This is a genomic window from Caballeronia sp. ATUFL_F1_KS39 (assembly GCF_023630985.1).
GTDB classification, from domain to species: Bacteria; Pseudomonadota; Gammaproteobacteria; order Burkholderiales; family Burkholderiaceae; genus Caballeronia; species Caballeronia zhejiangensis.
Genome location: NZ_JALQDZ010000004.1, coordinates 1 through 57,671 on the forward strand (window position 1 = coordinate 1; position 57,671 = coordinate 57,671).

Here is a 57,671-nt window from a genome sequence, read left to right on the forward strand (position 1 = left end):
GAGTCGTGCGCTGTACTTGCTCATGAAAAAACACCCCAAATCGTTGAACGGGTGTCCAACTTTTGGGGTGCAGTTCAGATCTGCGTGCCCTTTTCGTTATGCGATGCGTGTTACTTCACCCGCATGCCCGGTTTCGCGCCGCTGTGCGGCTCGAGAATGTAGAGGCCCGGTTCGGCTTTTTCGTCCGTGGCGGATGCCGCGAGCACCATCCCTTCCGACAGACCGAACTTCATCTTGCGCGGCGCGAGGTTGACGACCATCACGGTCAGCTTGCCGATCAGATCTTGCGGCTGATACGCCGACTTGATGCCCGAAAACACATTGCGCGTCTTGTCCTCGCCGACGTCGAGCGTGAGTTGCAGCAGCTTGTCGGAGCCTTCGACGGCCTTGCAGTCGACGATCTTCGCGATACGCAGATCGACCTTCGCGAAGTCGTCGATGGAAATGACGCCCGCATCGTCCGGCTTCTTAGCGGCGGTCTTGGCCAGAGCGGCTGTTGTCGTCGCCGTTGCGGCTGCGGCTTCCGCGGCCGGCGCGAGCGATTCGCGATTCGCGGCGAGCAACGCCTCGATCTGCTTCGGATCGACGCGCGTCGTCAGATGCTTGTATGCGTTGATCGCGCTCGCCGACGACAGCGGCTTGTCGGCATCGGCCCAGACGAGCGGCGCGATGCCGAGGAACGATTCCACCGCTTCGATGAGCTTCGGCAAAACCGGCTTCAACGCGAGCGACAGCAGGCGGAACGCTTCCAGGCTCACGCTGCAGGTTTCATGCAGCGCGACGGCGTTCGCCGGGTCCTTCGCCTGTTCCCACGGCTTCGCGGTGTCGACGTAGGCGTTGACGGCGTCGGCCAGTTCCATCGTCGTGCGCAGCGCGCGGCCGTATTCGCGCGACTCGTAGAAGCCGGCGATGTGCGGAATCGCCGAACGCAGTTGCGCGACGAGCGGATGATGCATCGCGCTGTCCTGCACGCGGCCGTCGAAACGCTTGATGAGAAAGCCCGCCGCGCGGCTCGCGATGTTCACGTACTTGCCGACGAGATCGCTGTTCACGCGCGCCTGGAAATCTTCGAGATTCAGGTCGATGTCTTCCATCGTGCTGTTCAGCTTCGCCGCGAAGTAGTAGCGCAGCCACTCGGGATTCAGCCCCGTGTCGATGACGCTCTGCGCGGTGATGAACGTGCCGCGCGACTTCGACATCTTCGCGCCGTCGACGGTCAGGAAGCCGTGCGCGAACACGTTCGTCGGCGTGCGATGGCCGGAGAATTCGAGCATCGCCGGCCAGAACAGCGTGTGGAAGTACAGAATGTCCTTGCCGATGAAGTGATATTGCTCGGCCTTCGAGCCGGGCTTCACCCATTCCCCGAAATTCACGCCGATGCGGTCCGCGAGATTCTTGAAGCTCGCGTAATAGCCGACGGGCGCATCGACCCAGACGTAGAAATACTTGCCCGGCGCGCCGGGAATTTCGAAGCCGAAGTAGGGCGCGTCGCGCGAAATGTCCCAGTCGGCGAGTTTGGCTTCGCCCTTGTCGCCGAGCCATTCGCGCATCTTGTTGGTGGCTTCGGGCTGAGCGAGACCGCTGACCCAGCCGCGCAGGAATTCCTCACAGCGCGGATCGGACAGCTTGAAGAAATAATGCGTCGACGTCTTGCGGATCGGCGTCGCGCCCGACACGACCGAATACGGATTGATCAGTTCGGTCGGCTGATAGGTCGAGCCGCAGACTTCGCAGTTGTCGCCGTATTGGTCCTTCGCGCCGCATTTCGGGCATTGGCCCTTGATGAAACGGTCCGGCAGGAACATTTCCTTGACCGGATCGTAGGCTTGTTCGATGTCGCGCGCCTCGATCAGGCCCGCCTGCTGCAGCGCGCCGTAGATCGTGTTGCACAGTTCGCGGTTTTCCTCGGCATCGGTCGAGTAGTAGTTATCGAACGAGATGCCGAAGCTGTCGAAGTCGCGCTTGTGCTCTTTCCACACGCGCTCGATCAACGCTTTCGGCGTGATGCCTTCCTTCTCGGCGCGCAGCATGATCGGCGTGCCGTGGGTGTCGTCCGCGCCGACGTAGTAGACCTCGTGGCCATGCATTCGCAGCGTCCGAACCCAGATGTCCGTCTGAATGTATTCGACCATATGGCCGATATGAATCTGACCGTTCGCGTACGGCAACGCGGACGTGACGAGGATCTGGCGGCGGCCGCCTTCAAAGGCTTGAGCGGCAGGCGCGGCGGTGGCAGTGGCTGAAATCGGTGCTGACATAAAGGCGCGGCCCGGTGGGAGTGCTTGAGGTTGTGAAAAAACGCGGAGTTCGATTTTAGCAGGGCGGGGAGAGGCGGGCGGAGTCGGCGGTGGATGGGGCGGAGTGCGTTTCGAGCGCCCAAAAAAAACCGGGGTCCAATCGGGCCCCGGAGCAACAACGACAAGAGGAGAATGGCAGGTGATGGCATCGCCATCCGCCTACCGTAAGGACAGACAGCAGCACCGCGTCCAAGTTTCAAATTTTTTTCAGACGACTAATTGCCGCTCGTGCCACCGCCCTCGCGGCGGCATATTCTCCTTTATAATCAGACGCTTACTGCACTTGTCCGGGCTGCGCGGTCGCACGCAGATAGATCTCCACGCGACGATTCTGCGCGCGGCCGGCTTCCGTCGAGTTGTCCGCGATCGGCTGAGTCTGGCCCATGCCCGATGCCGCGAGACGCTGCGCCGCGACGCCGTGCGTCGAAATGTACGACGCGACGCTCTGCGCGCGATTCTGCGACAGCGTCTGGTTGTAAGCCGCCTGACCCGTGTTATCCGTATGGCCGACCACGCTCGCGATCAGCTCCGGATGCTGCTGCATCGTCTGCGTGACGGAGTTCAGCACCGGATCGAACGACGGCTTGATCGCGTAGCTGTTCGTGTCGAACGAAATCGAGTTCGGAATGTTCACCTTCAGCGAGCCGTCCTGCTGCTCGGTCACTTGCGTGCCCGTGCCCTTCGAGTCACCCGAGATCTTGTTCTTGATCGACTGCCAGTTGTAGCCGACGATACCGCCCGTCGCCGCGCCGGCTGCCGCGCCGATCGCCGCGCCCTTGCCGCCGCCGAAGATCGCGCCGATCGCCGCGCCGGTCGCGGCGCCCGCGCCGGTGCCGACTGCGGTGTTGGTGCCCTGCTGCGTTTGACAGCCGGCGAGAAGCGCGCCCACCAGGGCAACGACGGACAGGCGGGTCATCAACTTAGTATTCATCTACGATCTCCTTTGATTCAACAAGCGTTCGGCGCATGCGCCGACAGTGCGAAAGGGTCTTCGGACGAGCCTCCGGGCGAGCCTCTACAATAATGAGAAAAGCGCCCGACTGCCCGGTGGGATGCGTCCCCGGAAAGATTTGCAGCGGGATAGTGCAATGCGTAAGCGTTACAACGCAACGGCGCTAACAATTACTTTCAATTTCCTCAGAGTGTTCCGTGCGCCGCTGGGCGCCAGCAACAATCGTTCCATGGAGTCTCGATGAGTATTGACCGCGCGAAGATCGACGCCGCACTCGCCACACTGACCGATCCGAACACCAACCGCAAGCTGGTTGATCTGAAAAGCATTCGCAACGTATCCGTCGACGGCGCGAACGTCGTGGTGAGTGTCGTGCTCGGCTATCCGGCGAAATCGCAGTTCGGTGCGATCCGCGAAATGGTGGGAGGCGCGCTGCGTCAGATCGCGGGCGTCGCGAACGTGACCGTGGATGTTTCGTCGCAGGTCGTCGCGCATGCCGTGCAGCGCGGCGTGAAGCTGCTGCCGAACGTCAAGAACATCATCGCGGTGGCGTCCGGCAAGGGCGGCGTCGGCAAGAGCACGACGGCGACGAATCTCGCGCTCGCGCTCGCGGCCGAAGGCGCGTCGGTCGGCATGCTGGACGCGGACATCTACGGTCCCTCGCTGCCGATGATGCTCGGCATCACCGGCCGTCCGGAATCGCCTGACAATCAGACGATGAATCCGCTCGAAGGCCACGGCATTCAGGCGAACTCCATTGGCTTTCTGATCGAGCAGGACAATCCGATGGTCTGGCGCGGCCCGATGGTCACGTCCGCGCTCGAACAATTGCTGCGTCAGACGAACTGGAAGGGTCTCGATTACCTCGTCGTCGACATGCCGCCGGGCACCGGCGACATCCAGCTCACGCTATCGCAGAAAGTGCCGGTGACGGGCGCGGTGATCGTCACGACGCCGCAGGACATCGCGCTGCTCGACGCGAAGAAGGGCTTGAAGATGTTCGAGAAGGTCGGGATTCCGATTCTCGGCATCGTCGAGAACATGAGCACGCATATCTGCTCGAACTGCGGTCACGAAGAGCACATCTTCGGCGCGGGCGGCGGCGAGCGCATGGCGAAGGAATACGGCGTCGAAGTGCTCGGTTCCCTGCCGCTCGATATCGCCATTCGCGAGCGCACCGACGCGGGCCAGCCGACCGTCGTGTCGCAGCCGGACAGCCGCATCGCGGAGACGTATCGCGCCATCGCGCGCCGCGTCGCCATTTCGATTGCGGAGCGCCAGCGCGACATGACCTCGAAGTTTCCGAGCATCGTCGTGCAGAACACCTGATTTCGAATAAGCGATCGAATCGGCGCGAGCCTTGTGCGATGCGGCTCGCGGTATCATGTCGCCTTCGATGCGCGGCAGCGCGGACGCACGGGGCGTCGGCGGGCCGCCGAGAGGATCGCATGAGACACAGATTCGACGGAAGGGCGCTTTACGCCTCGATCGCGATGGCCGCTTGCAGCGTCATGCTGAGCGGTTGCGGCCTCATCTTCCAGAATCACGAAAAGCGCGCGGACGCCGTTTTGAATCCGACGCCCGGCAACGCCACGCGCGGCACCGTCACGCTGATCGAGCGCGCGGACGGCGTGCAGGTTTCCTACAGCCTCACCGACATGCCGCCGAACAGCGATCACGCGCTGACCGTTCACGAGCGCGGCGACTGCATCGCGGTCAACGGGCCGGACGCGAGTCCGGTGTTCGCGCTGCCTTCCGATCGCAGACGAACGTCATCGCGTCTCGAAGGCGAGCTCGGCAACATCCACGCGGACGCAACCGGCGCGGCGACGGGCTTCATCGTCGCGACAGATGTCTCGCTCGACGGCGTGCGCTCGATCATTTCGCGCGCGATCATGCTGCACCGCGAAGCGCTCGACCCGTACGCGAGCGCGCCGCACAACGTCGGACCCGCGCTCGCTTGCGGCGTGATCCGGCGGTAGCTGCTGCGGCGGCATGCGAAGCGCCCGGCGCGGCGGCGCGCTTCGCGTAAAATACCCGCTTTCGTTTGGCCCGCGCGGCGAGAACCGCCGCCGGCCATGCCCCGTTTCACCGCAGGCGGCGGTCGCGAGACCGAGCCGTTCACCGTTGAGTAGCGTCCCCTATGAGCATCAAATCCGATAAGTGGATTCGCCGCATGGCCGAAGAGCACAAGATGATCGAGCCGTTCGTGCGCGATCAGGTGCGCGTGGCCGAGGACGGCCGCAAGATCGTGAGCTACGGCACGTCGAGCTACGGCTACGACATTCGCGTCGCCGACGAATTCAAGATCTTCACGAACATCAATTCCACCATCGTCGATCCGAAAGCCTTCGACGAGAAATCGTTCGTCGACTTCAAGGGCGATGTCTGCATCATTCCGCCGAATTCTTTCGCGCTCGCGCGCACGGTCGAGTATTTCCGCATTCCGCGTTCGTGCCTCACGGTGTGCCTCGGCAAGTCGACGTATGCACGCTGCGGGATCATCGTGAACGTGACGCCGTTCGAGCCGGAATGGGAAGGTTACGTCACGCTCGAATTCTCGAATACGACACCTTTGCCTGCCAAAATCTACGCGAACGAGGGCGTCGCCCAAGTCCTGTTCTTCGAAAGCGATGAAATGTGCGAGACGTCGTATGCCGATCGCGGCGGGAAGTACCAAGGTCAGCACGGCGTGACGCTGCCGAAAACCTGATCGAACCACGCACGTTACAAGCTTGTCGAAAGACCGCTGGCCCCGAGATTGCGACTCGGGCAGCGGTCGTTTCCATTTGGAGATTCGCCCCATGAAGTTCCGCTTCCCCGTCGTCATCATCGACGAAGACTTTCGCTCCGAAAACATTTCGGGTTCCGGCATCCGGGCGCTCGCAGAAGCGATCGAAAAGGAAGGCGCCGAAGTCCTCGGCCTGACGAGTTACGGCGATCTCGCCGCGTTCGCGCAGCAGTCGAGCCGCGCATCGTGTTTCATTTTGTCGATCGACGACGAGGAATTGCTGCCTTACGCGGACAACGTCGTCGTAGAAGGCGATACGCCGGAACTGGCGACGGCCATCGTCGCCTTGCGCGCGTTCATCACCGCGGTGCGCAAGCGCAACGCCGATATCCCCATCTTCCTGTACGGCGAAACGCGCACGTCGCGCCATCTGCCGAACGACATCCTGCGCGAACTGCACGGCTTCATCCACATGTTCGAGGACACGCCGGAGTTCGTGGCGCGTCACATCATCCGCGAGGCGAAGGTGTATCTCGATGCGCTCGCGCCGCCGTTCTTCAAGGAGCTCGTGCAGTACGCGGACGAAGGCTCGTATTCGTGGCACTGTCCGGGGCACTCGGGCGGCGTGGCATTCCTGAAGAATCCGCTCGGGCAGATGTTCCATCAGTTCTTCGGCGAAAACATGCTGCGCGCGGACGTCTGCAACGCGGTCGAGGAACTGGGTCAGCTGCTGGATCACACCGGCCCGGTCGCGGCGTCGGAGCGTAACGCCGCGCGCATCTTCGGCGCGGATCATCTCTTCTTCGTGACCAACGGCACGTCGACGTCGAACAAGATCGTGTGGCATGCGACCGTCGCGCCGGGCGATATCGTGCTGGTCGATCGCAACTGCCACAAGTCGATCCTGCACGCGATCACGATGACGGGCGCGATCCCCGTGTTCCTCACGCCGACGCGCAATCACTTCGGCATCATCGGACCGATTCCGCGCGACGAGTTCAAGCCGGAGAATATCCGCAGGAAGATCGAGGCGAATCCGTTCGCGCGCGAGGCGCTGGCGAAGAACCCGAAGATCAAGCCGCGCATTCTGACGATCACGCAGAGCACGTACGACGGCGTGATCTACAACGTCGAGATGATCAAGGATCTGCTCGGCGACATGCTCGACACGCTGCACTTCGACGAAGCCTGGCTGCCGCACGCCGAGTTCCACTCGTTCTATCAGGACATGCACGCGATCGGCGCGGGCCGTCCGCGCACGGGCGCGCTCGTGTTCGCGACGCACTCCACGCACAAACTGCTCGCGGGCATTTCGCAGGCGTCGCAGATTCTCGTGCAGGACAGCGAGAACAGCACGTTCGACCGTCATCGTTTCAACGAGGCGTATCTGATGCACACGTCCACGTCGCCGCAATACGCGATCATCGCGTCGTGCGACGTCGCGGCCGCGATGATGGAAGCGCCGGGCGGCGAGGCGCTCGTCGAGGAGTCGATTGCGGAAGCGGTCGATTTCCGCCGCGCCATGCGCAAGGTCGATGCCGAATACGGCGACGACTGGTTCTTCAAGGTCTGGGGCCCGGACGCGCTGGCGGAAGAGGGCATCGGCGATCGCGAGGACTGGGTGCTGAAGCCCAACGACCGCTGGCACGGTTTCGGCGCGCTCGCGGAAGGCTTCAACATGCTCGATCCGATCAAGGCGACGATCATCACGCCGGGACTCGACGTCGACGGCGAATTCGGCGAGACCGGCATTCCGGCCGCGATCGTGACGAAGTATCTGGCGGAGCACGGCATCATCGTGGAGAAGACGGGGCTTTACTCGTTCTTCATCATGTTCACGATCGGCATCACGAAGGGCCGCTGGAACTCGATGGTCACGGAGCTTCAGCAGTTCAAGGACGACTACGACAACAATCAGCCGCTGTGGCGCGTGCTGCCGGAGTTCGTCGCGCAGCATCCGTCTTACGAGCGCATCGGTCTGCGCGATCTATGCGAGCAGATTCACAGCGTCTATCGCGCGAACAACATCGCGCGCCTGACGACGGAGATGTACCTGTCGAGCATGGAGCCGGCGATGAAGCCGTCCGAGGCGTTCGCGAAGCTCGCGCACCGCGAGATCGATCGCGTGCCTATCGACGAACTGGAAGGACGCGTGACGTCGATTCTTTTGACGCCGTATCCGCCGGGCATTCCGTTGCTGATTCCGGGCGAGCGTTTCAATCGCACGATCGTGGATTACCTGCGTTTCGCGCGCGAGTTCAACGAGCGCTTCCCGGGATTCCATACGGATATTCACGGGCTGGTCGGCGAGATGATCAACGGACGGATCGAGTATTTCGTGGATTGCGTGCGGGATTGAGTGCACGCAGTGGCGATCACGAGCCGCATCAGAAAATAATGAATGCGGTGATCGTGTCGCGATAGGGGCCGGGCCGTGGGGCCGATTGCGCAGGCACTTGCCCATAAACGGTGAAGGTGTAGGCTACGCCCGTACCGACGCCGTTGCCCATCACAGTCCCGGACGTGCCGTCGCCCCACGGGACGGTATGCGAAGGGTCGATGTACAGCTGATAGTCGATTGTCTCGGTCCCACCCACCCGTGTGAGCTTGCGCCCAGTGATCGCGCCGCCGTCCGACGTGCCTCCGTTCAGCGCAATGTTGTACGACGCGCCCGACGTGCAGGTCGCGGTGATGCGGCTCGTCGCCTCGAGCGGCTCCTGAAAAGAACTCTGCGTGCCGAACACCATCGGCGTCGCGGAGATGTTGCAGTTGTTCGCCACGTTGACCGATACGTTGAACGCCGCCGACTTGTACGGCGCGGTCGCCGTGCTGCAACTCGGCGGCGTGCCGCTGTAGCCCACATAGACGAAATACGTGTCGGCGGCGGTGAACGTCTGCGTGTACGTCCCCAATCCGACCTGCTGATTCGGCGGAATCCGCCCGTAGAACGGCTCCTGTGCCCACACCTTGCCGCTCGGATGCACGGGCAGGTCGATGATGTACGGCGTCGTCGACGGGTTGAGAATCGAGCCCCACACGCTCACATGATCCGGATCGACGTATAGGTTGTAGTCGAGCGTCGCGCCGTTCGGGCCGGTCAGCACGCGCGGCGACGTCGTGCTGATGTTCAGGCACATGCGCACCATCGGCGTCGTGTAGCCGGTGCAATACATGATGACCGCGCCGACGACCTCCGTCGGCTCCGAATAGGTCGTGTCGTATTCGCCGAAATCCGTGTAGCCGACGGAAAACGAACACATCTGCGCCTGCGACGCTTTCGGCAGCGCGAGCAGCGCAAACATCGCGACGACGATGACCGCGCCTCTTCGTATCCACGATCGCGTTCGCATGATTCATCCTCCGTTGCCGCGACAGACGAACGGCCCGATCTGCGGCAACTCGTGTGACGACGCGGCGTCGAACGGCACCTGCGCGGAACAGCTCGCGCCGTGTCCGCGAATCGTCACCGTGTTGGCGGCGTCGAGCTTGTTGAAGAACGCGAGGCCGTCGAAGCCGACGATCGCCGTTTCGCCCGTGCTCTCGTTGGTCGCGGCGGCGCCTTCCTTGATCGGCGCGCCGCCCGCATCGACGAAACTCACCGACGCGCCCTGATACCGCGACATCCCGAAGCGCGCGAGCACGCCCGAGCGCCGTTCGGGCGCGACGTTGAGCTTCGTCGTTTCGATACGCGCATCGGCGGGCAAGGCGAGCGGATCGATCGCGATCTGATTGCGCTGATACGACTGCAGATCCGGCACCAGCAGATGGCCGCCCGAATTCGTGACGCCGACCTTGCGGTTCTCCTGGCTCACCGGCACGCCCGCGACGCCGTCGGTGGAGACGAGCGCGAAGCCATCCGTGATCGTGCGCGCGGGCAGCACCGCACCGTCCATGATGGCGATTGCGCCGGTCATCTCGGCGGTGCCCGTCGTCGTGCCGTTGAAGCGCTGCGCCGTCGCCTGGAATTCCCCGAAGCTCGCCCGATAGTTCGCGCCCGCGAACCCATGCCGATAATCCGCGCCCGCGCCCGCCTGCACCGTCCAGCCCCATCCGCCGCTGAAATCGGCCGGACGCGACGCGGTGACGTCCGCCGTCGAGTGGCCGCCCGATTGCGCGAGCGTCGTGCTGACCGCCATGTTGCCGCCGAGCGCGACCGTCACGCCGATCGATCCGCCCCACACGTTCTTCTGCAGGAAGTCGCGGTACGCCGTCGCGAAGAGCGACCAGCGCCGCCCGAACTGCGCGTTGTACGCGAGCGTGAGGACGCGCGCGTGCCCGGAAAAGCTGTCCTCGGAATCGACATAGCTCATCGTCGCCGATTGCGTGCGCAGGAACGAAACCGACGCCGTCGCCTGATAGACATGCTGAAACGTCGACGTGCCCGTAAGCGACGCGACATCGCGATAGCCGCTCGACGCCTGCGTGCCCTGCAGACTGACGGAAAACTTCGGCCCGATGTACTGATAGCCGAGGCTGTAGAGCGAACCGGTCATACCGTCGACCTTGCTCGCGGCCGCCGCCGTGCTGAACACGCCGAAGCCGCCGGTGCCGATCACCGCGCCCGCGCCGCCGTTGACGAGTCCCTGGCCGCCTTCGGCGTGCGCCTGCAAGGTCAGCCAGTCGCTGACGCCATAGCTGAACACGCCGCTATAGATGGGCGAACGCTCGTAGTCGAAAGACTCGACCGTGTAGTTGTCGCGCAGGAAGCCGAGTTCGAACGAATAGTTGAACAATCCCTTCGACAAGAGCCGCGCATCGATATAGAGCGGCACGCTCGTCGTGACGCGGCGACCGAGCGCATCGGTGACGACGATTTGTGCGACGCCCGCGCCGTTCAGGCTCGGCGCCTGCGCGATCTGGAACGGCCCGGGCGCGACTTCGCCGCTGTACTGGCGCAGGCCGTTGACGTAGAGATCGACGGCGGAAGGCACGGCGGCCGAGGCGGAGAACATCGGCAGGGGAAACGTGATGAGGTCGGGCCTCAGCGTGAAGTCGCGCTGGATCTGGAATCCGCCGAAGCGCACGGAGCGCGACCACGGCAGCGATCCCGATACCGAATCGCCGACCGTCATCGTGAAAAGTTTCGCGGGATTCGAGTAGCTCCAGTTCGTGTCGAGCCGCGTGTATCGGTTCGAGCCGCCGTCCGCGTTGATCCAGGTGCCGGTGTTGTCGAACACGCCGAAGGGCGTGAAGAGGCGCTGCTCGCTCCACACGCCGATGCTGTTTTCGCTGTCTTCGCCGTATTCGCGCGTGTAACTGACGTCGTAGTTCATCAGGAAGCCGGTGCCTGACGTCGCCTTCGGCGTGACCGGCAGCGTGTAGCCGATCTTGCGTGTGGTCTGGCGCGCTTCGTCGACGTCGAGAATCGCCTGCTGGCGCGCGGGCGCATACGTCGCGCGCAAGCCGGGAATCGACGACAGCGCGAGCCAGCCATCGGCGTCCGGTTTCAAATCGCTCACGCGGATGCCCGCGGCTCCGAGCGTGCGCGGCTCGGCATAAAGTTGGCCGTGACGCAGTTCGAACTCCGACGGCTCGCCGAGATTCGTTCCGTTGATGACGATCTCGAGCACGAGTTGCTGATTCGTTTCGGCGAACGCGCCGAAGGGCTCCCCGCGCGCTGCGCCCGAGAGGCTCGGCAGTTCGGCGGGCGAGCCGCCGCCGGTGATGTCGACCTGCGCGATCGCCGCTTCCGACACGAGAACGAGCGTCAGCGCGACGCGAGCTTTCCGGCCCGGCGTCTTCCTGGCGGTGTCGGCGGACGAGGACATGCTCGCGGCGATGCGCAAGCGATCAAGGTCCGCCGCTCTCGCCGAGCCGCTCCGTGACGGCCGAGCCGTTGACCGTCGCCGCGACGTCCGCCGGCTTGCCGCGCAAGGCGCTCGCGGCGGCGGGCAGCGCCCACGCGCGCACGCGGCCCGGCAGGACGTAGCCGAGCAGGCCCGCGGAAATCGGAATGTCCGCGCCGCCGTTTTTCAGCGATACCGCGCTCAACTGCGCATGGATCGCCCCGCTGTTCGAGACGAGCAGAAACGGCTTGCCGTTTCTCTCGACGATGCTCCATTGCAGCTTCGGCTTGCCCGCTTCACCGGCTGGCGAAATAAATAGTCGTACAGAATATCGAAAGCGAAACTGAACGTTTGCACCGGCGGTAGCGCCTTCCGGCGGCAATTCATCGATGAGCAGACGATACGCGCGCTCCTGCTGCAACGGCTCCATGCTCGCGCGAATCACGCGGATGACCTGCTGTCCGCCCGCGGCCACTTCGGCGATAGGCGGGCTCGCGACGATCTCGCGCGTCGGCGTCAGCTTGTCCTGTTCATCGGCCTGATCCCAGACGAACGCGCGCACTTGAGCGTGGATCGGTTCGTCGCCGCCGTTGCTCAGGTTGATGACTTTGCCGTTCTCCGCGGCAGTGAGCTGGATCGTTACCGGGGAGATTTGCAATGAAGCGGCGAGCGTCGCGGAGCATTGCAGAAAGAGAAAAACCGCGCAGACGCGCGGTAGCAAGGTGGGCATCGTCGGTCTCCTTATGTCATCCCGACTATCCCATTGATATAGATTTATCTGCGAACAAGCAAGCGTCGCGCTGAGTGCGAGATGCTTGCAGCGCGATGCGAGGTTTAGAACACGACCGTCGCGGTGATGGTCGACGAATACGCGCCAGCCGCGGGCGTGTTCTGCGTCGGCACGCGGCCATAGACCGGGATGGTTTGCGCGCCGCCGTCGCCGGTGCCCGCGACCGTGTCGGTGTCCGCCGTGTTGCCCCAGACCTGCGTGCGGGCGATATCGCGATACAGGTTGAACGAGACGAATGCGTCGCCTGCTGCGTTGCCCATCTTGCGATCCGATATGGCCGAACCGGTGGCCGTGCCCGCGTCGAGGGCGACGGTGTAGGGCGTGCCCTTGGTGCAGGTGACCGACAGGCTGGCGTTCTGATCGATGTTCTGCGTGAGCACGCCGGTGCTGCCGAAATCGAGCGGATTGGCGGCGATCGAGCAATCGTCCTGAACCGTCAGCGTGACGTCGAAAGTCGCGGTCTTGCTCGTGGCGGCGAATGCATTCTGCGAACCGACGGCGCCGAGCGTGGCGGCGCTTGCAACGATGGCAATGACGGCGGCTTTCTTGAACAGGTTACGCATGAGGAACACTCCTGAGATCGAAAAGATGACTGATGCTGAATCGCGCTGGCGTCGCGAGGACATGGATGAATCATAGGGAATACGCGACTAAGACTGAATGAGACGACTCTTAATTGAGATAGGTAGGCGCGGTGTTTCGCTTGTTGTGGTTATGTCGCGGGCGTTATTGAGATTGATGCGTGCCGCGAATCACTGGCTGCCGGCACGGAGCATCTTCGTGCTAACTCATCCCGATTGCGCCTTCTAGAATGAAGAGCGATCGGGCGCGGTTCGACGATTTGAATTAGATATGCGAAGCAAATCAAAAAAGGGGATTGTCATGTTCGCTGAGAAGTGGAAATTGACGTTCGTGCTGCTTCCGTTGGCCGTGCCGTGTGCGGTGTCGGCGCACGGTACGATCGAGACGCCGATCAGCCGCGTCTATTCGTGCTACCTCGAGGGCCCGGAAAGCCCGACGTCGGCGCCGTGCAAGGCTGCGGTCGCGGTGGCGGGGCCATCATTCCTGTACGACTGGGCTGGCGTGAATCAACTGCCCAATGGCGATCACAAGGCTTTCGTGCCCGACGGGCATCTGTGCAGCGGCGGCAAGACCAACTACTACGGTCTGGATCTCGGCCGAAGCGACTGGCCGGCCACGACGATCTCGGCCGATCTGAGCGGAAACTACACATTCGTCTGGTACGCGACCGCGCCGCACGTCACGCGCTACTTCCAGATGTACATGACCTCGGACGGCTACGATTTCAATCAGCCGTTGAAATGGTCCGATCTCGACAGCAAGCCGTTCTGCGAACTCAACAGCGCGACGCTCGACAACGGGCGCTACAAGCTGCAATGCAAGCTGCCCGCGGGCAAAACGGGCAGGCGGATCATTTACACGATCTGGCAGCGCAACGACAGCGCCGAAGCGTTCTATGCGTGCAGCGACGTGGTCATCAACGGCGCGCGCACGACCTGGCGCGAGATGCGTCCGATCCCGACGACCGCGCTGGATCAACCGGCGGGCATGAAGATCACGCTGCGGGTCTTCGATGCGGACGGGCACGATCTGGAATCGATCAGCTATACGGTGACGGCGCAGACGACGGCCGCTGCGGACTGGGTGTATGCGATGGCGCAGAAGGTCAACTCGGATGCGAAGCATGTGCGGCTGGGGCTGATCGACAACAACGGCAACATCGTGCCGCAGAAGACGATGTCGGCGAACCGCATCTACGTCGACAGTCCGCAGGACTACAACTTCGCGGTCGATTACACCGGCGCGCCGGCACCTGCGCCTTCACCGACGCCGACGCCTTCACCTGCGCCCACGCCCACGCCCACGCCAACGCCCACGCCAACGCCAACGCCAACGCCAACGCCCACGCCCACGCCAACGCCAACGCCAACGCCAACACCTACGCCCGCACCGGCGCCAACGCCGACACCAACCCCCGCCCCCTCACCCAGCGCAGGAGGCGCGACATGCGCCATCGCGTGGCAGTCGGGCACGATCTACAAGGCGAAGGAAAACGTATCGGTGAGTGGCCGCAACTACAGCGCGCGCTGGGAGAACTCCGACGATCCCTCGCGCAATTCGGGCAGCGGCAAATCGTGGCAGGACCTGGGCGCGTGTTCGGGACAGACGTTGCTCGCGTGCGCCGCGCCGTGGAGCGCGAGCAAGACCTACGCGACCGCGGGCACGACGGTCAGCTACAACGGCATGAACTATCGCAACAAGTGGTGGAGCGCCAACGCCGATCCGGCGACGAACTCGGACGGCGCCTGGGAAAAAGTCGGAGCCTGCAAATGAGAGAGGGGGAGCGCGGCGCCCGCATCGAGGCGTCGCGCAAGTCTCATGCTTCAGCGCGAAAACGCCCGCGCCGGATCCACTTCGTCGCGATCCACTTCTCGCCTTTTTCGACGGGCGTGCCCGCGTGCAGCGTTTTTGGATCGCTTTGTCCGAGTTCGTTGACGTATTCGAAATAGAGCGCGCTGCCGCGCCGCGGATGAATCGCGAGTCCGATGTCCGGAAACGTCGTGTCGCCGCCTTGCTCGACTTCGTTGAGATAGAGGATGACCGTCGCGATGCGCTGCCCGCCGCGCTGCATGTGATGTTTGCTGCCGGCCTGCTCTTCGGGGAAGTAGTCGTAATGCGGGCGATATTCGCCGCCCATGCCGTATCGAAGGATATGCAGATCCTCGCCGTTCTCTACCGGCTGGCGAAACAGTTCGGCGATCCTTCGGTCGATCGTTTCGACGAGCGCATCCGTCGATGCATTGACGAACGCGCCTTCGCTCCTGCGTTCTTCGATGGTGATCTCCTTGCCCGAATCCGGATCGACGACGGACGAGCGCTGCACATGCTCGCGGCCGATCTCGATCAGCCGGTCGCATTCGGTGTCGTCGAGCACGTCGGCGACGAGCGCGATCACCGGCTGTTCGCTGCTGAACACCTTGGGCGCGGATCGATCGCTCGCGGTCAGCACGCGCGCCTGCGGCAGCATCGGCGTGCCGTAGAGATAGTCGGGCGATGTTTCATCGTCGGCTTGAGGCGCGTCGCCGGCAAGATGGCGCGCGAGCAGCAGGCGCGCGGTGTTCGGATGGAACGCGGCGGCGATCATCGCGTCGATCAGCGACTGATGCGTGCAGCCGCGGCGGATGTTGTCGTCGAGCCAGTTCTTCCATGTCGAATCGAAGCGGGGAATCGTGCTCATGGCGGCTTTCCGAGTATCACTAAACGATCGGTCCTTTCATGGAAGCACAAAAGCATCTGAATAACAACGGCGCGATTGAAACAGCCGCGCGGCTCGCGCAAAGCGAACTATGCTTTCTCAAGGCGCGGCATCGGGCCGTGTCGGATGAGGGATGAATCGCGCCATGCGAAGCGCATCGTTGAGGATCGAAGGCCGCCGTGCGATCGCCGTGTTGCTGGCGATCGGATGCCTCGCGCTTGGCGAGCGAGCGCGCGCCGCGTCGATGCTGCGCTGCGAGTCCGATGACAACACGGTCACGTATGTCAGCACGCGCATCGAAAACGCAAAGTGCATCCGCGTGAACATGAACTGGCAGTGGACGCCGCCTGCAGCGTCATCCGCATCGATGGCGTCGGCCGCGCCGCCCGCCGCGCCGCTCACGCGACGTCAGACCACGGCGCGCATCTACAGCTATGTCGAAGACGGCGTGCGCCACTTCGTGTCCAGGAAACCGGCCGGCGTTGCGGCGAACGTGACGGTCATCGAGTTGCGTTTCATGGAGGCGTGCAATCTGTGCTCGCCCGCCGATGACGTCAACGTTGCGGGGCTCGCGCTCGACACGCGTTCCTACGGACGCGAAATCGATGCCGCCGCCGCGTCGTTCAACGTCGACAGCGCGCTCGTGCGCGCGGTGATTCACGCGGAATCGGCGTATCGCGCGAACGCGATCTCCCGCGCGGGCGCGCAGGGCCTCATGCAACTGATGCCGGCGACGGCGACCCGCTTCAACGTCGGCGATCCGTTCGACGCGGCGCAAAACATTCGCGGCGGCGTGCAGTATCTGTCGTGGCTGCTCAGGCGCTTCAACAACAATCTCGATCTCGCGCTGGCCGCGTACAACAGCGGCGAGGCGGCCGTCGATCGCTACAACGGCGTGCCGCCATACAACGAGACGCGCACGTATGTGTCGCGCGTGAAGACGCTCGCCGAGCGTTATCGCGACGGGCGCTGAACGCTTCACGCGTTCCCTCGCGCGGATGTTGCCGCGAGGGAGCGCGCCGGCGCTTACTTCGTGTTGTCGACTTCGACCTTGCCGTTGTATGTCACCTTGCCGCGGAAGAAGTAGTCCGTGCACGCCTTGTAATCGCCCGGATTGATGAGCGAGAAGGGCATCTGATAGTCGACCAGCTTGCATCCCGTCGCCGGCTTGCCGTTGATCCACGAATAGTCCTTGTCGAGATACGCCTTGATCGCGGCGGCCGAGCCTTCGTTGAAGCCTTTCATGTTGGCGCAGCCGAGCGGTTCGTCGGCGGCAATGGTCACGCCCAGCTCGCGCGTGAACTCCTTGTACGCGTTGATGCGGTTCGTCACCTGCGATTTTTCCGCGCCGCCGCCGCCGCACTCGATCCCGCCGTTGATGATGAACACCGTCGCGCCGAAGCCCGGCTTCATGTTGTTGCCGATATCGACGGCGTTCGGTTTCCAGGTTCCGTCGACGGCCCAGGTCATCGGCGGCTTGGGCGTTTGCGGCGTCACGGCGAACCAGATCGCGGATGCGAAGTTGAGCCACGTATCCGCGACGCGTCCGGGATTGTCGAGCAGGATGTTGACGTCGCCATACAGCGCCTGCGAGAACGGGCCGAAGTTGTAGTTCCACGAGAGCTGCTTCGCGCCGCGCCCGAAGTAGTCGAGATACTTGCCCGAGGCATTCTTCGCGCACGGATAGAAGATCCAGTTCGTCGCGTGCGAGCCGGGGATGCACTGCTGATACGCGCCGACCGCCGAGCCTTCCGTGTATCCCGATTCGCGCAGGAACCACAGCCCTTGCTGCCAGAAGGGAATCGGCGTGTTTTGCGGCATCGTCGCGAGTACCGGGTTGTTGTGCTCGGCGTCGTTCGAGCGCGCTTGCGCCGGCGTCAGCGAATTCCAGTTCGCGCCGGTTTCCTGCACGAAGTGCGCGAACGATGTAGCGAGCAGCTTGCGACAGATGGCGTCGGCGTCGCGTCCGTCCGTGTAGTCGCCGCAGTAGGCCGGGAATTTAGCGATGCCGCGCAGGAAGTTCACGTACGAGTAAGCGATGTTGCGTACAGGGAAGAGCGCGTCGAACTTCGCTTCGGGGATGATCGCTTCGACGCGCTTCACGTTCGACGGATTGGCGGCGCGTTTCGGCACGACGGCGTTGACTTCGTCGTCGGGCAGCACGCGCAGGGCGTCGCGCAGCGTCGCGATCTGGCCGCCGGATTGGTCGATCAGCGCTTTCTCGGACGCGTTGAACTGGGCCTGCGTCGGGTAATCGGCGGGCGCGGGGATGTAGGTGATTTGAGGTTTGTAGGACGCGGGGGTTGGCGTTGGCGTTGGGGTTGGAGTTGGCGCTGGGGTTGGCGTTGACGTTGGGGTTGGCGTTGGGGTTGGCGTTGGGGTTGGCGCTGGCGCTGGCGTTGGCGTCGGAACCGGAGTGGGCACAGGTACGGGCGTCGGCGTCGGCGTCGGCACCGGCACCGGCACCGGAGTCGGCGTGGGCGTTGGAGTCGGAACAGGCGTAGGCGCAGGAACAGGCGTAGGAACGGGCGTCGGGCTCGGCGTTGCGCCGCTGCACGCGCCGAGGTCTTCCCACACGCCATACGCGCCCGATTGCGCGGGATTGTCGCCCTGCGTCCACCACTTGCTTCGATAGTTCCGCCCGTTGTACGTCACGCGCGTGTTCGCCTGCGCATAAACCTGACTCGCGGACCACGCCGTGTAGCAGCCGGACGGTGTTGGTGTCGGCGTTGGCGTTGGCGTTGGCGTTGGTGTCGGCGTTGGTGTCGGAACCGGCGTCGGCGTCGGCGTGGGCGTCGGAACAGGCGTCGGAGTCGGAACCGGAACCGGAGCAGGAACCGGCACAGGCGTCGGAGCCGGAGCCGGCGCAGGCGTCCCCGCCGCGCCGACATCCTTCCACAACGTCGGCGACGCAGCCGGATTCCATCCCGCGCCGGGATAAGCCGTATGCGTCTGCAAAGCCTGATAGACGCGTCCGTTGTACGTGACTGTCGTGCCCGCCGAATAGGTCGTGCCCTCGGTCCAGGCCTGCTGCGCGAACGTCAGACCCGCCTGAAGCATCAGCGCGGCCGGCAGCAATGCCAGCTTTCTTCGAATCGATGTCATCTCAGTCTCTCCAGCGTGAAGGTCCGGATGCGCGCCGGACGATTGAAGTCGGCTACCGTCGGCTCATGTTCTTTTCCGGGTAGTACGTGAACTTCCATTCCGAAATGCTCGTCTGCAGCCCGAAGCTCGCATCGCTGTCGGAAAATCCGTCCTTCTTGAGCGGCGCTTCGTTCGATGCGCTGTACACGCCGTATAACTCGCCGTCCGGCCCGCGAATCTCCTGCCACGGGCCGTCGTTGGTCATCGGATCGGCATAGGCCTCGCGCAGATAGCGCTGCACGTATGACGCGCGCGGATCGCGCAGCAGATCGTCGAAGCGCTTCGGGAACGCGCCGCTCTTGTCGGCCTTGACGTAAGCCTCGATCGCCCGGCGGATCGCGTCGCCGCGGCGCAGCAGCTCGTCTTCCTTCACGCGCTGGATTTGCGTGGTCCATACGGTGCCGACCGCCATCAGATAGATGGAGATCAGCGCGACGCACATCAGCGCCCACAACATGCCGAAGCCGCGCTCGCGCTTTCGACGTGCGCCGCCGCGCCGCTCACCACGCGCTGTAATCGCTGCCATCCTTGCCCTTGCCTTTCGCGCCGCTGCGCACGTTGTAGACGCCGGGTGTGCCGTCGGCGGGCGGCTCGGTCGTCCATGCGGTGCGATTGCCCGCGACGGGGTCCATCGGTATCTCGCGCAGATAGCGCTTCTGCACGAGCTCATCCAGCGATTGCGGATAACGCCCCTGATCCGCGCGAAAGCGGTCGATGGAATCGCGCATCGCGGCGAGGTTCTGATGCAGCACGGTTTCCTTCGCCTTGTCCGCCTGGCCGAAGTAGCGCGGCACGACGAGCGTGAGCAAGGTCGCGATGATCGCCAGCACGACCAGCAACTCGATCAGCGTGAATGCGCGCAGCGCCTTCTTCCACATGGCTCTCACCACTTTCGATAGGGAACGCCGTTGAGACCGGTGCCTTCGGAGAGCGAATAGACGTCGTAGACGTCGTCGCCTTCGCTCGGCGAATCGGGCGGGCTCGCGTAGCTGCGCTTGCCCCAGGTCGCGTCGTCGGAGCGGCTCGGGCAGTCGCACATCGGGTCGCGCGGCACGCGGCGCAGAAAGTAGATGCGCGCGTGCGTCGGACTCGTCTTGTCGACGACGCCCTCGACGAGCGTTGCAAGCTTCGCCGGATAGCCCGTCTCGCCGACGGGACGGTCGATCTTGCCATCGTCGCCGGCTTTCTTGTAGGCGTCGATCGCGTCGCGGATGCTCCACAGCGCGCGCCTGAACTCGTCCTCCCGGTTGCGCTGCGCGGCGATCTGCACGAGGGGCGCGGCGACCATCGCGAGCGCGGCGAGGATCGCGAGCGTGACCAGCAGTTCGATGATCGTGAAGCCCTTTTCCATCGTCGTCGGCCGGCTGCGCGGTTCAGGGCTGCTCGCGCGGCAGCCGCTGCGCTTCGCCGGTTGACTGAAGCGTCGGCGCGGGCGGCGGCAGGATCGCGATGGGCGGCGCGCTCGGCGGCTCGTTCGGCACGGATGGAGCCGATGGAGCCGATGGAGCCGATGGAACGGGCGGCGGGGCTGCGGCGACCGCACCGGCCGCGACTGCCGGCGCGGCGGCGACCGGCGGCGGCAGACGCAAGCTCTCGTTGCCGGTCACGACATCGCGCTCGGTGCTGATGCGCGTTTCCGTGCCCGAATCGAACTGCATCGCGTTGCCGGTCGGCACGGCCTGATTGCGCACGATGCGCGGCGTGAGCAGCAAGACGAGTTCGGTTTCCTTCGAGTCGTCGGCGCGCGAGCCGAAGATGCGGTCGAAAATCGGCAGGCGGCTCAGTCCCGGCAAGCCCGATCCCGAGCTGCGATCGTTGCGCTGGAGCAGGCCCGCGAGCATCTGCGTTTCGTTGTTGCGCACGCTCATCACGGTTTCGGCGGTGCGGGTGCCGATCTGGTACGCGACGAGCCCGGTCGACGTCGTGATCGTGTCGGTGACATTCGACACTTCCATGCGCAGCTTCACCTGCACTTCGTCGGGACTGGCGATCACCGGCGCGACTTCCAGCGTGAGGCCGACGTCCTGATAGTTGACGCTCTCGGAGCTGAAGTTGCTGGAGAGCGTCGTCGTGACGACGGGCAGCCGGTCGCCGATCAGCACCTTCGCCTTCTCGCGATTGCGCACGCGGATGCTCGGATTGGCGAGCGTGCGCGTCTTGCCGTGCGTCTGCAAAAAGTTGATGCCGACCGGCCCGATCCGCACCAGCACGTCGCTGCTGTTGAGGTTATGCAGTTGTTCGAGCGTGACGGTGTTGTCGGGCAGCGTGGTGCCGTCGTCGATCGTGCCGTACTTGAGCCCGAACGTGATGCGGTCCGGATACTGGATACCCATGTTCAGCAGATCGGACGACGACACTTCGAGCACCTGCGCGTCGATGACGACTTCGGCGGGCGTCACGTCGAGCGCGCGGATGATGCGCTCCGCCACTTTGATCGTGTCCGGCGCGTCGCGCATGATGATCGCGTTGGTGCGCTCGTCGAGCACGGCGTCGCGCGTCTTGACCATCTGCTTGAGCACGCCGAGCACCTGCGCCGCCGTCGAGTTCTGCAGATAGAACGTCCGCACGACGAGATCCTTGTACTCGGTTTCCTTGTCGGGCCGCTTCGGGTAGATGAGGATCGAATTGCCGCTCACGATCTTGCTCGAAAGCTGATTGGCCTGGAGCACCATCGACAGCACCTGCTTGACGGGCGTGTTGCTCGCGAAGATCGTGGTCGGCGCGGTCGCTTGCACTTCGCGGTCGAACGTGAAGTTCAGCCCGGTGATGTTCGACACCAGCTCGAAGATGCTGATGATCGGCTGATCGCGGAACTGCACCGTGATCGGTTGATCGAGGTCCTTGTTGAGCTTCGGCTCGATCGATTGGCCCTTCGGCGCGAGCAGTTCTTCGCGCAGCCGGATCGCGCGCGCGTTGTCGGGCTGCTTCGCGAGCACGTCGATAACGGCCGAGAGCGCCGCCTGCGGCTGATCCAGACGCACCGATTCGGCGTAGCGCACTTCCGCGTCGATCGGCGCCTGTCGCTCGATCCACTCGATCATCTCGCGCGGGTTGTCGTCGCCGGGCGCGGCCTGCTGCGCCTTGTGCGCCCAGCCGAGCGCCTGCGCCGCGTCGCCCGCGCGGTACGCGACGGTCGCGCGTTGCAGGTATTCCATCGACAGTCTGCGCCGCAACGCGAGATACCAGCTTCTGATTTCCAGATCGTCGGGATACTGCGCGCTTTGCTGCGCGAGCAGTTCGAGCTGGGCGTCGGGCGGCATGCCCGCGAGCCGGTTTTGCAGATCCTGCCGATGCAGATCCCCCGCGCATGCCGCGATGAGCGGAATCAACAGGCAGACCGTCACGTCTTTGAGCCGGCTCATTTGAGTTCTCCAAGCGACAGCGTCTGCCGGCGCTTCAGCGGCAGGTACGTGAACTGGACTTCGCGGCGGCTGATGTCGTCGATGCGATAAGCGTTCAGCATCACGTCGCCCTTGTGCAGGAAGCCCTTCTTCTGGCAGTTCATGCAGAGCGGGAACTCGCGGTTCGCGCCGGAAATGACCACATAGAAAACGCCTTGCTGATCGAGCCAGAGCGAGCGAACCGCGAACGGCAGCGGCGGCGGCTCGGGCGGCGGCGGCGGCTTCGACGGCTTGGGCGGTTCGGGCGGCGGAGGCGGCGGCGGTGGCTGCCAGTTCTGCGTCGGAAAGAGATCGATGGGCGCGGGTCCGGCCGCCGCGACGATATCGGCTGCGCTCGCCGCCGGCGGCGCGGAAGCGGGCGCGGCGGGCTTCGCCGTCGATGTCGTCGCTGACTGTTGCGGTTCGGGCGCCGTATCGTCGCCGCCGCGAAAATACGTGAATACGACGAGCGCGAGCGCCGCCAACATCAGCCCCAGCACCGGACGCGAGATCTTCAGGGTGCGCAGGTCGAGCCGGCTCATTTCGTTGCTTCCACGAGAAACGCGCATTGCAGGCGCACCTCCAGTTGCGTCACGCCGATATTCGGCCGCGACAGGCTGAGCCGCTCGCAGCGCAGGCCCGGCAGCGTCCGCAGTTCGTGCATGAAGCCGCGGAACTGCAGATAAGTGGCGCTGAACGTCGTCTCGACGACATAGCGCCGCAGCGACGGATCGTCCTTCTCCTGCGCGGCGAGCTGATACGTGATCTGCGGAATCGCGATGCCGTTCTTCGCCGCGATCGCATGCAGACTGTGCAGGAACACGAAATAACGCTCCTCGGGGCTGACCGGCGCGACGGCTTCGTCGGGCGAGGGCGGCGGCGGTTGCGTCAGATGGACGGCGCGCGCGTTCAGATCGGCCTCACGCTGCGCGATGTCGCGATGCAAGGGCAGGATGTCGGTCAGCGCGACGATCGCCGCGCCCGCGATGAGCAGTACCGCGAGCAGCCCGAAGGTGCCGAGCCGCCACTGCGCGCGCCGCAGTTCCCAGACGAGGCGGTTCATCGGCGCGCTCCGCTCGGATGGGCGGCGTGGCTCGCCTGGGGCCGCGCTTGCGATGCGGCCGGAGCGGCGGAAGCCGGCGACGCCGCCGAAGCCGCCGAAGCCGCCGAAGCCGCCGATGCCGCCGATGCCGCCGATGCCGCCGATGCCGCCGATGCCGCCGAAGCCGCCGAAGCCGCCGATGCCGCCGATGCCGCCGAAGCCGCCGATGCCGCCGAAGCCGCCGAAGCCGCCGTCGATGCCGCCGATGCCGCCGATGCCGAAGCAGCGGCCGCAACCGCCGAAGCCGCCACCGGGCGCGCGACGAACGCCTTCCACGTGACCTGCAACGACGTCTCCACCGATGGCGCCGGCGGTCCCGGCTTCTGAATCTGCCGCTTGATCGCGACGCTTTCCGCGCCGGGCTGCGCCTGAAGCCAGTCGGCGTAAGAGATCGCTTCCTGGACCGAGCGCGTCTCGAACTGCATGTTGATCTGCCGCGACGCGGTGACGAAATCCAGCGACAGCAGCGCGATATTCGGATGCCATCCGCCTTCGATCAGATCGCGCGCCGGTTCCGTCGCGTAGCGCTGCTGCGCCATCAACTGCGCCATGCGCGCGTCGCCGGACTCGCGATGCGCGTTGCTGATCACATGAAACTTCGCTTCCTGCTTCGCGATCGTCGCCTCGCGTTCGTCGAGCGCCTCGCCTTGTTCCTTGAGCGCGTCGCGATACTGCATCGCCGCGATCAGCGCGACGATCCCGACGACGAGCGCGAGCAGCCCCACGGCCGCGCCGGGCCGGTTCGGACGATGCAGGTCGATGACGGGCGCTTTCATGTCGCGGCATCCCAGGGCGCGGGCAGCCATTCGACGAGCGCGGCGTCGGCCGACCAGCGCTCGCGCGCGTCCGGTCCGCCCGGTCCGCCCGGTCCAATCACGTAGCGGCGTTCGGGCGGCGTATCGGCGCAGAGCGCGAACGCGTCGCGCAGCACGCCATCGAGCGCGCCCTCGCGCGTGCGCGTCACCGGCAATGCGATGAAGGCCGTCCATCCGCCGCCGCGCCGCAGCCCGATATGCGCGATGGCCGCGTCACGCTCCGTTTCCTCCAGCGCGACGATCGCGATCGCGCCGTCGCGGATGCGCGCCGCATGCTTCTGCATCGCGAAGGTATACGCCGGCTCGATGCCGAGCAGTTGCAGCTTGCGCGTCTTGCACAGACGCTCGATGCCCGCGCACAGCGCCTCCGATATCGCGGCGGCGAGGCGTCCCTGTTCCCACGCGCCATCGGTGACGGCGTAGCGCCACGCCTCGGTGCCCGCGCCCATCTGCACGGCCTGCACGCGTGCGGCGGCGACCCAGTCCTGCGGCTTCGGCAGCGGCTGCCACGGCAGCGCGTGATAGCGCGCGAACGGTGCGCCGACCACCACGCGCAGCGCATGCAGACCGAGGTTCGCGGGCTTCGGCGCGAGCGTTTCGATGGCCTTGAGCGCCGCGGCGACATCGTTCGCCGATGACAGCGGCATCGGCGCGCCGCCGAACGTGCGGGCGTGCCGTCCGTCGATCCAGAACGTCGTGCGGCTCATGAATGCGGGCGTTTCGATCGACGGCGCATTCAACTTCGGCCGCTTCTTCGCGACGCTGCGCAACGCTTCGAGATGGTCCGACCAACGCGACATGATTCGCCTCCGTCAGCCTTCGACCATCGTGACGCGATTGACTTCGGCGAGCGTCGTGCGTCCGTCGGCGACCGCGCGCAACGCGATGCCGCGCAGCGGCACGAAGCCGCTCTGATACGCGAGTTGCTTCAGCTCGACGATCGGCCGCCGCTCGACGAAGCATTGCTTGATCGCATCGTTCAGGCGCAGCACTTCCGCGATCGGCTGGCGTCCGAGATAGCCCGTGCGCCTGCACGCCTCGCAGCCCGCGCCTTTGCGGAAACGCCAGCCGGCGATCTCTTCGCGCGTGAGCGCCGAAGCGCGCAGCAGCGCGTCGTCGGGCGGATCGTCGTCGCGCACGCAATGCGGGCAGTTCTTGCGCATCAGCCGTTGCGCGACCGCGCCGAGCAGCGCGTCGACGAAACTGTGCATGTCGACGCCCATGTGCAGGAAGCGGTCGAGCACGGAGAAGACGTTGTTCGCGTGGACGGACGTCAGCACGAGGTGGCCGGTCAGCGCTGCCTGCACGGCGATGCCCGCCGTTTCGCCATCGCGGATTTCGCCGACGAGAATCTTGTCCGGATCGTGCCGCAGGATCGAGCGCAGGCCGCGCGCGAACGTGAGCCCTTTCTTGTCGTTGATGGGAATTTGCAGCACGCCCGGCAACTCGTATTCCACCGGATCTTCGATCGTGATGATCTTCTCGTCGCCGGTATTGATTTCGGTGAGCGTCGCGTAGAGCGTCGTCGATTTGCCCGAGCCGGTCGGCCCGGTCACGAGCAGGAGACCGTACGGCTCGTGCGCGATCGTGCGGATCGCCTCGACGATCTCCGGCTCGTGGCCGATCGAATCGAGCCGCAGCGCGGTGGCGCCGGCCTCGCCGCGTTGCTTGTCGAGCACGCGCAGCACGGCGTCTTCGCCGTGGATCGACGGCATGATCGAGACGCGAAAATCGATCTCGCGCTGATTGATGATCGCCTTGAAGCGCCCGTCCTGCGGAATGCGCCGCTCGCCGATATCGAGATCGGCCATGACCTTCAGGCGCGACAGCACTTGCTCGGCCGTGTCGATGCCCGGCGCGCTCGCCGTTTCCTGCAGCACGCCGTCGATGCGGTATTTGATGACGAGTCCCGCCGCCGTGCTTTCGATATGGATATCCGATGCGCGGGCCCGCAGCGCGTCGTACAGCGACGAATTGACGAGCCGGATCACGGGATGCACGTCGGCGGCGAGCGTGGCGAGCGTGATCTCGACGCCCGCATCGGCGCTCGCCGACGACTTGCCCTCGACGCTGATCTGCGTGAGCGCCTGATGCGCCGATTCATGCAGCGCGAGGTACGCCATCAGTTCGGCGGGCACGCAGAACGCGAACGCGAAGGGCTTCTTCACGCGGTTCATCGCCCAGGCGCGCATGTTGGCGTCGAAAGGGTCGGCGAGCACGAGCCACAAGTGCGCGCCGGGGTCGTCGGCGAGCAGGCACTTGCGCGACATCGCGTCGCCGAAAGAGAGCAGGTCGAAGCGCGGCGTGAGCGTTTCGAGCGCTTGCGCGTCGAAGCCGCGCAGGCCGAGCGTCGCCGTCACGTTATGCAGATAGTCGGCGGGATCGTGATCGGCATCGTCCCAGAATCGCTGCTGGCGCGTGCGCGTATCGGGCGCGATGTGCGCGGCTTGTTCCATGATTCACCCCACGGCTCCGGCCAGTTGGAAGATCGGCATGTAGAGCAGGAAGATGATCGTCCCGATGATGCTGCCCACCACCAGCATCAGGACGGGCTCGACCACGCGCATCAGCGTGTCGATCGCGCGGTCCAGCTCTTCGTCGCAAAACTCGGCCGAGCGCGTCACCATGCCGGCCAGCTCGCCGCTTTGCTCGCCCACGCGGATGAGCCGTTCGGCCACCGGCGTCGTCAGGTTCGCGGCGGGCAGCGCGCCGGAGAGCGGCTTGCCCGCGCGAATTTCGTCGAGCGCCTGCGCGAGCGCCGTCTGCAATTGCGCGGGCAAGACCTGCGCGGCGAGTTCCATCGACGTAACCATCGACATGCCGCCCGCGAGCAAGAGGCCGAGCGTGCGGTAGAAGCGCGTCAGCGCGAAGAGGCGCTGATAGTCCGCGAGCTTCGGCAGCCGCATGAACGCTTCGAAGAGCCGCGCGCGCACCTTCTCGCTGCGCAACGACAAGCCCGCGCCGACGATCGCGCCGACGACGCCCGCGAGCAGCAGCCCGCCGTGCGCCTCGACGAGATTTCCCCATGCGAGCATCACGCGCGCGGAGAACGGAATCTCCTTCATCGACGCGAACACCTGGCTGAACTTCGGGATCACGTAGAACGCGAGAAACAGGACGATGAGCGCGCCCGTCGCGATGACGATCGACGGATACACCATCGACGACACGACTTTCTTGCGCACCACGGAGAGCCGCGCGTCGTAGTGGTGATAGCGCTTGAGCGCCTCGGCGAGATGGCCGGTCTGTTCGGCGGAGGCCACGGTCGCGACGTAGAGCGGCGGAAAATGCGCGGGCTGCCGCTCGAGCGCGCGCGACAGCGGCTCGCCTTCGTAGAGCGCGGAAACGATCTGCGCGAGCACTGTGCGATTGAGCCCGTCGCGGCTCTTGTCGCGCAATGTCTCGACGGTCTCGACGAGGCTCAGGCCCGCTTCGAGCAGCGCGATCAGCTCTTGCGTGAAGAGCGCGCGCTCGAACACGGGCTTGCGGAACGTGAAGCCCCCCTTGCGCTTTTCGAGCGGCGTCGCTTCGATGAGCGACAGACCCATGTCGGCGACGCTCTGGCGCAACTGGGCGTCATCGGCGGCGTCGAGTTCCAGCTCCTGCTGGCCGCCGTCGCTTTCGACCCGTACGCGATATCGCATGGCGCTCACCGCGCGGATCATTTGGCGACGATGTCCGCGTCCTCGCCCGATCCGCCCGGCTTGCCGTCGGCGCCGTAGGTCATCAGGTCGTAATCCTTGCCGCCTTCGCCCGGCGATCGATAGATATACGGCTTGCCCCACGGATCGTTCGGAATCGCGCTGCTCATGTACGGACCTTCCCAGCCCGACGTGTTGCCGACGTTGGTCATCAGCGCGGCGAGGCCGGCGTCGGTGCCCGGATAGTGCCCGGTGTCCAGCCGATAACGGTCGAGCGCGCTTTCGATGCCCTTCATCTGCGATGCCGCCGTCTTGCTGCGCGCCTTGCCCACTTCGCCGAAGAGCTTCGGTCCGACATAGCCCGCCAATAGCGCGATGATGAGCAGCACCACCAGCAGTTCAAGCAAGGTGAAGCCGCGCCGGCGCAAGCCGATGCCGGTCTGCGTCAGCTTTCCCCTCAGTGCGGCAGCCTTCGTCAAATGGTTATACATGGCAGCCCCCGGCAGGTTCGGATCTCGGCGCCGCGCGCGTCTGCCCGGTCGGGCGATACGCGCGCGGCCCGTCGAGCATCACTTCAGTCCGTCGCTCATCACTTTCAGCAACTCGGCGTTGGGTCCGTCGCCGTCGAGTTCCCAGGCGAACGAGCCGCGCAGGTTCTGCGCTTTCACGTAGTCCATCTTGAGTTTCATGGTTCCGGGCGTGTCGTAGGACCACCAGGTGGTGCCGTCGAACTTGTACGCGGTTTTCGCGACCGGATGCTCGTACACCGTGCCGGCCGCGCTCTTCAGGAGGCGGTAGTCCTGGATGCCTTCCTCGTACTTGCCCGGCGCGGGCTTGGTGGCTTTCTGATACAGGCCGTCGCCTTGCGGACCCTTGGTGACGCCGGTCCAGCCGCGTCCGTAGAACGGCACGCCGACCACGATCTTCGATGTCGGCACGCCGCCTGCGAGCAGCGCCTTCACCGCTCCGTCGACGTTATAGGTCGGCGCATACTGGCCCGCCTTGTAGTTCGGGCTGTCGGGGTCGCCGTAGAGCGGCGCCTGGAAGTCGGTCGGCCCGTTGGTTTCCCATCCGCCGTGGAAGTCGTACGACATGATGTTGATCCAGTCGAGCGACTTGCTGTATTCGCCCGGCTCGGTCATCGCGATCTTGTCGCCGCCCGCGCCGATCGCGACCGTCAGCAGATAGCGCTTGCCGTTCTGGGCGCCGATGGCGTCGAGTTGCTTGCGGAACTCGGCGAGCAGCAGCGTGTAGTTCTTCTTGTCGTTCGGATCGACGGCGTTGTATGGCTGGCCGCCGCCGCCGGGGAATTCCCAGTCGATGTCGATGCCGTCGAACACGTCCGCGCCGATGCCGTCGCCGCCCGCGTTCGAGCCGGCGTCATAGGGCAGATTGCCCTTGATGTAGACGTCGATGCACGAGCTCACGAGCTGCTTGCGCAGCGCGTCGGTTGCCGCCGCTTTGCCGAACCATCGCGACCAGGTCCAGCCGCCGAGCGAAATGATCACCTTCAGGTTCGGATGCTTGGCCTTCAACTGCTTGAGCTGATTGAAGTTCCCTTTCAGCGGGCCGGCTCCGGCTTTGCCGTAGCGCGGATCGTTCGTCGGGAAGTCCCAGGTGTCGCCCTTGCCGCTGACGGCTTCGTTGGCGCCGAAGTTCTTTTGATAGTCGGCCCAGGCGTCGCCGCCGGTGCCTGCGTCCGCGGCGTTCGGATTGGTCGCGCCCGGCTCGGCCTTGTTGATGATGCCGCACTCGTAGCCGCCGTTCTTCTGGTAGAGGTTGCCGAACGCGTAGTTGATGAACGTGAGCATCGAGGCAGAGCCGGTCGTGTCGACGTCCTTGAGCTTGTAGTTGCGGTCGTAGATGCCCCACTGCGCGAAGTAGCCGCCGATTTCACGCGCCCCTGAGGGGGAGGGTGCGGGTGTGGGTGTGGGTGTCGGCGTCGGTGTTGGGGCCGGCGTTGGCACCGGCGTTGGCGTCGGTGTTGGAACCGGCGTGGGCGTCGGCGTTGGTGTTGGAACCGGCGTCGGCGTCGGCGTGGGCGTGGGCGTCGGCGTCGGCGTGGGCGTGGGCGTGGGCGTCGGAACGGGTGTTGGCGTCGGCGTCGGAACCGGCGTCGGCGCAGGAGCAGGAGCAGGCGACGGCCCGCCCGAGCACGCGCCGAGATCTTCCCATACGCCGTATTGCCCGGATTGCGCCGGATTTTCGCCCTGCGTCCACCACTTGTTTCGATAATTGCGGCCGTTGTACGTCACGCGCGTGCCCGCCGTCGCATAAGCCTGCGTCGACGACCACGCGTCATAACACGCGGAGCCCGACGGTGTCGGCGTGGGCGTCGGAGTCGGAGTCGGCGTTGGCGTTGGCGTGGGTGTTGGAGTCGGCGTTGGAGTCGGTGTCGGCGTGGGACTCGGGGTTGGAGTCGGTGTCGGCGTCGGCGTGCCGCCCGTTGCGCCGAGATCCTTCCACAACGTCGGCGTGGTGGAAGGCGTCCATCCCGCGCCGGGGTAGGCGGTATGCGATTGCAGCGCCTGATACGTGTGGCCGTTGTAAGTGACGGTGGCGCCTGCCGAATATGTGGTCCCTTCCTGCCACTCGGCGCCATTGGCGCTGACTGAATAGGCAACCAGCAATGCCAGCGTCAATGCGCTAATTTTGGAATGCTTAACAAGGCGATTCATGAGAATGGCCTCCTTTGTTTCGATTATGGTTGGTTTCGATTCTCTACATTGTCAAGCTGTTTGCCTCAAACGCCGCGCATTTCAAGCGCCTATACGCGGATATATTGATAATCCAAGCTTCTCCACTAAGCAAGTTGGAAATTGATGATTAGTTTTCCTTCTGGTTTTCTTATAGGCGTGCTTTTTACGCGACGCAAAGAATACTGCTTCGAAATATGGCACCGTCGATTTGAATATGCACGTCGCGAGTTCGACATCGGGCCGTTATTTTCAATCGGCATTCCGGCGATATGGATCGTTGATGCATGCAGCGATGCGAATGTGAAACGCGCCGCAGGTCCGTATGCGGGATCGCTTTAATCGCCTGCCGGTATATCGGCGTATCGGTGCGTCAGAACTGAACCGTGACGGCAACGATCGGTGGATAGTTTTCGCTGCCGGACACACTGGTCGATGCCGCCGCGCCCTTGACGTGAGATGCGTGCTCGATCGATTGCAACGATAGCGCCTCACCCGAAGCCGATCTCGCTTCGACGCCGACGCGATACGGCGTTTTGGTCCCGCCGCAATTCACCGCGACGCGGCTTGCCTGATCGATTTCGACAGGTGCGCCGGGCGTGACGATCGAGCAGGCATTTTCGATTGTCAGCGCGATGTCCATTTTGGCCGTGCCGCTTTTCGCGAAACCTTCGGGAGACACAGCAAGCGTTTCCGCCGCAATCAAGGCGGCGAATGCGGCATGGTAGAGCGAGTGACTTTTCATGAATGGACCCGAGGGGATATTGATTTTTCGCGCCATGCAACAGTGCATATGCGCGGGTGCTTTCTAAAAAGCCCCGCGCCTTTGAAAAAAGGAAACCGAAATGCTTAGAAAACCAGCGTCGCGGTGATGGTCGACGAATACGTGCCCGCAGCCGGCGTGTCTTGCGACGGCACGCGGCCATAAACCGTGATGCTCTGGCTCGAGCCGTCGCCCGTGCCTGCGACCGTGTCGCTGTCCACCGTATTGCCCCAGACCTGCGTGCGCGCCGTATCCCGATACAGATTGAATTCGACCGATGCATCGCCGGCCGCGTTGCTCATCTTGCGGTCCGCGACAGTCGAGCCGTTCGCGGTGCCCGCGTCGAGCGCGACGCTGTAGGCCGTGCCCTTGGTGCATGTGACCGAGAGCGTCGTCGTCTGATCGAGGTTGTTGCTGATCACACCGGTGCTGCCGAAATTCAGCGGGTTCGCGGCGATGGAGCAGTCGTCCTGCACGGTCAGCGTGACATCGAAGGTCGCGCTCTTGCTGGCGGCCATTGCATTGGGCGAAGCGACGACGCCGAGCGTGGCGGCGCCGGCAACGATGGCGATGACGGCGGCTTTGCTGAACAGATTGCGCATGAGAATCTCCGGTATCAGATTGACGACGCCGATTGCGTTTGGCGTCGCGAGAACATGAGCAAATGATAGGGAGCGCGCGTCTAAGACTGAATGAGACGACTCTTATTTGAGATGGTGAAACGAGCGGTTTCGCCGGATGGCATTGTGCTGACGCGTTTATCGAGATGCCGACGCTACATGTGAAAACGGCCTCCCGAAGGAGGCCGCCTGGCTGCCGGAGACGACGTGGATTCAGATCAGTCCTTCGGCCTTGAGCGCGGCCTGCACGCCCGGGCGCGCGCCGACACGCGCCTGATACGCGACGAGCGCGGGCCACTTGCCGAGGTCGAGATCGATATGCTTCGCCCAGCTCAAAACCGTGAACAGATACGCATCGCCGATGCTGAATTCGTTGCCGAGCAGGAACTGCTTGTCATCGACTTGCTGCGCGACGTAGGCGAGACGGCGTTCGAGATTGGCCATCGCCGCGGCCTTCCAGTCGCTGCTTGCGGCCGGGTTGAAGAACGGCGAGAAGTTCTTGTGCAGTTCCGTGCCGATGAACGTGAGCCAGCTTTGCAGACGGTACCGCGCCATCGCATCGTTGAGCGGCGCGAGATGCTTCGCCGGAACCTGATCGGCGATGTATTGCATGATCGCCGGGCCTTCGGTCAGCAGTTCCCCGTTGTCGAGCAGGAGCGCGGGCACGTAACCCTTCGCGTTGATCTTGGTGAAATCCGCGCCGCTCGCGGTGAGCTTGGTCTTGAGATCGACGGCTTCGGTTTCGTAGGCGAGCCCGGATTCTTCGAGCGCGATGTGCGACGCGAGGGAACAGGCGCCTGCCTTGTAGAACAGTTTCAAAACAATTCCTCCAGGATGAGTCGCACGATTATGAACGATGTCGTGCTTGCGCAGCATCCGCTATCGCGAAACGAATTGTGTCGTTTGATGAAAGATCGAACCGCGATCAATCGAGGATGAAATCGCGCGAGGATGCGACGGTCTTCGGCGGCATCGGGAAGTCGGGGTCGGCGGCCATGTCGTGCAGCGCGGCTTCGATCGCGTCGCAGATGGCGTTCAACGCGAGATCGTTTTCCTCGAGGCCGAACGGATCTTCGATCTGCGCGGCGATCGCCTCCAGCGCCATGAACGCATACGCGACGAGCAACGCGAAAAGCGGCGTGAGCAGGCCGGCGCCATCGACGAGGCCGAACGGCAGCATCACGCAGAAGAGGTAGATCGTGCGGTGAATCATCACCGAGTAGGAGAAGGGCAGCGGCGTGGAGGCGATGCGCTCGCATCCGCCGATCACATCCGAAAGCGCGTTCAGATTGTGCTGAATCGCGAGGACGGCATAGCCGTCGAGCGCGTCTTCCCGCTTGCGTTCGGCGACCCATTCGCCGAGCCAGAGCAGAATCAGCGCGGGCCGGAACTTCGCGGCGGCCACGCGTGCGTGCAGTTCAGGCGAGAGGCGGGGCGCGAGATCGGCGAGCGCGTCGGTGTTGCGCAGTTGATGTCTCAACGCGTGAGGCAGCGCGCCGAGCGCGGACAGAAAACGTCGCTCCTCAGCGCGGTCGCGATTGTCCGGCAGCGACAGCGCCTGCTGCGCCAGCGCGCGCGATGTGTTGAGCAGCGTGCCCCACAGCTTGCGGCCTTCCCACCATCGCTCGTAACTCGCGCTATTGCGGAAACCGAGAAACACCGCGAGCGCGATGCCGACGAGCGCGAACGGCGGCGTGCCGAGCCCGAGCGGATAGTGCCGCATGTGGTCGTGCATGAAGATCGCCGCGAGCGACAGCGCGAAGATCAGCCCGAGGCGCGGCAGCAGTTGCGGCAGCACGGAGCCGCGCCACACGAACAGCAGCCGGAACCAGTTGAGCTTGGGGCGAATGATCATGGACGAGCTTGCCGGTGAAACCGCAATGAATTTCCGATTATCTCGAAAATAAGGTGCATCGCGCGCGAGACATGACGTCGCGTGCGGAAACGAAAAGGCCGTCCTTGCGAACGGCCTTCGAGATCAGCAACGCGAGAATGCGATCAGAGCGCCGCGCGCGCCGCCTTCGCCGCCGCGCGCACCTGATCCGGCGCGGTGCCGCCCGGATGATTGCGGCTCGCGACCGAGCCTTCGAGCGTCAGATAGTCGAACACGTCTTCGCCGATCAGATGCGCGACGTTCGGCAGTTCGATACGCATCGCGTCGAGCGACAGGTCCGCGATATCGCAGCCGCGATCGTCGCAGATACGCACCGCGTGCGCGACGGCTTCGTGCGCGTCGCGAAACGGCAGGCCGCGCTTCACGAGATAGTCGGCGAGATCGGTGGCGGTCGAGAAGCCTTGCAGCGCGGCCGCGCGCATCGCCTGCGGCTTCACCGTGATGCCTGCGGCCATTTCCGCGAAGATGCGCAGCGTATCCGCGACCGTATCGACGGTATCGAACAGCGGCTCCTTGTCTTCCTGATTGTCCTTGTTGTAGGCGAGCGGCTGGCCTTTCATCAGCGTGAGCAGCGCCATCAGATGGCCGTTCACGCGGCCCGTCTTGCCGCGCGCGAGTTCGGGCACGTCGGGATTCTTCTTCTGCGGCATGATCGACGAACCCGTGCAGAAACGGTCCGCCAGGTCGATGAAGCCGACGCGCGGGCTCATCCACAGCACGAGTTCTTCGGAGAAGCGCGACACGTGCGTCATGACGAGCGCGGCCGCCGCCGTGAATTCGATCGCGAAGTCGCGGTCGGACACGGCGTCGAGCGAATTCGCGCAGATGCCGTCGAAGCCGAGCGCCGCCGCGACCGCGTGACGGTCGATCGGATAGCTCGTGCCCGCGAGCGCCGCCGCGCCCAGCGGCAGACGGTTCACGCGACGGCGCAGATCGCGCATGCGCTCGGCATCGCGCGAGAACATTTCGACATAGGCCAAAAGGTGATGCCCGAACGTGACCGGCTGCGCGACCTGCAGGTGCGTGAAGCCCGGCATGATGGTGTCGGCATGCTTTTCGGCCATGTCGATGAGCGCGACGCGCAACTCCTTCAGCAGCTCGCCGATGCGGTCGATTTCGCCGCGCAGCCACAGGCGGATGTCGGTCGCGACCTGATCGTTGCGCGAGCGGCCGGTGTGCAGGCGCTTGCCCGCATCGCCGATCAGCGCCGTCAGGCGCGCCTCGATGTTCAGATGCACGTCTTCCAGATCCAGCTTCCACTCGAACTCGCCGCGCTCGATTTCGCCCTTGATCTGCGCCATGCCGCGCTCGATGGCGGCGAGGTCGTCGGCGCTGATGATCTTCTGCGCCGCAAGCATGGACGCGTGCGCGAGCGAGCCTTGAATGTCGACGAGCGCGAGCCGGTTGTCGAAGAACACCGACGACGTGTAGCGCTTGACGAGCTCCGACATCGGCTCGGAGAAGCGAGCCGACCAGGCTTCGCCTTTTTTGTGGAGTTGGGACGTCATGGTGATGTTTTCAGCGGTTCGGGCTTCGGGAAGTCGACAATTTTAACATTCGGCACTATTCCGATCCGACCAGAATCACGAGCTTCAAATCCTCGCGATGCGCGGGCTTGAACGTGATCTGATTGAACACGACGCGCCCGCGCGACGGATGATTGAACGCGCGCTCGCCGCCTTCGCGCTCGAACACGTCCTGCGACGCCCAGTAGCGCGCGAAGGCATCGCTCGCGGCGGAGAGATCGTCGATGAGCGCGCGCGTCGGCGCATCGTTCAGATGGCGGATCGAATCGGCGCGGAATTCGGCCGCGAGACGCCGCGCGCGCGTTTCCCAGTCGACGATCAGCGCGCGCGCCGCCGGCGACGTGAACGTGTACGTGAGCAGATTGCGGTCGTGCTCGCCGTCGAGCCAGCCGACGAACAGCGCCGACGCATGCTCGTTCCAGCGCAGCGCGTTCCACTGACGATCGAGCACGTAGGCGGGCGCGGCGATCAGCCCGACGGTCTGGAGCAGCGCGGCGGGCGCGTCCTGCGAAGCCGGATCGGGCTCGGCGGGATCGCGCTGGGCGGCGAGCTCGAAAAGATACGCACGTTCGGCGCGCGACAGTTGCAGCGCGACGGCGATGCGCGCGAGGGCATCGGCGGAAGCGGACACGGGCCGGCCTTGCTCGATCCAGGTGTACCAGGTCGGGCTCACGCCGCACAGTTGCGCGACTTCTTCGCGGCGCAAGCCGGGCGTGCGGCGGCGCGGGCCGGGCGCGAGTCCGACCGCTTGCGGCGAGAGCCTTTCGCGATGCGCGCGGATGAACTCGCCGAGCGCGTGCGCGGACGTTTCGGCGAGGGTTTCGTTCTTGTCGATGTGATTCATGCGTGGCAGGTGGTGTACATACCAGAATAACTGCACAACTTGTACTGGTACAAAGCGGGTTCTATTGTAGCGACACAAGACCACGACGAAACCGGAGCCCACGATGAAACACCACGATCAGGTCGCAGACGCATTCGGCAGCACCGCTGCCGCGTATCTCACGAGCGCCGTCCATGCGAGCGGCGCGGATCTGCAGAATCTCTCCGCGACGTTCGCGGCCACTTGCGGCAACGCGCGCGTGCTGGACATGGGATGCGGCGCGGGACACGCGAGCTTTGCGATCGCGCCGCACGTGCGCGAAGTGGTGGCGTACGACATCGCCCCGCAGATGCTCGCGACCGTGGAAGCCGCCGCGAAGGAACGCGGCCTGACGACGATTCGCACGCAGCAGGGCGCGGCCGAAACGCTGCCGTTCGCGGATGCGTCGTTCGACTGGGCCGTGAGCCGGATGAGCGCGCATCATTGGCGCGACGTTTCGTCAGCGCTTGCCGAAGTGCATCGCGTGTTGAAGCCTGGCGGGCGGCTGAAGTTCATCGATATCGCGGGCATCGACGATCCGCTCTACGACACGCACATTCAGGCGATCGAAATCCTGCGCGATGCGTCGCATATCCGTGACTATCGCGCCGACGAATGGATCGCGATGCTCGATGCCGCCGGTTTCGATGCGCAAATCGCCGAGCGCTGGCGCATCCCGCTGGAATTCGAGTCGTGGGTGACGCGGATGCGTACGCCGGCCGAGCGCGTGACGGCCATCAGATCGATGTGGGCGAGCGCGCCGGATGAGGTGCGGCAGTATTTCAACGTGAAGGATGATTGCTCGTTCGAGCTCGATGCGGTGATGGTGGAGGGGAAGCGGCGTGGTTGAAGATTGTTGGATGTCGCTCGATCCTCGGGTTCGTGTCGGTGACGGTTGTTGGTGTCGCCGGATCCCGTTTTCTTAGTGGTCTATAAGCACTGCGCCGCACAGGGGCAACGCCAATAGACCGACACGAAATCGGGATCCGCCGAAACCCACGCATACATCGAGGCAACGTTGCATCCCGAACCAAAACGCCCCGCCAAGGGAAGGCATCAGCCGGTATTACGCAACCCCGCGGCAATCCCGTTGATCGTCAAATGAATCCCGCGCCGCAGCCGCACGTTCTGATCGCCCGCGCGGTGACGCTTCAACAGCTCCACTTGCAAGTGATTGAGCGGATCGAGATAAGGGAAGCGGTTCTTGATCGAACGCGCGAGCAGCGGGTTGTCCGAAAGACGATCGATCTTGCCGGTAATTTCGCCGAGCACGTCGCACGTGCGCTGATGCTCCGCGACGATCTTGTCGAACACGGTCTTGCGCAGCTTCTTGTCGGTGACGAGCTGCGCATAGCGCGACGCGACGGCGAGATCGGTCTTCGCGAGCACCATGTCCATGTTCGACAGCAGGTTCTTGAAGAACGGCCACGTCTTGTGCATCTTGCGCAGCGTCGCGAGACGTTTCGCGCGTTCATCGTCGGAACCGGCGCGGTCGAGATACGCCGTCACCGCGCTGCCGAAGCCGTACCAGCCCGTCAGCAAGAGACGGCACTGGCCCCACGAGAAGCCCCACGGAATCGCGCGCAGATCCTCGATCTTGCGCTGCTTCGGATCCTGCAGCTTGCGCGACGCCGGCCGGCTGCCGATGTTCAGCTCCGCGATCTCCGAAATCGGCGTCGACAGGAAGAAGTAGTCGGTGAAGCCCGGCGTCTCGTAGACGAGCGCGCGATACGCGGCCATCGCGGAATCGGAGAGCGTCTGCATCGCCGCTTCGAATTGCGGCAACTGCGCGGGCGCGTTCTCGTGCGGCAACAGCGATGCTTCCAGCGTCGCGGCGACGACCGTCTCCAGATTGCGCCGCCCGATTTCCGCGTTCGCGAACTTGCTCGCAATCACTTCGCCTTGCTCGGTCAGGCGGATTTGCCCGTCGACGGTGCCGGGCGGCTGCGACAGAATCGCCTGATACGTCGGGCCGCCGCCGCGTCCGACCGTGCCGCCGCGTCCGTGGAAGAGGCGCAGCGTCGTGCCACGCTCCTTGAACAGCGTGACGAGCGCCAGTTCCGCGCGATACAGCTCCCAGTTCGACGTGAGGAAACCGCCGTCCTTGTTGCTGTCCGAATAGCCGAGCATCACTTCCTGCTCGTTGCCCTGATTTTCGATGAGCTTGTCGATGCCCGGCAGCGCGAAGAATTCGCCCATGATGACCGGCGCGTTGCGCAAGTCGGCGATGGTCTCGAAGAGCGGAATGACCATCAGGCCGTCGCGCGGGGAATCGTCCTTCGCGCCGAGATAGCCTTGCAGCACGCCCGTTTCCTTCTGCAGCAACATCACTTCCAGCAAGTCGCTGACGGTCTCCGTATGCGAAATGATGTAGTTGCGCACCGCGCGCGCGCCGAACTTCGCGCGCGTCTCGCGGGCCGCTTCGAGCACGCCGAGCTCGCTTTTCGCGAGATCGGAATAGTGCGCGTAGGGAAGGCGCAGCGGGCGCGGCTGCGCGAGCTCCTTCAGCAGCACTTCGCGCTTCTGCTCTTCGGTGAGCGACGCGTAATCCTCGACGACGCCCGCACGCGCGAGCAGCTCGCTCACGACGGCCTCGTGAATGTCCGAGCTTTGCCGCAGGTCGATGCTCGCGAGATGGAAGCCGAACACTTCGGCGGCGCGCGCGAGCGGCGACAGACGCAGGCTCGACATCGACGCGCCGTGATGCTCCGCGAGCGAATCGATCAGCACGTGCAGGTCGCGCACGAATTCGGAGGCATCGGCGTAGGGCGTCGCGCGAATCTGCGGTGCGCCCGGACCCGCGCTGCGCACGGTCACGACGCCTTCGCCGAGCCGCACGCGCGCGCTCGCCGCAAGCCGCGTGTAGATGCCGATGAGCGCGCGCCGATACGGCTCGTCCTTGCGATGCGGCGACTGGTCGGGCGAGGCATCGGCGAGTGCTTTCAGGGCATCGCTCGAACCGGCGAGCAGGTCCGACACGGACAATTCCGCGCCGAGCTTGTGCGTCTCTTCCAGATAGTGTTCGAAGATGACGATCGCCTGACGCGTGATCGCGTTTTCGAGCGTTTCGCCGGTGACGAACGGATTGCCGTCGCGGTCGCCGCCGATCCAGCTTCCCATCTGAAAGAACGGCGGCAGGCGCACGGGCAGGCCGTGTTCCGCGAGCGCGGCTTCGATATCGGCGTAGAGCGCGGGAATTTCGGCGAGAAAGGTCGCGCGATAGTAAGACAGCGCGTTGTCGATTTCATCGGCGACGGAAAGGCGCGCGTCGCGCAACATGCGCGTCTGCCACAGCGACGTCACGCGTGCGCGCAGCACCGCTTCGTTCTGTGCGCGTTCGCGCGCGGTCAGTTCCTGATCGCGCTCGGCGAGCAGACGCGCGATATCGTGTTGCGCGTCGAGAATGCTCTTGCGCGAGACTTCGGTCGGATGCGCGGTGAGGACGGGCACGATCAGCGCATCGCCGAAAAATCTCTCGAGCAGCTTGCGCGTCGCGCTGATGTTCTTGTGCTCGCGCATGCGCTCGATCGCATACGCGATGGTGCCCGGCTGCGAACCCGAGCCCGCGAGCGCGTGAATGCGCCGCCGGCGATTGTGATGGCGGTCTTCGGCGATGTTCGCGAGATGCGAGAAGTAGCTGAACGCACGCACGACCGACACCGTCTGTTCCGGCGACAGCGCGCGCAGCTTCTTTTCGAGCGTCTGGGAGGCTTCGACGTCGTCCTCGCGGCGGAACTTCACGGCCGTCTGACGAATGGCCTCGACGACCTCGAACACGGCGTCGCCTTCCTGCTCGCGCAGCACTTCGCCGAGCACACGCCCGAGAAAGCGGATGTCTTCGAAGAGCGGGCGGTCCTTGTCGTCGCGCGTGCGGCTCGCGGGCTTCGTGGGCTTCGCGGCTTTCGCGACGGCCGCGCCGTTGGGGCGCGGCGTTTTGAGCTTCGTCGGCGCGGTCTTGGTCGCGATGGCTTTCTTCGCGAGCTTCGGCGCGATGGCGGCTTTCGAAGCCTTCGCGGCCGTCGCGGCCTTCGTCGTGACGATGGGCGACGACGCCGCGCGCGGCGCGTCGGAGGAGGAAGACTTGGGCAATGCGGCGTTGCGGCGCGCCGGGCGAGCCGATCCGGATGACGTCACGTTGGGTTCCTCTCGAAAGCTGCGAAGCCAGGGTACATCGACATGATCCGGCGACCTCGACGGGCGCCGCATCGGCAGAAAATCGCGGGCCGCGCGAACGGCCGTGCGTCAAACCGGCGACAGCATGCCGCGGCATTCTTCGCGCCCCGAAGCGTTCATCGCGCGCGACGCGGCCGGGGCCGTCGTTCACGCCGCTACGAACACACCACGGACGCCCCGAAAGGCGCATCGGACAAGGCTCTCGCGCGCTGCCCGGGTGTCGGTGGACCTTGGCGTGCGTGCTACCATTGTTCGCTAATGTCTATTCATCCATCCCGTCATTCGATCGAGCATCAATGAATTCCGAGACGCATTCAACGACACCGCCCGCGAGCATCATCATCGCTTCGCGGGAAAGCCGGCTTGCGATGTGGCAAGCCGAGCACGTGCGGTGTGCGCTGCACAAATTATATCCATCTTGCGACGTGAAAATCCTCGGAATGACGACGCGCGGCGATCAGATTCTGGATCGCACGTTGTCGAAGGTCGGCGGCAAGGGTTTGTTCGTGAAGGAGCTCGAAGCCGCGCTCGCCGAGGGCCGCGCCGATCTCGCCGTGCATTCGCTCAAGGACGTGCCGATGGAACTGCCCGAAGGCTTCACGCTCGGCGCCATCATGGAGCGCGAAGATCCGCGCGACGCTTTCGTGTCGCCGCATTACGCATCGCTCGATGCGCTGCCTGCGGGGAGCATCGTCGGTACGTCGAGCCTGCGCCGCGAGTCGATGATTCGCGCGCGCTTTCCTCATCTCGAAGTGCGGCCGTTGCGCGGCAATCTCGATACGCGTCTCGCCAAGCTCGATCGCGGCGAGTACGCGGCGATCATCCTCGCGGCGGCGGGTTTGAAGCGTCTCGGTCTGGAAGCGCGCATCCGTGCGCTGCTCGATCCGTCCGAGAGCTTGCCGGCAGCGGGGCAGGGCGCGCTCGGCATCGAGATTCGCGCGGACCGCGCCGATCTCGCCGCGTGGCTCGCACCTTTGCACGATGAAAACACCGCGCTCGCGGTCGAGGCGGAACGCGCGGTGTCGCGCGCGCTCGGCGGCAGTTGCGAAGTGCCGCTCGCCGCGTACGCCGTATGGCGCGACGGCGCGCTGCATCTGCGCGGCGCGGTGTCGATGCCCGACGGCAAGCGCGTGCTGCGCGCGGAGGAAAGCGTGCAGGCGCCCGATCTCGCCGCCGCGCTCGCGCTCGGCCAGCGCGTGTCGTCGGATCTCGAAGCGCAAGGCGCGATGGATATCGTCGCCGCGCTCAGCACCATGTCGCGCGCCGACGGCCCGAACACCGCGCCCTCGGGGCCGAAGTCCTGATGGCGAGCGAGCGCCGCGCCACCGTCGTCGTCACGCGTCCCGCCGGACAGTCGTCCGCGCTGCTCGCGCTCCTTGCGAGCGCCGGCTTCGACGCGCTGGAATTTCCGCTCATCGATATCGCGCCCGTCGCCGACGATGCGCCGCTGCGCGCCGCGCTCGACGAGCTTTTTCTGCCGCCGGAAGCGCCGGGGCGCTATGCGCTCGTCGTGTTCGTGTCGCCGAATGCGATCGATCATGCGTTCTCGCGGGTCGCCGCGCCGTGGCCCGTCGATTTGCCCGTCGCGGTCGTCGGTCCGGGCTCGGTCGCGGCGCTCGCGCGTCAGGGCGTGCACGCGCCGTCGCATCGCGTGATCAGTCCGTCGGCGCAAGCGCTCGATCCGCGCTTCGATTCCGAGGCGCTCTTCACCGCGATCGAAGCGCATTTCGGCACGAACGGTCTCGAAGGCAAGCGCGTGCTGATCGTGCGCGGCGACGGCGGCCGCGAATGGCTCGCCGAGCGGCTCGCGCAAGCAGGCGCGCGGGTCGAAAAGGCCGCCGCCTATCGCCGCGTGTTGCCGGAACCGTCGATGCAAAAGTGGGAGCGCATCCACGAATTGCTGGCCGGAGAACCGCACGCGTGGCTGCTGACAAGCTCGGAAGGCGTGCGCAATCTCGACGAGCTCGCCCACGAACATCTCACCGCCGACGAAATCGTGCTGCTCAAGCGCGCGCCGCTCGTCTGCCCGCACCCGCGCATCGCCGAGGCCGCGCGGGGAGCGGGTTTTGATAGGATTACGGTGTCCGGCGCGGGCGATGAGCGCATCGCGCACGCGCTGGAAGCGCTGTTCCCGCTCCAACGCGATCCGGAGGCTCACGCGCACGCGAGCGCATCGGCTTCGATAAATTCCTCATCCGCGCCGACGGACGCCAATCCGGCCACCGCGCCGGCCCAACAAACGGCTCAATCACGCATGACTGATTCGAACGATTCCAAGAAAGCTTCACCTCAGCCGAACGTGACACCGCCCTTGCCGCCGAACACGCCTTTCACGCCTTATGAGCAGCAGAAGAAGAACGGCGGCGCGGGCATCGTGGTGTTGTGGTTCGTCGTCGTCATTCTGGCGGTGGCGGCGGGCGCGGGCGCCTTCGTCCTGAACCGCAAGTTCGAGCGCACCGACGCGCAACTGTCGCAGCGCCTCGCCCAGTCCGACGAGCAGAACGCCGATCTGCGCGCGAAGGCCGATCAGGCCGCGAGCGCGACCACCGCGTTGAACACGCAGATCATCCAGTTGCAGGGCAAGCTCGCCGATGCCGAAGCGCACAGTCAGGCGCTGCAGCAGCAATATCAGGATCTCGCGAGCAATCGCGACGACTGGACCGTCGCCGAAGTCGAGCAGATTCTGTCGAGCGCGAGCCAGCAGTTGCAACTCACCGGCAACGTTCAACTCGCGCTTTTCGCGCTGCAAAGCGCCGACACGCGTCTTGCCGCGACCACCGGTCCGCAGGTCGTCGCGATCCGCAAGGCGATCGCGCAGGACATCGACAAGCTGAAAGCCACGCCGACGACCGATCTCACCGGTCTCGCGATCAAGCTCGACACGGCCATCGACCAGATCGACCAGTTGCCGCTTTCGGGCGAGGCGCCGATCGCCCGCGCCCGCGCGCAGGCCGCCGAGCCGGCCAACAGCGCGTCGATCGCGGCGGCGACCGGCGAGCCGCGCTGGAAGGTGCTGTGGCATCAGATCACGAACGGCATCGGCCAGCAGTTGTCGAGCCTCGTCTCGGTGCGCCGCATCGATAACGCCGATGCGATGCTCACATCGCCCGATCAAGGTTATTTCGTGCGCGAAAACGTGAAGCTGCGGCTGCTGTCCGCGCGTCTTTCGCTGCTGTCGCGCAGCGAGCCGACGCTCAAGTCGGACCTGCACGCCGCCGACGCCGCGCTCGGCCGCTACTTCGATGCCTCGTCGAAGAAAGTGCAGGCCGTGCGCGAGCTCGTGAAGCAGGTCGATCAGGCGTCGCTCGCCGTCGCCGTGCCGAACCTGAACGCGAGCCTCGCCGCCGTCCATCAGTTCAAGCGAGGCGGATGATGACGATTCGTGGACTCATCTGGCTCGCGCTGCTGTTCGCCGTCGCGGTGATCGTCGCGACCGTCGGCGGCTTCAACAACGGACAAATCCTGCTCGTGATCCCGCCGTATCGCGTGGACATGTCGCTCAATCTGTTCGCGGTCGCGCTCGTCGTGCTGTTCATCGTGCTGTACGCGATCATCCGCGCGGTGCGTGGCGTCTGGAAGATGCCGTCGCGCGTCGCCGCGTACCGCACGCGCAGCAAGATCGCGAAGGCGAATGCGTCGCTGCGCGATGCGGTCGGGCATCTGTACGCAGGCCGTTTTTCGAAAGCCGAGAAGGCCGCGCGCGATGCGTTGTCCGTCGAAGACAACAAGGGTGCGGCCGGGCTGATCGGCGCGAACGCGGCGCATCGTCTGCACGAATATGCGCGCCGCGACGAGTGGCTCGCGCAGGTTTCCGGCGCCGACTGGCAGGACGCGCGCCTGATGGCCACCGCCGACATGCGCGCCGATGGCCGCGACGCCGACGGCGCGCTCGTCGCGCTCACCGAAATGCAGGCGCAGGGCGGCCGGCGCATCCACGCGCAGCAAATCGCGCTGCGCGCGCAGCAGCAATTGAAGAACTGGGGCGAAGTGCTGAAGCTCGTGCGGATGCTGGAGAAGCGCGAGGCGCTGCATCCGGCGGTCGCGGTGCGGCTGCGCCAGGTCGCGGCGGAAAATCTGCTGCGCGATCGCCGGCATAACCCGGACGCGCTGCTCGAACTGTGGCAATCGCTGTCGGCGACCGAGCGCCAGTCGCCGCGTCTCGCCGATCTCGCCGCGGAACTGCTGATCGCGCTCGATCGTCGCGCGGAGGCGAAGAAGATCGTCGAAGACGCGCTCGCGCACAACTGGGACGCGCGGCTGTTGCGGCGTTATCCGGACTGCATCGTCGGCGGCGACGCTTTCCCGCTGATCCAGCGCGCCGAAGCGTGGCAGAAGGAACGCACCGAAGACGCCGACCTGCTTTTCACGCTCGGACGTCTCTGCCTGCATCAGCAGTTGTGGGGCAAGGCGCAGGCGTTCCTCGAATCGGCGCTGAAGCTCGCCGACAACGAACCGCTGAAGATTCGCACGCATCGCGCGCTCGCCCGTCTGCACGAACAGCTCGGCGACGCGGACAGGGCCGCGGAACATTACCGCGCAAGCGCGCTGGCGATGAACGTCGTCTGATTGCGCTCGCCTGACGCGTTCAGGAACGGGCTGCACGGGCGCGATGCTCATGCAGCCCATTTTTTTGCACGCGCTTTCCGGACCGGCGTTTTCGCGTTGTCTGTACGCCACCGCACGGCCGATGCGCGGGCAAGATGGTCTAGTTTCCTTCCACCGATACGAGGATCGAAAGAAAAGGAGGCGGCGTGAGACGGGCGCTACACACGTTGATCGGGCTTGCGCTCGTCGTTTTTCTGTCCTGGCCCGATACGTCGCATTACTTCGCGCAGGGCGTTATCACGTCCGCGCCGTGGACCGGAACCTGGGCCGCCGCGCCCGATGTCACCGCCGACCGGGGCTTCAACAATCAGACGATTCGCCACGTCGTGCGGACGAGCATCGGCGGGACGGCGGCGCGCCTGACGTTCTCCAATCTGTTCGGCACGCAGCCCGTTACGCTCGGCGACGTGCATGTCGCCCGTCGCGCGAGCGGCGCGCGGACGATCGCCGGCAGCGACAAGGCCGCGACCTTCAACGGGCAGACTTATGTGACGATTCCCGTCGGCGGCACCGTCCAGACCGACCCCGTTCCGTTTCAGGTGCCGGCGCTCGCGGACATCTCCGTGAGCTTCCATATTCCGTCGCAGACGCCGCCGGGATCGACCGGGCACGTCGAGGGCTTGCAGGACAACTGGATCGCACCGGGCGATGTCAGCGCGGACCCGGCGTTCACGGGCGGCGTCGTGAACGCGGCGGGCGAGCAGTCGTACTATTTCCTCACCAATGTCGATGTGATGAACGCTGCGGCGACGGGCGCGGTGGTCACCTTCGGCGCGTCGATCACGGACGGAATCGCGTCGACGCCCAATACGAACCGGCGCTGGCCGAACCGCCTCGCGGAGCGGCTGATCCGCTCAGGCATGACGGTCGGCGTGCTGAATCAGGGCATCAGCGGCAACGATTTCTTCACGAACGGTTCGGGCCAAGCCGGGCTGACGCGCTTCGCCCGCGACGTGCTCGCGCAGTCCAACGTCAAATGGGTGATCGTCTCCGACGACGCGGTGAACAATCTCATCAGCGGCAATCCGCCGAGCGCGCAGCAGCTCATCGGCGCGTATCAGCAACTCGTTCACCAGGCGGCTGCGGCGAAAGTGGGCCTGATCTGCTCGACGCTTACGCCGTTCGAAGGCCTCGACGAATGGACGCCCGAGATCGAGAACACGCGCCAGACGGTGAACGCTTATCTGCGCAGCAAGAGCAGCGGTTGCGATGCCGTGCTGGATCAGGCCGCGGCGCTGGGCCACCCGGCCGGCGCGCACGACTCGACGGCGTTCGCGCGCGCCTACAACAGCGGCGACGACCTTCATCCGGACGATGCCGGCATGCTGGCGATCGCCAATGCGGTCGATCTGGGCTGGTTCGCCGCGCTGCCGCCGATCAACGCGCCGACGGCGTGCGGGCGCATCGCGATGGGCGAAGGCCTTGCGGAAGGGCAATCGATCGCGGCGTGCAGTGGAAACGTGCAGGTGAACTTGCGCGGCGACGGCTATCTCGTCGCGGTGAAGGATGGCGCGACGATCTGGTCATCGCAGGTGAGCGGCACGCCGGGCGTCGAACTGCGCATGCAGGAGGACGGCAATCTGGCGATGTACGACAACAATGGCGCGACGGTCTGGCAGACGCACACGTCGGGGCATCCGGGCGCCTACGCGACTATCTTGCCGAACGGCTATCTCGTCATCTTTTCGGCGCGCGGCACCGCACTCTGGTCGAGCGAGGGATGAAGCGCCGCGCCGAGCGCTTTCAGTACGTCGGAACCGACGGATCGACCTGACGCGACCATGCGTCGATGCCGCCGTAGAGATTGAACGTCTTCGTGAAGCCGCGCGATTCGAGGAACATCGCGACCTGTGCGCTGCGCGCGCCGTGATGGCAGATGCAGACGATCTGCGCTTCGTCGTCGAGTTCTTCGCTGCGTGCGGGGATGTCGCGCATCGGAATCGACACGATGTTGTCCATCTTCGCCGTCTGGATTTCCCAGGGCTCGCGCACGTCGAGCAGAACGGGAGCGGGGCGCGACGAATCGGCGAGCCACGCGGCGAGTTCGGGTGCGGTCAGGTTTTGCATGGAGATTCCGGCAAGATGCGCGCTACCGGATAAGGCCGGCAGCGCGCTTTCGGCTTAGAACTTGAACTGCGACGGATGCACCGCGTTCTTCAGCGGCGCGACGAGCGTTTCGAAGACATCCGACACGCGGAACTGCTTTTCGTCCACGCGCGTGATGATCTGCGCCTTCATGACCGGCGCCGAGCCGACGAACGCCGCGATGCGCCCGCCGATCTTCAGCTGTTCCAGAAATTCCTGCGGCATGACCGGCAGCCCGCCCGACACGCAGATCACGTCGTAAGGCGCGCCCTGATTCCAGCCGAGCGCGCCGTCGCCGGTGATCACGTCGACGTTCGTCACGCCGTTCGCCGCGAGGTTCTGCTGCGCGAAAGCGGCGAGCTCCGGCGAGATCTCGACCGTCGTCACGCTGCGGCCGCGGTGCGCGAGCAGCGCCGCCATGTAGCCCGAGCCGGTGCCGATTTCCAGCACGGTTTCGCCCTTGTGGATCGCGAGTTCCTGCAGGACGCGCGCTTCGACCTTGGGCGACAACATGCGCTCGCCGCCAGGCAGCGGAATTTCGAGATCGGCGAAAGCGATGTTGCGGTACGCGGCGGGAACGAAGTTCTCGCGCTTGACGATCGCGAGCAGGTTCAGGACGTCCTGGTCCAGCACTTCCCACGGACGAATCTGTTGCTCGATCATGTTGAAACGCGCTTGCTCGATGTTCATGTTCTGTGTGCGTGATGGCGACCGGAGCGGCTTGCATCGCGGCCGGATGCGGGGCTAGAAAACTACGCGATTGTAGCAAATCGAAGGGTTTTCCCGCCTGCTTTGCGCCCGACCTGCGCCCGACGCGCTGGCCTCCCGTGCGGCTAATGCGGCAGGCGGATATCGAACTTGAAGGTGATGAGCCGCGCGATCAGGATGAACGCCGTCGAAAATAGCACGTTGTAGATCGTGTCGACGTCGAGCCGTTCGAGCCCGAGATACATCCAGCATCCGGCGAACGCGCAGACCGCGTACGGGCGCGAGTCGCGCAGGATCAGCGGAATCTCGTTGCAGAGCACGTCGCGCAGCACGCCGCCGAACACGCCGGTGATGACGCCCATCATCGTCGCGGTGAAGGCGGGCATCTGGGCGTCGAGTGCGATCGACGTGCCCGACACGCTGAAGAGTCCAAGCCCGATCGCATCGGTGACGAGCAGCGCGCGCTGGTCGAAGAGGCGTGACGTGACGCGCAAAAAAAGCGGCGCGAAGATCGCCATCGCGAAGATGAACAGCACGTAGTCCTGATGCTCGACCCAGTAGAAGGGCCGGCGCGAGAGCAGCACGTCGCGCACCGTGCCGCCGCCGAACGCGGTCACGAGCGCGACGAGAAACGCGCCTACCGCGTCGAGCCGGCGCTTGCGCGCCTCGATGAGTCCGGAGAAGGCGTACGCGAAAATCGCGAGCGCCTCCATGATGGTGATGGCGAGGGTGAGTCTAGGATGCACTGTCCGGCCCCGGATTGCTGTTCTTGCCGAGGCTCCGGTCCTGCGACTTGTCCTGCGGATGATTGTGATGACGCGGCGTGCCGCCCGGCTGCAGCAGCACGAGCACCGCGCCCGCGCCGCCGTCGTGCGGCCGCGCCTGACAGAACGCAATCACCTCCGACTTCTGCACGAGCCACGCGCGCACCTTGCCCTTCAGCACCGGCTCCTTGCCGATGGACCCGAGCCCTTTCCCGTGAATGACGCGCAGGCAGCGCAGCCCGCGCTTCACCGATTCGCGGATGAACTCCGCGAGCGCCTCGCGCGCTTCCTCGCGGCGCATGCCGTGCAGATCGAGCTGCGCCTGCACGATCCACGCCCCGCGCCGCAGCTTTCTGACGACTTCCTGGCTGACGCCCGGACGATAGAACGACAGCGTTTCGTCGATGTCGAGCAGGCTTTCGGGATCGTATTCGTCGGAGAGCGCTTCCTGCAGCACCGCTTCTTCGTCGCGGCGGCTCTGCAGCGGCACGGGCGGCGGCGGTACGCGCGTGACGGTCGTGCGCGGCGGCGTCTTGAGCGGCTCGATTTCGCCGATCGCGCGACGAAACTCGTCGGCATCCGCGACGGCTTCCCGCTCGGCGCGCGCCGCCGCGACCCGCTGGACTTCGCGCTTTTCGGCGTCGGCCTTCAGCGCGCCCTTCAGCGACGACAGACCCGACAGGCCTTCGCGTTTCACGGCGGCGGCGACATCGCGCGCATCCACCGGTTTTTGCGCGGGCGCGGCCGGGCGCGGCGCTTCCTTGCGACGGACTTTCGGTTCGTTCGGATGAGGGAGATTCTTCGGCATCGTTCGGCCAGCGGAATGGGTCGGGGATCGGACTCGGCGCGCCGCGCGCCGGCGCCGCCGCGTGAAACGACGGCATGCGCGCGCCGAAACGAAAACGGGCCGGCGGAGTGAACCGTGGCCCGTCGTTGCTGCATTCTAGCGGCTCGCGCCGCCCGATCAGCGGTCGGCTTCGTGGCTCATCGAATGCGGCGTCGGCGTTTCGTCGATGGTTTCGAGATAACGCTGCGCATCGAGCGCGGCCATGCAGCCCGTGCCCGCGCTCGTGATCGCCTGGCGATAGACGTGATCCTGCACGTCGCCCGCCGCGAACACGCCGGGGATGCTCGTCGCGGTCGCGTCGCCGCTCGTGCCGCCCTTCGTGATGATGTAGCCGTTCTTCATCTCGAGCTGGTTGACGAAGAGATCGGTGTTCGGCTTGTGGCCGATCGCGACGAACACGCCTTGCAGCGCGATGTCGGTCGTCTTGCCCGATTGCGTGTCCTTGATGCGCAGGCCGGTGACGCCGGACTGATCGCCGGTGACTTCGTCGAGCACGTGATTCCACTTGATGTCGACGATGCCTTCCTTCTCCTTCGCGAGCAGGCGGTCGATGAGAATCGGCTCGGCGCGGAACTTGTCGCGGCGATGCACGACCGTGACCTTCTTCGCGATGCCCGCGAGATAGATCGCTTCCTCGACGGCCGTATTGCCGCCGCCGATCACCGCCACTTCACCGTTGCGATAGAAGAAGCCGTCGCACGTTGCGCAGGCCGACACGCCTTTGCCCATGAACGCTTCTTCCGACGGCACGCCGAGATATTGCGCCGATGCGCCCGTCGCGATGATGAGCGAATCGCAGGTGTACTCGCCGGAATCGCCGATCAGACGGAAAGGGCGCTCGTTGAGCTTCGCGGTGTGGATGTGATCGAAGACGATCTCGGTGTTGAAGCGGCGCGCGTGTTCCTCGAAACGCTGCATCAGTTCGGGGCCTTGCACGCCCGACGGATCCGCCGGCCAGTTCTCGACGTCCGTGGTGGTCATCAGCTGGCCGCCTTGCGCGAGGCCGGTGATGAGCAGCGGCGACAGGTTCGCGCGCGCGGCGTAGACGGCGGCGGAGTAGCCGGCGGGGCCGGAACCGAGAATCAGCACTTTGGCGTGTTTGGGCGAAGACATGATGATGGTCCGTTATTGATGGTTTCGGATGCGCGCCTCGAGGCGCGCGAGCGATTGCCTGCGACGCAGCAATCTCGACGCCCGGTACATCCGATGAACCGTATTTGAGTGCAAAACGACGATTATAAAGGCGTCGGAAAAAGCCTTCCGAATGAACCTTTCAATCGGATTGATAGCCGCGCCGGGCCGAAACCGCGACATGACGCGCGCGTGACGAGTGTTACAGGTTGCAAGAACGCGCCGGTTTTTGCGCCTTTCACCGCAATGCAGCGTTTACAATAGTTCACCGTTCCATGCCGCTCTTGCGCAACAGGCGCGAGCCGCAAAAAAGCGATACAAAGCGACACCGAATCAATGGCCAAAGCTACCTATTCCGCGAGCCCGCAGGCATTGCCGCACCGCATGTCGCGGCTCTTCACCGAGATTCGCTGGATTCTCCAGGTCGCACTCGGACTGTTTCTCGTCATGGCGCTCCTCTCGTACAGCCGCAAGGATCCGAGCTGGACCCACGCGGTGAGCGTCGATCACATCGCGAACTGGGCGGGGCGCGTCGGCGCGTACACGTCGGACATCCTCCTGCTCGTCTTCGGGCTTTCGTCCTACTGGCTGATCGTGCTGCTCGCGCGGCGCATCATCGCGAATTATCGAAAGATCACGCATCCGCCGGTCGTCGACGAAGACGCGCCGAAAGACCGCACCTGGCTCGCCGAAGCGTTCGCGTTCGTGCTCGTGCTGCTTGCCTCCGACGGCATCGAGGCACTGCGCATGTGGTCGCTCAAGGTGCAGTTGCCGCGCGCGCCGGGCGGCGTCGTCGGCGATGTGGTCGCGCGCCATGTATCGCACGCGCTCGGCTTCACGGGCGCGACGCTGTTTCTGCTGATCGCGCTCGCGATCGGCCTCTCGCTGTATTTCCGCTTCTCGTGGCTGTCCGTGTGCGAGAAGGTCGGCGACGGCATTCTCGATGCGATCACCGGCGCGCAACTGCGCCGCGAAGCCGGACGCGATCGCAAGCTGGGCGAAGCGGCCGCGGTCAAGCGCGAAGGCAAGGTCGTGCGTTCGCGCGAGAAGAGCGAGGATCACGAGCCGGTGATGATCGTGCCCGCCGCGCCCGCGCCCGCGCGTTCCGAACGCGCCGAGAAGGAAAAGCAGGTGCCGCTCTTCAAGGACCTGCCGGGCGATTCCACCTTGCCGCCGCTCGCGCTGCTCGATCCGCCGCCGAAGACGCAGGAAACCATCGCCGCCGATACGCTCGAATACACGTCGCGTCTCATCGAGAAGAAGCTGAAGGACTTCGGCGTCGAAGTGAGCGTGGTCGCGGCGTATCCGGGGCCGGTCGTCACGCGCTATGAAATCGAGCCGGCGACGGGCGTGAAGGGCAGCCAGATCGTCGGTCTTGCGAAGGATCTCGCGCGCTCGCTGTCGCTCGTGTCGATTCGCGTCGTCGAGACGATTCCGGGCAAGAACTTCATGGCGCTCGAATTGCCGAATCAGCGCCGTCAGACGGTCAAGCTCTCCGAAATTCTCGGCTCCGAAGTCTATGCGAACGGCGCATCGCCGCTGACGATGGGCCTCGGCAAGGACATCGGCGGCAATCCGGTCTGCGCCGATCTCGCGAAGATGCCGCACTTGCTCGTCGCGGGCACGACGGGCTCGGGCAAGTCCGTCGGCATCAACGCGATGATTCTCTCGCTCTTGTACAAGGCGAGCGCGGATCAGGTCCGGCTCATCCTCATCGATCCGAAGATGCTCGAAATGAGCGTCTACGAAGGCATTCCGCATTTGCTGTGTCCGGTCGTCACCGACATGCGGCAGGCCGGCCACGCGCTCAACTGGGCGGTCGCCGAAATGGAACGCCGCTACAAGCTGATGAGCAAGATGGGCGTGCGCAATCTCGCGAGCTTCAACACGAAGATCGACGAAGCGAAGAAGCGCGGCGAAAACATTCCGAATCCGTTCAGCCTCACGCCCGACGAGCCGGAGCCGCTCACGCGTCTGCCGAACATCGTCGTCGTGATCGACGAACTCGCCGATCTGATGATGGTCGTCGGCAAGAAGGTCGAAGAGCTGATCGCGCGCATTGCGCAGAAGGCGCGCGCGGCGGGCATCCATCTGATTCTCGCGACGCAGCGTCCTTCGGTCGATGTGATCACCGGCCTCATCAAGGCGAACGTGCCGACGCGCATGGCGTTCCAGGTGTCGTCGAAGATCGATTCGCGCACGATTCTCGATCAGCAGGGCGCGGAGTCGCTGCTCGGCATGGGCGACATGCTCTATCTGCCGCCCGGTTCGGGCCTGCCTGTACGCGTGCACGGCGCGTTCGTGTCGGATGAAGAAGTGCATCGCGTCGTCGACAAGCTGAAGGAGCAGGGCGAGCCGAACTATATCGAGGGCATTCTGGAAGGCGGCCTCGCGGGCGATGGCGACGAAGGCTCGGCGGGCGCAAGCGGAACCGGCGGCGCCGATGGCGAGTCGGACCCTTTGTACGATCAGGCGGTCGAGGTCGTCATCAAGAACCGTCGCGCGTCGATATCGCTCGTGCAGCGGCATTTGCGCATCGGATACAACCGGGCGGCGCGTTTGCTCGAACAGATGGAGAACTCGGGGCTCGTGTCGGCGATGTCGTCGAACGGCAACCGCGAAATCCTCACGCCGGCGCGCGACGCGGAATGACCGCGCGTTATATGGAGAACATAAGCATGAAGCAGTTTACGGGGCGCAGTTTCGTCAAGGCATTCGGCACGGCGCTGGTTTCGGCGTCGATGCTGGTCGCATCGCACGCATTCGCGAGCGGCACGGAGCAATTGAAGGCGTTCGTGTCGCAAGTCCACGCGGCGCGCGGCGACTTCACGCAGCAGGAAATCAAGGCGCCCGGCAAGACCAACAACGGCGCGACGTCCAGGCAAGTGCCGACCAAGGGCGCAGCCTCCAGCGGCACGTTCATGTTCGCGCGGCCGGGCAAGTTCATCTGGTCGTATCAGAAGCCGTATTCGCAAATTCTCCAGGCCGACGGCGACAAGCTCTACGTCTACGACAAGGATCTGAACCAGGTCACGGTACGCACGCTCGGCGGCGCGCTCGGTGCGAGCCCGGCGGCGATTCTCTTCGGCAGTAACGATCTGGAAAAGAACTTCAACCTGCGCGACGCGGGGGAGAAGGGCGGCATCGACTGGCTCGAACTCACGCCCAAGGCGAAGGACACGCAATTCGAGACGGTCGGCATCGGCTTCAAGGACGGCAACCTGCAGGCGATGGAACTGCACGACGTTTTCGGCAACGTGACGCTGCTGACGTTCTCGAACATCCAGAAGAACCCGCCCATCAAGAGCGATACGTTCAAATTCACCGTGCCGAAGGGCGCGGATGTCATCAACGGCTGAGGTTTCAGGTCCGGCCGCGCGCGTCAGGCGTGCGCGGCTTGCATGTCCTCGACGAACGCTTCCACGATTTCCCGTTTCGCGCTGCCCGAGCGTTCAGCGCGCGTGACCATCTGAAACGCGACGCGATAGCGCATCGCTTTCGGGTTCAACGGCGCGAGCAACCCTTCCTTCACGTAGGGCGCGGCGAAATGCTCGGGCAGATAGCCGAGATGCCGGCCCGACAGCACGAGCATCGCGACGGCCTCCATGTTGTCCGCGACCGCCCCGATATTGCGCGGCGTCAGCTCGCCCGCTTCCGGCAGCGGATAGCTGCGCCACGCCCAGTCGTGCTCGAACGCTTCCGGTACGGCGACGCGTCCCGCGCGCGCGAACAGCGGATGCTCGCGTCCGCAATACGCGAGTTGATCCTCCGCGAAAATTTCGGTGTATTCGAGCGACGGCACGCGATGCCAGAAGTATCCGATCGCCATCTGGATGCGTTCGGCGAGCAGCATCTCTTCGAGTTCACCGGGCGAGCGCACGAGCACCGCGAAGCGCACGGATTCGTCGCGCTGCCGGAAACGCGCGATCGCCTCGCTGACGCGCGCGTTCGCGCTGACAGGCGTGTTGCCGATCATCCCGAGCGTCAGCGTGCCGACGAGCTTCTTGCCGACATTTCGCGCGGTCGAATCGAAGGTGTCGATGGCCGCGAGCAGCGTCCGGCACGCCTCGACGAACGGCTCGCCGCGCGAGGTCAGCGCGAAGCCGCCGCGTCCGCGCTCGCAAAGCCGGTAGCCGAGCCGCGTTTCCAGCGTCGCGAGCTGCGTGCTGATGGTCGACTGCCCGACGTTGAGCGTCGCTTGCGCGGACGAGACGCCGCCCGCATCGACGATGGCGAGAAACACGCGGATCAGGCGCAGATCCAGATCGGAAAGGTGAGTGAACATGGCCGCCGTCGATACATCGATAAATATCGATGTTAAGTTGATTTCTTCGCCATTTTATCTCTGCGGGAAAGCGGCTATTAATTGTCGGATCGACCACCCGCCGCCATTCGACGCCATGAATCCTTCCTCGCCTTCGTCGCTTTTCGCTCCAGCCGAACACTTCGATTCGCATTTCCTCGAACAGCGCGCCGAGCGTCCGCAGCCGCTTTCGGGCAATCAGATGCCGCGCTGCGGCGGCATCACGACGATGATGCGTCTGCCGCACGTTCAATCGGCGGAAGGGCTGGATGCGTGTTTCGTCGGCGTGCCGTTCGATCTCGGCACGTCGAATCGCACGGGCGCGCGCTTTGGCCCGCGTCAGGTGCGCAGCGAGTCGGTGCTGCTGCGTCCGTACAACATGGCGACGCGCGCCGCGCCGTTCGATTCGCTGCGCGTGGCTGATATCGGCGATGTCGCGATCAATCCGTACAACCTGCTCGATTCGATCGACCGCATCGAGCGCGCGTATCGCGAAATCCTGAAGCACGGCTGCAAGCCGCTGACGCTCGGCGGCGATCACACCATCGCGCTGCCGATCCTGCGCGCGATTCACGCGAAGCACGGCAAGGTCGGGCTGATTCATATCGACGCGCACGCGGACGTCAACGACACGATGTTCGGCGAGAAGATCGCGCACGGCACGCCGTTTCGCCGCGCGGTGGAAGAGGGCTTGCTCGATTGCTCGCGCGTCGTGCAGATCGGGCTGCGCGGCACGGGCTACGAAGCGGGCGATTTCGACTGGTGCCGCGAGCAGGGCTTTCGCGTCGTGCAGACGGAGGAATGCTGGAACAAGTCGCTCGTTCCGTTGATGGACGAAGTGCGCGCGCAGATGGGCGATGGGCCGGTGTACATCACCTTCGATATCGACGGCATCGATCCCGCGTTCGCGCCCGGCACCGGCACGCCGGAAATCGCCGGGCTGACGGTGCCGCAAGCGCTGGAGATCGTGCGCGGCGCGCGCGGGCTGAACATCGTCGGCGCGGATCTCGTCGAGGTCGCGCCGCCTTACGATCCGTTCGGCACGACCGCGCTGCTCGGCGCGAACCTCGCGTTCGAGTTGCTGTGCGTGCTGCCGGGCGTGGAGTATCGCGCGGCGAAATAACGCTTACGCGTAGGCGCGACGTCTGCCCGACACGAGCAGCAGATAGCACACCGCGCCGAGTGCGAGCGCGGGCAGCGTCGCGCCGAGATTCGGCAGCCATTGATTGATCGCGTGATACGCCGCGATCCCGATGCCCCACGCGATGAACGCGCTGACGTGCCACCCGCCGGAGAAGCCATAGCGGCCGTTGACATCGGCGAGCATGGCCGCTTCGATGCGGCGCTTGCGCACGATGAAGTGATCCGCCAGCACGACGCCGAAGAGCGGCGCGAACACCGAGCCGATCAGCAGCAGGAAGTTCTGATACTTGCCCATCTCGACGACGAGCGCGACGAGCGTGCACAGCGCGCCGAACGCGCACGAGAGCAGCGGCACGCTCGCGCGCGCCCAGAACGTGCCCGTCGATACGGCGGCGGAGTGGATATCGGCGAAGGCGTTGTCGGTTTCGTCGATCAGGATCAGGAAGAGCGCGAGCCCGCCGCCCGCCTGCGCGAACGCGGTCGTGAGAAGCGCATCGCCGCCGCCCGCCGCGAGCCCGTAGATCGCGCCGAGCGCATAGAACCACAGATTCGCGATGCCGTAGCCGAGAAGCGTGCCGCGGAACGCGCCGCCCGCACTCTTGCCGAAACGCGTGTAATCGGCGATCAGCGGCAGCCACGACAGCGGCATCGCGACGACCAGATCGATGCCCGCGCCGAACGCCATTTCGCCGGTGCCGGGACGCGCCATCAGCGTGGCGAGATCGTGCTTCGCGAGCAGATTCCAGGTGAGCCAGCCCGCGCCGCCGAGCAGGAGCCAGATTCCCCACGTTCGCAGAAAGCGGCGCACGAAGGAGAGCGGGCCGCTCACCGCGAGCAAGGTAGCGAGCGCGCCGAAGACGAGCGTCCAGACGAGCGGCATCGAGAGATTGAAGGATTGCTTCGCGAGCGCGTCGGCGGAATCGCGCATCACGATGATCTCGAACGAACCCCAGCCGACGAGCTGGATTGCGTTGAGCACCGCCGGCACCGATGCGCCGCGCACGCCGAGCGTCGGGCGCAGCGAGGACATCGCCGCAAGCCCCGTATCCGTGCCGACGACGCCCGCGAGCGCGAGCAGCACGACGCCGATCACCGTGCCGATGACGATCGCCGCGAGGGCGTGCGGCAGCGACAATCCCGGCACCAGCAGCGCGCCCGCCTGCGCGACCAGCAGGCCGATGCCGAGCGAGAACCAGAGCGCGAAGGCGTCGCTCGTGCCGAATGCGCGCCGCTCCGGCGGCACCGGCGTGAGCGGCGCGTAAGTCGAAGTTTCGCCGTGCGCTGCGGCGTTCGTGGTGTGCTCTTGCCCCATCGGATTGCGTCCTTATATGGATTGTTCAGGCGTGGCCCGCGTTGGTCGCGGCCCTCAGGCTGTCATAATGACCCGATTCTGCGGCCGCGCCGCGCCTTTGCCGAAGCGCGAGATTATCGCCGCGATCCACCCAACTGCGTCAATCTGCATCGCACAGCACATGTTCGAAGAAAACCGTGGCACCGTTCCGCTCGCGGAGCGCCTGCGCCCCCGCACCATCGACGACGTGATCGGCCAGAAGCATCTGCTCGGGCCGAGCAAACCGCTGCGCGTCGCCTTCGAATCGGGCGAGGCGCATTCGATGATTCTCTGGGGCCCGCCCGG

General features: G+C 64.9%; 49 protein-coding genes (1 of these 49 running past the window's edge). 15 read left to right on the forward strand and 34 right to left on the reverse strand.

All coding sequences use genetic code 11. The annotated features are described in order from the left end of the window. Positions 1 to 110 precede the first annotated feature (110 nt). Together metG and NCR93_RS03490 are read right to left on the reverse strand one after the other, a co-directional pair. Positions 111 to 2,258, reverse strand: coding sequence for a methionine--tRNA ligase (gene metG, locus NCR93_RS03485; RefSeq protein WP_175981713.1), 2,148 nt, complete (start codon positions 2,256 to 2,258; stop codon positions 111 to 113). A 313-nt stretch (positions 2,259 to 2,571) separates the two neighbouring features. Further along, entirely contained in the window at positions 2,572 to 3,228 is a 657-nt protein-coding gene (locus NCR93_RS03490) for a YiaD family glycine zipper/OmpA-like lipoprotein (RefSeq protein WP_008351059.1), read from the reverse strand. 261 nt (positions 3,229 to 3,489) lie between these two features. Here NCR93_RS03490 and apbC point away from each other — a divergent pair, with 261 nt between their 5' ends. The 4 genes from apbC to NCR93_RS03510 all read left to right on the forward strand — a co-directional run bounded on the left by apbC (position 3,490) and on the right by NCR93_RS03510 (position 8,339). After that, positions 3,490 to 4,578, forward strand: a complete 1,089-nt coding sequence (gene apbC / locus NCR93_RS03495) for an iron-sulfur cluster carrier protein ApbC (protein ID WP_175981715.1) — start codon at positions 3,490 to 3,492, stop codon at positions 4,576 to 4,578. Positions 4,579 to 4,697: 119 nt separating this feature from the next. After that, a complete protein-coding gene (locus NCR93_RS03500; RefSeq protein ID WP_008351054.1) occupies positions 4,698 to 5,231 on the forward strand; it encodes a superoxide dismutase family protein in 534 nt (177 codons plus the stop codon). A 161-nt stretch (positions 5,232 to 5,392) separates the two neighbouring features. After that, positions 5,393 to 5,962: a dCTP deaminase gene (dcd, locus tag NCR93_RS03505; RefSeq protein WP_008351052.1), complete on the forward strand. Its 570-nt coding sequence runs from the start codon at positions 5,393 to 5,395 to the stop codon at positions 5,960 to 5,962. Positions 5,963 to 6,053: 91 nt separating this feature from the next. Further along, a complete protein-coding gene (locus tag NCR93_RS03510; RefSeq protein ID WP_008351050.1) occupies positions 6,054 to 8,339 on the forward strand; it encodes an arginine/lysine/ornithine decarboxylase in 2,286 nt (761 codons plus the stop codon). A gap of 28 nt (positions 8,340 to 8,367) precedes the next feature. Here NCR93_RS03510 and NCR93_RS03515 read toward each other — a convergent pair whose 3' ends face one another. From NCR93_RS03515 to NCR93_RS03530, 4 genes are all read right to left on the reverse strand, one after another. Then, positions 8,368 to 9,330, reverse strand: a complete 963-nt coding sequence (locus NCR93_RS03515) for a Csu type fimbrial protein (protein ID WP_175981717.1) — start codon at positions 9,328 to 9,330, stop codon at positions 8,368 to 8,370. A gap of 3 nt (positions 9,331 to 9,333) precedes the next feature. Further along, complete coding sequence (locus NCR93_RS03520; RefSeq protein ID WP_250532171.1) at positions 9,334 to 11,748, reverse strand: fimbria/pilus outer membrane usher protein; 2,415 nt, start codon at positions 11,746 to 11,748, stop codon at positions 9,334 to 9,336. Between the two features lie 22 nt (positions 11,749 to 11,770). After that, positions 11,771 to 12,496 (reverse strand): fimbrial biogenesis chaperone, encoded by a 726-nt coding sequence (locus NCR93_RS03525; protein ID WP_175981722.1) that lies wholly within the window; start codon positions 12,494 to 12,496, stop codon positions 11,771 to 11,773. Positions 12,497 to 12,600: 104 nt separating this feature from the next. Further along, complete coding sequence (locus tag NCR93_RS03530) at positions 12,601 to 13,119, reverse strand: Csu type fimbrial protein (protein ID WP_008351043.1); 519 nt, start codon at positions 13,117 to 13,119, stop codon at positions 12,601 to 12,603. A gap of 319 nt (positions 13,120 to 13,438) precedes the next feature. Here NCR93_RS03530 and NCR93_RS03535 point away from each other — a divergent pair, with 319 nt between their 5' ends. Continuing rightward, positions 13,439 to 14,911: a lytic polysaccharide monooxygenase gene (locus NCR93_RS03535; protein ID WP_239295199.1), complete on the forward strand. Its 1,473-nt coding sequence runs from the start codon at positions 13,439 to 13,441 to the stop codon at positions 14,909 to 14,911. A 43-nt stretch (positions 14,912 to 14,954) separates the two neighbouring features. Here NCR93_RS03535 and NCR93_RS03540 read toward each other — a convergent pair whose 3' ends face one another. Then, positions 14,955 to 15,815: a 2OG-Fe(II) oxygenase gene (locus NCR93_RS03540; RefSeq protein WP_008351040.1), complete on the reverse strand. Its 861-nt coding sequence runs from the start codon at positions 15,813 to 15,815 to the stop codon at positions 14,955 to 14,957. A gap of 151 nt (positions 15,816 to 15,966) precedes the next feature. Here NCR93_RS03540 and NCR93_RS03545 point away from each other — a divergent pair, with 151 nt between their 5' ends. Continuing rightward, a complete protein-coding gene (locus tag NCR93_RS03545; protein WP_175981726.1) occupies positions 15,967 to 16,806 on the forward strand; it encodes a lytic transglycosylase domain-containing protein in 840 nt (279 codons plus the stop codon). A gap of 53 nt (positions 16,807 to 16,859) precedes the next feature. Here NCR93_RS03545 and NCR93_RS03550 read toward each other — a convergent pair whose 3' ends face one another. The 19 genes from NCR93_RS03550 to NCR93_RS03640 form a co-directional block, all read right to left on the reverse strand. After that, positions 16,860 to 18,938: a glycoside hydrolase family 19 protein gene (locus NCR93_RS03550; RefSeq protein WP_250532172.1), complete on the reverse strand. Its 2,079-nt coding sequence runs from the start codon at positions 18,936 to 18,938 to the stop codon at positions 16,860 to 16,862. Positions 18,939 to 18,990: 52 nt separating this feature from the next. Continuing rightward, a complete protein-coding gene (locus NCR93_RS03555) occupies positions 18,991 to 19,503 on the reverse strand; it encodes a type II secretion system protein (protein ID WP_008351032.1) in 513 nt (170 codons plus the stop codon). Then, positions 19,478 to 19,855, reverse strand: coding sequence for a type II secretion system protein (locus NCR93_RS03560; RefSeq protein WP_008351031.1), 378 nt, complete (start codon positions 19,853 to 19,855; stop codon positions 19,478 to 19,480). Before NCR93_RS03560 ends, NCR93_RS03555 begins: the two co-directional genes overlap by 26 nt. Before the next feature lie 5 nt (positions 19,856 to 19,860). Then, entirely contained in the window at positions 19,861 to 20,328 is a 468-nt protein-coding gene (locus NCR93_RS03565; protein WP_008351029.1) for a type II secretion system protein, read from the reverse strand. A 22-nt stretch (positions 20,329 to 20,350) separates the two neighbouring features. Then, complete coding sequence (locus NCR93_RS03570) at positions 20,351 to 22,339, reverse strand: secretin GspD/PilQ domain-containing protein (RefSeq protein ID WP_250532173.1); 1,989 nt, start codon at positions 22,337 to 22,339, stop codon at positions 20,351 to 20,353. Continuing rightward, complete coding sequence (locus NCR93_RS03575; RefSeq protein ID WP_175981729.1) at positions 22,336 to 22,899, reverse strand: hypothetical protein; 564 nt, start codon at positions 22,897 to 22,899, stop codon at positions 22,336 to 22,338. Before NCR93_RS03575 ends, NCR93_RS03570 begins: the two co-directional genes overlap by 4 nt. Beyond that, positions 22,896 to 23,420, reverse strand: coding sequence for a hypothetical protein (locus tag NCR93_RS03580; RefSeq protein WP_175981731.1), 525 nt, complete (start codon positions 23,418 to 23,420; stop codon positions 22,896 to 22,898). The genes NCR93_RS03575 and NCR93_RS03580 overlap by 4 nt, the downstream gene beginning before the upstream one ends. Further along, positions 23,417 to 24,235: a hypothetical protein gene (locus NCR93_RS03585; protein ID WP_175981733.1), complete on the reverse strand. Its 819-nt coding sequence runs from the start codon at positions 24,233 to 24,235 to the stop codon at positions 23,417 to 23,419. The genes NCR93_RS03580 and NCR93_RS03585 overlap by 4 nt, the downstream gene beginning before the upstream one ends. Beyond that, entirely contained in the window at positions 24,232 to 25,074 is an 843-nt protein-coding gene (locus NCR93_RS03590) for a hypothetical protein (protein ID WP_175981734.1), read from the reverse strand. The genes NCR93_RS03585 and NCR93_RS03590 overlap by 4 nt, the downstream gene beginning before the upstream one ends. A 12-nt stretch (positions 25,075 to 25,086) precedes the next feature. Further along, positions 25,087 to 26,730, reverse strand: coding sequence for a GspE/PulE family protein (locus NCR93_RS03595; RefSeq protein WP_008351022.1), 1,644 nt, complete (start codon positions 26,728 to 26,730; stop codon positions 25,087 to 25,089). Between the two features lie 3 nt (positions 26,731 to 26,733). Next, the gene (locus NCR93_RS03600) at positions 26,734 to 27,918 is read right to left on the reverse strand and encodes a type II secretion system F family protein (RefSeq protein ID WP_175981736.1); all 1,185 of its coding nucleotides are present in this window, start codon (positions 27,916 to 27,918) and stop codon (positions 26,734 to 26,736) included. Positions 27,919 to 27,935: 17 nt separating this feature from the next. Further along, complete coding sequence (gene gspG / locus NCR93_RS03605; protein WP_008351020.1) at positions 27,936 to 28,406, reverse strand: type II secretion system major pseudopilin GspG; 471 nt, start codon at positions 28,404 to 28,406, stop codon at positions 27,936 to 27,938. Between the two features lie 78 nt (positions 28,407 to 28,484). Further along, positions 28,485 to 30,593 carry a glycosyl hydrolase family 18 protein gene (locus tag NCR93_RS03610; protein WP_175981738.1) on the reverse strand — a complete coding sequence of 703 codons (2,109 nt, stop codon included), beginning with the start codon at positions 30,591 to 30,593 and terminating at the stop codon, positions 28,485 to 28,487. 391 nt (positions 30,594 to 30,984) lie between these two features. After that, positions 30,985 to 31,392 carry a hypothetical protein gene (locus NCR93_RS03615; protein WP_152563197.1) on the reverse strand — a complete coding sequence of 136 codons (408 nt, stop codon included), beginning with the start codon at positions 31,390 to 31,392 and terminating at the stop codon, positions 30,985 to 30,987. Positions 31,393 to 31,460: 68 nt separating this feature from the next. Then, a complete protein-coding gene (locus NCR93_RS03620; RefSeq protein ID WP_008351013.1) occupies positions 31,461 to 31,976 on the reverse strand; it encodes a Csu type fimbrial protein in 516 nt (171 codons plus the stop codon). A 231-nt stretch (positions 31,977 to 32,207) separates the two neighbouring features. Beyond that, positions 32,208 to 32,813 (reverse strand): glutathione transferase GstA, encoded by a 606-nt coding sequence (gene gstA, locus NCR93_RS03625; RefSeq protein ID WP_008351011.1) that lies wholly within the window; start codon positions 32,811 to 32,813, stop codon positions 32,208 to 32,210. A gap of 106 nt (positions 32,814 to 32,919) precedes the next feature. After that, positions 32,920 to 33,849, reverse strand: a complete 930-nt coding sequence (locus NCR93_RS03630; protein ID WP_008351010.1) for a bestrophin family protein — start codon at positions 33,847 to 33,849, stop codon at positions 32,920 to 32,922. 143 nt (positions 33,850 to 33,992) lie between these two features. Then, the gene (argH, locus tag NCR93_RS03635) at positions 33,993 to 35,396 is read right to left on the reverse strand and encodes an argininosuccinate lyase (RefSeq protein WP_008351007.1); all 1,404 of its coding nucleotides are present in this window, start codon (positions 35,394 to 35,396) and stop codon (positions 33,993 to 33,995) included. 55 nt (positions 35,397 to 35,451) lie between these two features. Further along, entirely contained in the window at positions 35,452 to 36,258 is an 807-nt protein-coding gene (locus NCR93_RS03640) for a helix-turn-helix transcriptional regulator (RefSeq protein ID WP_175981740.1), read from the reverse strand. Positions 36,259 to 36,361: 103 nt separating this feature from the next. Here NCR93_RS03640 and NCR93_RS03645 point away from each other — a divergent pair, with 103 nt between their 5' ends. Then, positions 36,362 to 37,126: a class I SAM-dependent methyltransferase gene (locus NCR93_RS03645; RefSeq protein ID WP_008351004.1), complete on the forward strand. Its 765-nt coding sequence runs from the start codon at positions 36,362 to 36,364 to the stop codon at positions 37,124 to 37,126. Between the two features lie 206 nt (positions 37,127 to 37,332). Here NCR93_RS03645 and ppc read toward each other — a convergent pair whose 3' ends face one another. After that, entirely contained in the window at positions 37,333 to 40,410 is a 3,078-nt protein-coding gene (ppc, locus tag NCR93_RS03650; protein ID WP_175981741.1) for a phosphoenolpyruvate carboxylase, read from the reverse strand. Between the two features lie 335 nt (positions 40,411 to 40,745). Here ppc and hemC point away from each other — a divergent pair, with 335 nt between their 5' ends. The 4 genes from hemC (at position 40,746) to NCR93_RS03670 (ending at position 46,778) form a co-directional block, all read left to right on the forward strand. Then, positions 40,746 to 41,753: a hydroxymethylbilane synthase gene (gene hemC, locus NCR93_RS03655; protein WP_008351000.1), complete on the forward strand. Its 1,008-nt coding sequence runs from the start codon at positions 40,746 to 40,748 to the stop codon at positions 41,751 to 41,753. Continuing rightward, positions 41,753 to 43,822, forward strand: coding sequence for a fused uroporphyrinogen-III synthase HemD/membrane protein HemX (hemDX, locus tag NCR93_RS03660; RefSeq protein WP_175981743.1), 2,070 nt, complete (start codon positions 41,753 to 41,755; stop codon positions 43,820 to 43,822). Before hemC ends, hemDX begins: the two co-directional genes overlap by 1 nt. After that, positions 43,822 to 45,015, forward strand: a complete 1,194-nt coding sequence (locus NCR93_RS03665) for a heme biosynthesis protein HemY (protein ID WP_175981893.1) — start codon at positions 43,822 to 43,824, stop codon at positions 45,013 to 45,015. Before hemDX ends, NCR93_RS03665 begins: the two co-directional genes overlap by 1 nt. A 185-nt stretch (positions 45,016 to 45,200) precedes the next feature. Beyond that, positions 45,201 to 46,778 carry a GDSL-type esterase/lipase family protein gene (locus tag NCR93_RS03670; protein WP_175981745.1) on the forward strand — a complete coding sequence of 526 codons (1,578 nt, stop codon included), beginning with the start codon at positions 45,201 to 45,203 and terminating at the stop codon, positions 46,776 to 46,778. A 19-nt stretch (positions 46,779 to 46,797) separates the two neighbouring features. On the opposite strand, the gene NCR93_RS03675 is transcribed toward NCR93_RS03670, so the two are convergent. The 5 genes from NCR93_RS03675 to trxB form a co-directional block, all read right to left on the reverse strand. Beyond that, positions 46,798 to 47,121 (reverse strand): rhodanese-like domain-containing protein, encoded by a 324-nt coding sequence (locus NCR93_RS03675; protein WP_008350991.1) that lies wholly within the window; start codon positions 47,119 to 47,121, stop codon positions 46,798 to 46,800. 54 nt (positions 47,122 to 47,175) lie between these two features. Further along, a complete protein-coding gene (locus NCR93_RS03680) occupies positions 47,176 to 47,829 on the reverse strand; it encodes a protein-L-isoaspartate O-methyltransferase family protein (RefSeq protein WP_008350990.1) in 654 nt (217 codons plus the stop codon). 143 nt (positions 47,830 to 47,972) lie between these two features. After that, entirely contained in the window at positions 47,973 to 48,593 is a 621-nt protein-coding gene (locus NCR93_RS03685; protein WP_008350988.1) for a trimeric intracellular cation channel family protein, read from the reverse strand. Further along, positions 48,583 to 49,419 (reverse strand): Smr/MutS family protein, encoded by an 837-nt coding sequence (locus NCR93_RS03690; RefSeq protein ID WP_008350985.1) that lies wholly within the window; start codon positions 49,417 to 49,419, stop codon positions 48,583 to 48,585. Before NCR93_RS03690 ends, NCR93_RS03685 begins: the two co-directional genes overlap by 11 nt. A gap of 156 nt (positions 49,420 to 49,575) precedes the next feature. Beyond that, on the reverse strand, positions 49,576 to 50,571 hold the full coding sequence (gene trxB / locus NCR93_RS03695; protein WP_008350982.1) for a thioredoxin-disulfide reductase: 996 nt from the start codon (positions 50,569 to 50,571) through the stop codon (positions 49,576 to 49,578). A 354-nt stretch (positions 50,572 to 50,925) separates the two neighbouring features. Here trxB and NCR93_RS03700 point away from each other — a divergent pair, with 354 nt between their 5' ends. Then, entirely contained in the window at positions 50,926 to 53,241 is a 2,316-nt protein-coding gene (locus tag NCR93_RS03700) for a DNA translocase FtsK (protein WP_008350980.1), read from the forward strand. A 26-nt stretch (positions 53,242 to 53,267) separates the two neighbouring features. Continuing rightward, complete coding sequence (gene lolA / locus NCR93_RS03705) at positions 53,268 to 53,948, forward strand: outer membrane lipoprotein chaperone LolA (protein ID WP_175981747.1); 681 nt, start codon at positions 53,268 to 53,270, stop codon at positions 53,946 to 53,948. A gap of 23 nt (positions 53,949 to 53,971) precedes the next feature. On the opposite strand, the gene NCR93_RS03710 is transcribed toward lolA, so the two are convergent. Next, positions 53,972 to 54,874, reverse strand: a complete 903-nt coding sequence (locus NCR93_RS03710) for a LysR family transcriptional regulator (RefSeq protein WP_175981749.1) — start codon at positions 54,872 to 54,874, stop codon at positions 53,972 to 53,974. Positions 54,875 to 54,989: 115 nt separating this feature from the next. Between NCR93_RS03710 and speB the strand changes: the two genes are divergently transcribed. After that, positions 54,990 to 56,015: an agmatinase gene (gene speB / locus NCR93_RS03715; RefSeq protein ID WP_175981751.1), complete on the forward strand. Its 1,026-nt coding sequence runs from the start codon at positions 54,990 to 54,992 to the stop codon at positions 56,013 to 56,015. Positions 56,016 to 56,018: 3 nt separating this feature from the next. On the opposite strand, the gene cytX is transcribed toward speB, so the two are convergent. Continuing rightward, entirely contained in the window at positions 56,019 to 57,347 is a 1,329-nt protein-coding gene (gene cytX, locus NCR93_RS03720) for a putative hydroxymethylpyrimidine transporter CytX (protein WP_008350973.1), read from the reverse strand. Between the two features lie 160 nt (positions 57,348 to 57,507). On the opposite strand from cytX, the gene NCR93_RS03725 reads away from it, so the two are divergent. Beyond that, positions 57,508 to 57,671 carry the start of a replication-associated recombination protein A gene (locus NCR93_RS03725; RefSeq protein ID WP_034471382.1) on the forward strand. Its footprint extends 1,153 nt past the window's final position, so 164 of the gene's 1,317 nt are visible here — the first part of the coding sequence; the start codon lies at positions 57,508 to 57,510; its stop codon lies beyond the right edge, outside the window.

Coding starts and splice junctions, on each gene's coding strand:
- gspG (WP_008351020.1), bottom strand. CDS start 28,406: ATGTATAACCATTTGACGAAGGCTGCCGCACTGAGGGGAAAGCTGACG.
- trxB (WP_008350982.1), bottom strand. CDS start 50,571: ATGTCTTCGCCCAAACACGCCAAAGTGCTGATTCTCGGTTCCGGCCCC.
- NCR93_RS03500 (WP_008351054.1), top strand. CDS start 4,698: ATGAGACACAGATTCGACGGAAGGGCGCTTTACGCCTCGATCGCGATG.
- NCR93_RS03630 (WP_008351010.1), bottom strand. CDS start 33,849: ATGATCATTCGCCCCAAGCTCAACTGGTTCCGGCTGCTGTTCGTGTGG.
- NCR93_RS03710 (WP_175981749.1), bottom strand. CDS start 54,874: ATGTTCACTCACCTTTCCGATCTGGATCTGCGCCTGATCCGCGTGTTT.
- NCR93_RS03610 (WP_175981738.1), bottom strand. CDS start 30,593: ATGAATCGCCTTGTTAAGCATTCCAAAATTAGCGCATTGACGCTGGCA.
- NCR93_RS03585 (WP_175981733.1), bottom strand. CDS start 24,235: ATGAAAGCGCCCGTCATCGACCTGCATCGTCCGAACCGGCCCGGCGCG.
- argH (WP_008351007.1), bottom strand. CDS start 35,396: ATGACGTCCCAACTCCACAAAAAAGGCGAAGCCTGGTCGGCTCGCTTC.
- NCR93_RS03545 (WP_175981726.1), top strand. CDS start 15,967: ATGAATCGCGCCATGCGAAGCGCATCGTTGAGGATCGAAGGCCGCCGT.
- cytX (WP_008350973.1), bottom strand. CDS start 57,347: ATGGGGCAAGAGCACACCACGAACGCCGCAGCGCACGGCGAAACTTCG.
- dcd (WP_008351052.1), top strand. CDS start 5,393: ATGAGCATCAAATCCGATAAGTGGATTCGCCGCATGGCCGAAGAGCAC.
- NCR93_RS03530 (WP_008351043.1), bottom strand. CDS start 13,119: ATGCGTAACCTGTTCAAGAAAGCCGCCGTCATTGCCATCGTTGCAAGC.
- NCR93_RS03550 (WP_250532172.1), bottom strand. CDS start 18,938: ATGACATCGATTCGAAGAAAGCTGGCATTGCTGCCGGCCGCGCTGATG.
- NCR93_RS03560 (WP_008351031.1), bottom strand. CDS start 19,855: ATGTGGAAGAAGGCGCTGCGCGCATTCACGCTGATCGAGTTGCTGGTC.
- NCR93_RS03510 (WP_008351050.1), top strand. CDS start 6,054: ATGAAGTTCCGCTTCCCCGTCGTCATCATCGACGAAGACTTTCGCTCC.
- NCR93_RS03490 (WP_008351059.1), bottom strand. CDS start 3,228: ATGAATACTAAGTTGATGACCCGCCTGTCCGTCGTTGCCCTGGTGGGC.
- metG (WP_175981713.1), bottom strand. CDS start 2,258: ATGTCAGCACCGATTTCAGCCACTGCCACCGCCGCGCCTGCCGCTCAA.
- NCR93_RS03640 (WP_175981740.1), bottom strand. CDS start 36,258: ATGAATCACATCGACAAGAACGAAACCCTCGCCGAAACGTCCGCGCAC.
- speB (WP_175981751.1), top strand. CDS start 54,990: ATGAATCCTTCCTCGCCTTCGTCGCTTTTCGCTCCAGCCGAACACTTC.
- NCR93_RS03620 (WP_008351013.1), bottom strand. CDS start 31,976: ATGCGCAATCTGTTCAGCAAAGCCGCCGTCATCGCCATCGTTGCCGGC.
- NCR93_RS03555 (WP_008351032.1), bottom strand. CDS start 19,503: ATGGCAGCGATTACAGCGCGTGGTGAGCGGCGCGGCGGCGCACGTCGA.
- NCR93_RS03680 (WP_008350990.1), bottom strand. CDS start 47,829: ATGAACATCGAGCAAGCGCGTTTCAACATGATCGAGCAACAGATTCGT.
- NCR93_RS03595 (WP_008351022.1), bottom strand. CDS start 26,730: ATGGAACAAGCCGCGCACATCGCGCCCGATACGCGCACGCGCCAGCAG.
- NCR93_RS03665 (WP_175981893.1), top strand. CDS start 43,822: ATGACGATTCGTGGACTCATCTGGCTCGCGCTGCTGTTCGCCGTCGCG.
- NCR93_RS03520 (WP_250532171.1), bottom strand. CDS start 11,748: ATGTCCTCGTCCGCCGACACCGCCAGGAAGACGCCGGGCCGGAAAGCT.
- NCR93_RS03675 (WP_008350991.1), bottom strand. CDS start 47,121: ATGCAAAACCTGACCGCACCCGAACTCGCCGCGTGGCTCGCCGATTCG.
- hemDX (WP_175981743.1), top strand. CDS start 41,753: ATGGCGAGCGAGCGCCGCGCCACCGTCGTCGTCACGCGTCCCGCCGGA.
- NCR93_RS03600 (WP_175981736.1), bottom strand. CDS start 27,918: ATGCGATATCGCGTACGGGTCGAAAGCGACGGCGGCCAGCAGGAGCTG.
- lolA (WP_175981747.1), top strand. CDS start 53,268: ATGAAGCAGTTTACGGGGCGCAGTTTCGTCAAGGCATTCGGCACGGCG.
- NCR93_RS03690 (WP_008350985.1), bottom strand. CDS start 49,419: ATGCCGAAGAATCTCCCTCATCCGAACGAACCGAAAGTCCGTCGCAAG.
- NCR93_RS03615 (WP_152563197.1), bottom strand. CDS start 31,392: ATGGCGCGAAAAATCAATATCCCCTCGGGTCCATTCATGAAAAGTCAC.
- NCR93_RS03700 (WP_008350980.1), top strand. CDS start 50,926: ATGGCCAAAGCTACCTATTCCGCGAGCCCGCAGGCATTGCCGCACCGC.
- NCR93_RS03590 (WP_175981734.1), bottom strand. CDS start 25,074: ATGTCGCGTTGGTCGGACCATCTCGAAGCGTTGCGCAGCGTCGCGAAG.
- NCR93_RS03540 (WP_008351040.1), bottom strand. CDS start 15,815: ATGAGCACGATTCCCCGCTTCGATTCGACATGGAAGAACTGGCTCGAC.
- apbC (WP_175981715.1), top strand. CDS start 3,490: ATGAGTATTGACCGCGCGAAGATCGACGCCGCACTCGCCACACTGACC.
- NCR93_RS03515 (WP_175981717.1), bottom strand. CDS start 9,330: ATGCGAACGCGATCGTGGATACGAAGAGGCGCGGTCATCGTCGTCGCG.
- NCR93_RS03575 (WP_175981729.1), bottom strand. CDS start 22,899: ATGAGCCGGCTCGACCTGCGCACCCTGAAGATCTCGCGTCCGGTGCTG.
- NCR93_RS03645 (WP_008351004.1), top strand. CDS start 36,362: ATGAAACACCACGATCAGGTCGCAGACGCATTCGGCAGCACCGCTGCC.
- NCR93_RS03525 (WP_175981722.1), bottom strand. CDS start 12,496: ATGCCCACCTTGCTACCGCGCGTCTGCGCGGTTTTTCTCTTTCTGCAA.
- NCR93_RS03570 (WP_250532173.1), bottom strand. CDS start 22,339: ATGAGCCGGCTCAAAGACGTGACGGTCTGCCTGTTGATTCCGCTCATC.
- NCR93_RS03580 (WP_175981731.1), bottom strand. CDS start 23,420: ATGAACCGCCTCGTCTGGGAACTGCGGCGCGCGCAGTGGCGGCTCGGC.
- hemC (WP_008351000.1), top strand. CDS start 40,746: ATGAATTCCGAGACGCATTCAACGACACCGCCCGCGAGCATCATCATC.
- NCR93_RS03565 (WP_008351029.1), bottom strand. CDS start 20,328: ATGGAAAAGGGCTTCACGATCATCGAACTGCTGGTCACGCTCGCGATC.
- NCR93_RS03535 (WP_239295199.1), top strand. CDS start 13,439: ATGTTCGCTGAGAAGTGGAAATTGACGTTCGTGCTGCTTCCGTTGGCC.